This window comes from Alicyclobacillus mali NBRC 102425 (genome assembly GCF_001570745.1).
Taxonomy (GTDB): Bacteria; Bacillota; Bacilli; order Alicyclobacillales; family Alicyclobacillaceae; genus Alicyclobacillus; species Alicyclobacillus mali.
On record NZ_BCSG01000023.1, the window covers coordinates 1 to 56,341 of the forward strand.

Below are 56,341 nucleotides of genomic sequence, written 5' to 3' on the forward strand. Positions count from 1 at the left end.
TCTGATGAAAATTAAGATCAGGCGCATAGTACCCATAGGTCTTTTTTGCTTCAGTGACCATCCCTGATATCTTTACGTATACATTCTCATTGGAAGCTATTACTTTGATATACTATGCCCAACGCGCAAAGTCCCTCGGTTGCATCGTGGGTTTTCCCATATGGTCAAGAATGATTCTAAGATTCGGAAATCGATCGATTACGTCTAACAGGAAGCTCAATTGGTCACAGCGAACCAAGATGTCTATCGGAATGTTTTCTAGTGAGGAATACATAAGTAATTCTTTACTCGTTCCCTCTAATAAACTGTACGTATTTTCTGTATATTCCACCATCAACCGATATCCGCGCCATTTAGGTATTCTTCGATATGCCTCGATCCTTGTCAGCCACTGTCCATCGTACGGATCTATCCACCCAACGACACCTAGAATGGTGGAATCCGACGCTGCAAGGTCGATAAGAAAGTTAGTCTCTTCATACGTAGCAGCCGCTTGGACTGCTATACTTCCATAAAAGTTATGCCTGAGTAGAGTTGGTACTAGATCTCCAGGGAGGTAGTCCCTTCGAATCGAACTCATATCATGTGTCATCCAATCGTAGTCCCCTCGTGAAATACGCCAATAATGCTGATGTGCGTCTATGCGTTTCAGTTCTGGCACCTTATTTACCCCCTAGTTTAAAATGGTCATTCATACTTCAAATACGCATTTTACCGCGTTCTGCATCGACAGTTCCCACTCTGTCCATACGTGTTTGATGTCGACTAGCATAGCTCTATGTGTGATGTATCCATCCACTACAATTTTCTTGTTCCGCATGAGCTCGATGACATAATGAAAGTCGTCACGTAAGGCGTTTCGACACGACAATAAGGTGAGTTCTCTCTTATGAATCTCAGGATGCGGATAACACAACGAACCTTGTGCAATTCCAACCAAGGCCAAACACCCACCGTGGCCCACATACTGCAAAGCAGACTCCATGGACTGTTTATTTCCCGTCGCGTCGAAGACAATCTCCATCATGTTGCCTGCTGTCAACTCACGTACCACTTGCAACGACGTATCACTCGGGATTACATTAATCTGGTCTGACCCACCCCACTGCGCAGCTGCTTCTAGACGGTCACGCCGGAGGTCAGTGATATATACATGTGCTCCACGGAATGCTGCGAGCCGAGCAACAGCAATTCCAATAGGGCCCGCCCCAATAACGAGAACGTGGTCCCCGCTCGATACGGATGCTCTGCGCACTGCATGTGCTGCGATACTGAGGGGCTCCACAATGACTACTTGATCGAGATCAAGCCCGTTACAACTCACCAATTGATCTTCTGGAACGGATATCAGGTCACTCATGCCTCCGTCGGACGTTACACCGATGACATCGAGAGCCCTGCAACAATTAGGCTTGCCTCGCAGGCAGGCCTTACATTTCCCACAAGACCTGTATGGAAATAGGCACACGACCTCGCCCGTAGAAAGCGAAGAAGCGCCTGAATCTACATCTTCAACAACGCCCGCCACCTCATGACCGAGGATTCGTGGGTACGTAACGAGCGGCTGTTCCCCGCGGTATGCGTGAAAATCTGTCCCACAAACGCCCACACGTTTTACGCGGACTAGCACCTCTCCTCTGCCACGCGAAATAGGCTCACAGTTCAACACACGAAACTGAAATGGGCGCTCACATTGCACCTTAAGCATTAACCCACATCCCTCCAATCTTCCTCATTTCCGCTACCCCAAGTAATACCTTCAACATCGCTGAAAAGGCCCTTCAACTCTCGTAACATCTCTTCATCCAGCGGCTCCTCAATCCACTTAATATTCTGCATAATCGTTTCCGGAGATGCTGCCCCAATCAGCGTCGTTGGAACGTCTTCATTACTCACAGAAAACTGAAGAGCTATCTTCGCGATACTTGTCCCGTGTCGTATGCAGTAGTCTGACCCAGTCTTACAAACCGTCCGCAGTCTCTTGTCAGCTGGATGCCAAGAGGGGGGGCCAACTTCAGTCAAGAGACCCATTCCTAGCGGAGATGCATTGACCAACCCTACTCCCTTGGCTTTTACCTTAGGAACTAGGTTTGAGAGACTGTTGTCAATAATGGTATAATGACAGTAAGAAAGCACAACTTCTATATCACTACTGTCTAATGTCCGTTCAAGAACACTAAGCGGATATCCAGACACCCCCACAAAGCGTACCTTTCCCTCATCCCTTAATCTGATTGCACACGGAATAGCTTCTTCAAAAATTTGTTTCGGATGTGCAAACTCTATGTCATGGAGATATAAAATGTCAACGAAATCTGTTCCGAGCCGACGTAGACTCTGTTCTACACTCCGCTTTAGATGCCCAGATGAAAAGTCAAAATGAGAATCAGTTATTCTCCCGGCCTTTGTAGACAGCAGATATCGATCGCGGGGTACTCCACGAAGCGCTTTACCCAATATTGCCTCGGCTCGGGTATTACCATAATAAGGCGCAACGTCTATATAATTTATTCCTCTGTCCAGCGCCGCGTGAACACAGTTAATGCATGAACTTTCCTCAACATCTCCAAACACTCCACCGAATGGCGATGCTCCGAGGCTTAGAATAGATACATCTAATGACAATAATTTTCTATATTTCATCCAGATCATCAAACCTCCGTTCCAAAGGTGGCTCTTTATGTCTACCAGAATAGAATGCGCCTCACCGCGGGAACGCGGCGGCGACGCCTCCGTCCACCGTGAGCATGCATCCGGTCGTTTTGGCCGATCTCGGCGAGCAGAAGAACAGGATGGCCTCCGCAATGTCCTCCGGTAGGATGTTCACGCCGAGGATGGTGCGCCTGCGGTAGTAGTCTTCAAGCTCCTCCGGCGCAATGCCGTACGCGCGTGCGCGCTCCTCACGCCAGGCCGAAGTCCAAATGTTCGATCCTTGGAGCACCGCATCCGGCATGACGATATTCACCCTAATGCCGTGAGGCCCGCCTTCGACAGCCAGACACCGGGCGAGGTGATTCTCCATCGCCTTCGCGGCGCTGTACGCCGATGCGTCCTTCCCTGCGTAAACCGCGTTTTTGGACGTCACAAACACCATCGCGCCGCCGCGCCCCTGCTCCACCATCACGCGGAACGCCTCTCGCGACGTCAGAAAGTAACCCGTCCCGAGCACTGCGACGTTCTTGTTCCACTCCGCGAGCGACGTCTCGGTCACGGGTGCTGAACTCGCGAGGCCCGCGTTGGAGATGACGAGATCGATCCCGCCATAGGCCAGGATGGCCTCCTCGATGGAGCGAGCGACCGCCTCCTCCTGCGTGACGTCTAGCGCCACGCCGATGGCTGCGCCGGGGCCGTGCTGGGCGTTCAACTCATCCGCGAGGCTCTGCGCGGCATCCGCGGCGAGATCGGCGATCACGACGTGCGCCCCTTCTTCCGCCAGACGGCGGGCGGTCGCACTGCCAATGCCGCCGGCCCCGCCCGTGATGTACGCAACCTTCCGCGACAATTCCTTCTCTGGCGGAGCAAGCGTGAGTTTGTAGAGCTCGAGCGGCCAATACTCGACGTCGAAGGACTCCTTCTCGTCGAGCGACACAAACTCGCCGATGGCCGTCGCACCGCGCATGACCTCAATGGCTCTGCGGTACAGATCGAGCGCGATGTTCGCCATCTTCTTGTTCTTGCCTGTGCCAATCGCACCGAGCCCCGGGATGAGGATGATGCGTGGAAACGGATCGTGCATGGGCACGTCGAGATCGACGTTCCGTTCGTAATAGGCCGCATAGTCGTCCCGATAGGCTGTAAGCCCCGCCCCCAGTTTTTCTTTCAGCGCGTCGACGCCTTCGGAAGGGGACCAATCCACAAACAACGGCCGACGCTTTGTATGAACGAGGTGATCCGGACAGGCCGCACCGACCTGCGAAAGCGACGGCGCATCGTGGCTGCCCGCGAACTCGACAAATTCGGAGCTGTCATCATAGGAAAGAATGGCGCCTTGCCGCTTGCTCACGATGCCTCGGACAAAGGGCAGGATCTGCACGGCGATGCGCCGCCGTTCTTCCTGCGGCAGCGCGGGATGTTTCACACCGCCGAAGGCCACGCGCCCCCGCTGTTTCGCCTTCAGATACTCCGACGCCTCATCAATGATGCGCATGGTGTTGGCGTAGCAGGCTTCGGACGTTTCGCCCCAGGTGATGAGGCCATGCTTCTCCATCAGCACGCACTCGCAATGGGGATTCGCCCGCACGGCCTCCGCGACGAGCTTGGACAGCGCGAATCCCGGCCGCAGGTACGGGACCCACACGGCGCGATCGCCGAAGATCTCCTTGGCCACCTCGCGCCCGTTGGTGCTCGTGCAGATGGCGATGATGCTATCCGGGTGCGTGTGATCCACGTGCGCGTGCGGGATGAAGGCGTGAAGCAGAGTCTCGATGGACGATCGCGGATGCTTGGCCTCCACCATACAGTGGGCGAGGTAGTCGACCATCTCCTCGTCCGTCATCGCGTCGCGCTCCATAAGCGGCAGCACTTCGTCAAGCCGAAGCGCGGTGAAGCTCTTCTCCGTCGCCTCGGCGAGGTCGGAACCGCTGCCTTTCACCCACATGACGCGGATTTCGCGGCCCATGTGATCGAGCATGGTGGTCTTGGCGGACGTGTTTCCCCCACCCCAATTGCATACGCTGCGATCCGCGCCGAGGCGGCGAGATCGATCGACCAGCTCCTGAAGAGCGGTTGCTTCTTGTGTGACGATCACGGCAATTTCCTCCTTGATCACGAGTTCGCAAGGGTCGGACGGTGGATCAGTCGCTCGCGAAAACGAGCGTACGCGTCTTCCCACGAAGCCGTATTCGCCGGCTCGTACGTGCGAAGCGCGACGGAAGACCGCAAGAGTGCTCTGGCTTCTTCCAAATTCGATATCTCGCCGAGACCGACAAGCTGCATCAGCGCGTTTCCCCACGCGCTCGCCTCCGAGGGGCCAGCGAGCACCGGAAGACCTAAGCAGTCCGCTGTCCACTGGGAGAGAAGCGCGTTTTGCGAGCCACCGCCGACAACGTGGACGGCGTCGTAGTGGAATCCTGTGAGAGCTTTCACTTCCTCCACCACGACGCGGTACTTGAGCGCCAGCGACTCGAGGACCGCTCGAACCATTTCGCCTCGGTCTTCCGGCGGATGGCCACCCCATTCCTTCACCGCCTGTTGGATGGCCTCCGTCATCGATGGCGGATGGAGAAATCGAGGGTGGTCGGGATCGAAAAGATGAGCAAACGGTTGGGCACGCTGGGCTTCCTGCAACATCTGGAACAGCGATACCGGCTCGCCCCTTGTCGCCCATTCGCGCTCGAGCTCCTGGAGAAGCCACAGGCCCATGACGTTCTTGAGCAAGCGGTAGTTGCCCACGCCGCCCTCGTTCGAAAAGTTCCACCGCAGCGCCTCATCCGACGTGATGGGCTCTGGCACCACGGTTCCGACGAGCGACCAGGTTCCTGAGCTGATGTAAAGGTACGGTTGGCCCATCGCCGGGACGGCGACGACCGCGGAGGCCGTGTCGTGGGAGGCGACGTGCACCACCTGTGGCGGTCCAACCTCCACAAGATGGCGAGCCGGGCCGAGTAAAGTGCCGGGGCTCCGGATTTCCGGGAAGAGACTCGCGGGTAATCCTAGCCGCTCCAAGACCTCGGTGGCCCATCCCTTCGTGCGCACCGACACAAGCTGGGTCGTAGTGGCGTTTGTCCACTCCGCGTGCGCGACGCCCGTCAACATGAAATTCAAGAGATCAGGCAGAAGCAGAAGCAAACGGCTCCTCGACAAAAGCGGTTCGTTCTCTTGTTGCAGCGCAATCAATTGATAGATGGAGTTAAAGGGAAGAAATTGAATGCCCGTCTCGCGAAACAGGTCCTCGAGCGAGATACGCTGCATTGCGCGGCGGACGCCGACCTCGTGAGCGCCGTCCCGGTAGTGACGCGGTGGCTGAACGAGCCGTCCTACTTCGTCAATCAGGCCGAAGTCCACGGCCCACGAGTCAATCCCCACCGACGCGAGCGGATGCACACCAGCGATGTACCGGAGCCCTGTTTCGATGGCACGATACAGAGTGTCGACGTCGACGACCAGGTGACCGTCGCGCTTGACGGGGCGAGTCGAAAATCGGTGGCGTTCCTCCAGTTCAAGTCGCGATCCGTCGAACAGCCCGTGCATGACGCGACCGCTGGATGCGCCGAGATCGACCGCAGCGACATGAAGCACTCGACTCACCCCCGCACACACATGAAAGGGTTATCACAAGACTGATTATACACGAAAAAATCTGTTTTGTGTTGTTTTATTTTTGTTTTTGACCGAAAAAATAAGCATCGTCAGAGATGAACACGAGTGCGGATTCTCGACAACACGGGCGACAAGAGGCCAGCTCACGGCGGGCCGGCACGAATTCGTGCCCAACGACGCGAAAAAGCCCCGCCGCAGGGGCGGGGCCATCATGCCTAGGGTCAGTGTTCGATGTGCGCTTCCAAAAACCACAGGTCCTGATCCAACTGCCTCGAGACCTCGGTGAACAAGTCTGCGGTGTCCGAATCGTGCTCCTCCGACTCCTCGATGAACTTGCGCGCCTCGTTGGCGACGACGGCCCAGCGATCCGCCAGCGCCTTGAGCACTTCGACGTCCTTCGTGACGGACAGGTCCCATTTCGGAAGCTTCGTCTGCGCCGCGAGGTCCTGAATCGGCAGCCCCGCCACGCCGCCGAGCGCCGTCGCCCGCTCCGCCACATCGTCAATGGCCTCGACCAGGTGAGCGGCGAGCGTGTCGAGCATCTCGTGATACGACAAAAAGTGAGGACCGCGGACATTCCAATGCGCGAGCTTCGTCTGGTTCCAAAGATCCGTGAGATGCACGACATGCGTGTTGAGGAGCTCAATCATCCGCCTTTTGACGTCGTCAGCGAGATCGATGCGCGTGCGCTTCAACTGGGAGACGTTCGTAGCCATAGGACACCTCCATTGGAATAGGCTTGTGTCCAGTATACCCCAACTCGTCCCACAACCCAAGGTTTCCTTATTCATGCCTCGATGAGGCGTAACCATCGCGCCACAAGGGGCGTGGTACTCGCCTGGACCAACAACGTGATCAGCACGGCCGTCGCTGCCACCTGTGTGAAGACCTGCGCACCCGGGATCCGCGCGCCCTGCACCAGACCAGCGAGCGCAATGGCGATGGTCCCCGTCTCGCGCACCCAGAAGAAAAAGGCGATTTCGCGCCAGCTCCACTTCGCCTGCCGATCCGGCAAGAGACTCGCCAGCACCGTCAACGGGCGCGCCACAAGCATAAACACGGCGACCACGATGAGCGCGACCCCCACGTGTTGCGCCAACAACCGCAGGCTTAACTGGCTGCCGAGCGAGATGAAGATCAGCATGCGAAACTGCAGCGACATTCCGTCCACAAATCCCTCGAGCAGCGCGCGCGCCGGCTCTTCCACCCTTGGCCATCGCTTCGGCGCATGAACGAGAGCCATACCGGCCACAAAGCTCGCCATGAAGCCACTGGCGCCGAGTTGGGCGGCGCTGGCATAGCTGCCAAGCGCCGCGAGCACAAGATACAGCGAACGCCCCCCCGGTGTCGGAGGCGCGTACCGGCTGATGAGCCATGCAGCAGCAAGCCCAAACGCAGCGCCAATCACGGCTCCCCCCAGGGCGAGCCGCGCGATTTGCCCGACGAGATCGCCTGCACTCACGTGCGTATCAGCGCTGGCGGCCATCACCCGAGTCAACACCAGCGCCGTCAACATGGCGCCCGTGGCGTCCGTGAAGGCGGACTCGGCGATCACGGCCTGCGCCACCCGCGCGCGGATGGACAGGCGCTGAAAGATGGGCACGAGCGAGGCGGGATCCGTCGAGGCGAGCAGCGAGCCCAAGAGGAGCGCCGACAGCATGGGAAGCCCCAGAGCCACATGTGCGGCGACGCCGACGACCGCGGCCGTGATCGCCAGGCCGAGCGTGGCGAGAAGGAGCACGGACAGCCAGATGCGGCGCAGGACCTGAAACCGCATTTCGAGCCCGCCCTGAAACACAATCCAAGCTGCGCCGAGCGAGAGGACGGCGTCGTGAAACGCCCCGCCTTCGGGGATGCGCAGCACGTCGAGGGCCGAGGGCCCGAGCAGGAAGCCTACGAGGACGTGCAGCACGATGTCGGGCAGGCGCAACCGCTCGGCCAACCGCGAGGCGAGAGCGCCGGACGCGAGCATGACAAAAAGCGCGAAGAGGTACGATTCCGCAACCTGCAGAGGATTCGACGCCATCGAGCACCTCCAAAACGCGAAAAGGAGCCTGTCGTTTGACAGACTCCACCTGTGTTCTCGCGAAATTCAGTTCGGACTCGCCAAGCGTGTCGGCGACGGTCCACTTCCTTTATACAGGAAAGAGGCGGCCTCGTCAACGGCTGAGCAGGAGAATTCCGGTGACGAAGAGAAAGAGTGACGTGGACGAAGCTTCGTGGTTGAGATCACCGAGATATGGGGTCTGTGAAATGAGCTTCTTGCACCTTCTGTGGACCATCACGGTGCCGATTGTGGTGGTCTGCGCCGCAGGCGCGATTGTGGCGCGATACCAGGATGTCGAGACGAGATCGCTCTCCACCGTCGCCTTGTACCTGTTGGCGCCGGCGCTCATCCTGTCGGCGCTGCCCACGGCCAACCTGCGTGGCGATCACGTCGTGCAAATTGTGGCGTTCACCGCAGCGATGACGGCGTTTTGCTGGTTGGCGGCGTGGATGGCGGGCCGCCTGTTTCGGCTGGATCATCCGACCTCGCGCGCACTGATGCTGACGACCATCTTCAGCAACTCAAACAACTACGGGCTGCCCGTGCTGCTTTTGGCGTTCGGCACGCAGGGGTTCGCGCTCGGGACGCTCTACGTCATCCTTCAAATTCTCCTCGTGAACACCCTCGGCGTGTCCATCGCGGCGAGTGGGCGCGCCGAAGGCAGCGGCTTCAAGGCGCTGTATCGGTCACCGCTGCTTTACGCGAGCGCGCTGGGTCTTGCGTTGTCGCTGGTTCACCACGCCCTTCCGGGCGGCCTAGGCACGGCGGCCAAGCTGCTGGGAGACGCATACGCGGCCGTCGTGTTGCTCATTCTGGGCGTGCAGCTCGGGCGAACGCGCTGGTCTGCGGCCTTGCAGAGGGACGTATGGCTTGGCGTCGCGCTGCGCGTCGTCATAGTGCCAATCGCGGCGAAAGGGTTGCTCATGGCGCTCGGCATCCGGGGCCTGCTCGCGTCCGTCTTGTTCGTCGAGGCGAGCATGCCGGCCGCCGTCAACACGGTCGCGCTCGCGAGCCGCTTCGGCATGGCGGAGGAATGGACGTCGATGGTGGTGGCGGTGACGACCGCCCTTAGCTTCGTGTATCTGCCCGTCGTGATCGCGCTCAGCCACTGAGTTGGCGATTCACCAGGAGGACTGTGTTCACTCCATCTCGTTGGAGAGTCGGAGTAAATGCGGGAGCTGGAGCGCGGCGGTTTTTCGTGCAGCTCGCGCAAGTACCATCGACAGGAGACCTACGCAAGCGGTGGAGACAGAAGCCAGCACAGCACAGGCATACCAAGGAAGGCGAAACATGAAGGTACCCGCGACCAGCGTATAAAGGGCCATACTTCCCGCACACGTAAGAAACATTCCTCGAAACTTCATGTGATAAATCCGAGCCACTTCTTGAGCAGAGAAGCCAAAATGGCGAAGGATCCCGAGGTCCTTTCGGGAACGGCGTAGATCGCTGCGAAAGGCAAGCCATGGGCCAAGGTACGTAGCCACGACCGTCACTAGGATGAAGCCGAAGGCCATTCGAGCCGCGGTGCGCCAAGTGGACGAGAGTTGCTGAAACGCCCCCAGTGCGTACGCAACGTTGTAATGGTGCGCTGTGAGAATGCGCGCCACTTGGTCGACATCCGTCAAATGAGGTATATACACCGCGACGGATGCAACGGGCTCAATCCCGAAATCCTGGCCTCGCTCAAGTGCGCGGATCACGCCCGCAAAAGGCTGGCCGAACGCGCGTTCCAAAATGTTGCGGTACGTGTCATACGACACAAATAGTGGGCGACCGTTGGGACTGTCCGCATTCCATGCGGAAGACAGCGTCATGAGCGGAGCATGCCTCGAAATCGGTTCGACCCGTGAAAGGGCCATGGGAATACGCTGATCGCTTTCATAGCCGCCCTGCGTTTGACGCACGACGGGAACGTAGAGAATCAGGCGAGAAGCCGTAGACGACGTGGTATACGCGGTGTCATCGCGCACCTGCGCAAGGCCAAGGAGCGATGCGGCACCCGGATCCACAGATTCCACCCAATCTGCGCGCCCTTCGGAATCGGTGATGCCGAAATTGATTTGATAGACATTCCAGGCCCGGGCACCCGCGTCGGACAGCGATTGATCGAGGATTTGTTGAATACGCTGCCGATCTTGCCACTGGACGTGACGCGGGAGCTCCTGCTCGCCTAAGGATCTGGAGTTTACAAGGATCACGTGAACGGCGGTGTTCGTCACAAATTGGCGTTTAGCATCCTGAACGACGCGCCATGCAAATAAACCCATTGTCGATAGCGTGAGGGCGGCGACGAACAAGGTTGCGGCGGCAAGTCGAAACTGGATCGGCGCTTTGGCTCGCATCATTCGAGCCGCGCTGCGCAAGATCTTGCCATCACTCCACATCAAGTACGCCTCCCCGCAGTTGCCACCGTACAGGCTCGAATTGCGACGGTATCGGCGCGTGACTACAGATGACCATCGTCTTGCCCGCACCTTCCCGCGCCAAGGTCTCCCAGACTTGCTCCGACGCCATCGCGTCGAGATTCGAGGTCGGTTCGTCCAACAAGAGTACATCGGAAGGCGGCAGCAGTGCGATAGCAAGTTGAAGTCGCCGTCGCTCTCCTCCCGAGAGCATACCGACCCGCGCACGGCAGTGGTTCGCGATTCCGAGGTCAGCCAAAAGTCGGTGCGCACGCTCCTCCCATCTCTCTTGCAGCCGCCTGGCGGCCGCTTTGAGACGCATATGATGCCAAACCGTCAAAGTGGAAAACAGAAGAAAGTCTTGAGGAGCATACTCAAGGCGCAAGGTGTTCGACACTTGTACCGCCCCGGAGGTTGGGTGTTCGTAGCCAGCCAAAATTTGCAGAAGTGTCGTCTTTCCGGAGCCACTCGGCCCCGCGATGGCATACACCCGCCCCGTCTCCAATGTGACCGTAATTCCGCTCAAGATTTCGCGACCGCCATAGCGCTTTCGGAGGTCTTGCAAGACGATCATCTGTGAATCGCTCCGCTCTTGCCTGATTCACTCCAAAAAACGGTCTCGATGTGACCCTTACAGTCCAATCGAATGCCGTTTTGTATCCATTGAACCCCCTCAACGTCGATGGCACCGCCAATTCGCCGGCCGTCTCGCAGCTCATACACATCTGCCCGCGTGGTCAGCGCATTCTCATCTTCATCAAACTGGACGAGTATCCCGTTCGGTGTGACGAGATTGACTTCGCCCTCAGGAAATAAACGCGATCCATAAACCAAGCGATGACCTCTCACGGTGAGCAAGTCACCTTGACACGCAAGCAACGGCCCCTCAGCCCATCGCGTCGACACCAGAACGGGACGAGCATTGAGACGCGTCCCGTCTACGCGGTATAACCACACGCTTCGATCTGGTCGGATCACGGTATAGTAGAGATCCCTCCCTACCAGAGCGCCTTGCTCGATGGCGCCGTCCACGTATTCAAACGGAAGCAACGCTTTGGAATCGTCGTCCCAGCGCACAATGTGGCGCCACACTTCGGTACCATCGTCGCGATAATGAACCAAGAGAAAGAACGTCATCCGTCCGTTCGTCGCAAGTGGAAACACTGCCTCGTGTGCTTGATCCGGAAGCACATACAAGGTCTTCACCGTTCCGTTGGCCAACCGCACGATAGAAAAATGATTCGTCAGACTGTTGCCGATGGTGTACACGTCAGAGGGCGTCGAAAAATTGTAAACGAACTCGTTGGGCACGTTGGTCCAAGTCACGGCGGCTTTCTTCTTTTCGTCGTACAGCACGAACCGCTGATCCACCGGATCCTCAATCACGTGTTCGTCATCGTTCGATGGCTTTGGAATGACGACGGAATTCTCATAGGCAGGCTGAGACCCGCATCCCGTCGTGATGAGCAATGCTCCGCAAACGGCGAGCAAGACAGCCGCTCGCTCCTTCCATCTTCGGATGCGCTTCATCGATCACACTCCAGCGCTGATGGTGTAGGTCTTCGGATCACCGGCAAGTTTCACGCTGGCCGTGTTGACCGTCACAATCGATCCTTGCCGGTAATCGACCGCTGGACCGATGACCAGGTTGCCTCGGTAATCCGATTCCTTGGCTCCATTGTTGTTTGTCCAGTACTTCGACGGCGTTCTCACAGTTTGCCACGAAGACGAATACGAAGCACTTGCTGAATCACCAGAGACGCCCATCGAAATGGATGCGCCGTTTCTTAAGTCTGCTTGGCTATACCACTGCGTCCGAATCCATTCCACACTGCGTGGCCCGGCGTAAACCGCAGACACCTGCCAATCCCAGGTCAGCGCATTGCCTGTTTGAGCCACATAGGACGAGCGCCAGACGTTCGCAGTGAGGGTCCCTTCGGCTCCCGGAAGAGTCAGGGTCTGAGATGTATTGGTGTGTGGAACATAAGTCCCCTGTGGTTCGAGAGCGCTATTGTCATCAGCAGCCACAATTGGACACCCAGCGACTAGCCCTAATCCTGCCACGAAGCACAAGCCTGTCATCCGCTTGAGTTTCACCACTTCAACCTCCTAAATTTGCACAGAATCAAGTTTGATAGATGCTGAGGATAGTCTACGTGATCGACGCAAGGAAGTTCGCTAGCATTTTGCTAGCAATAGCAGTTCCGAACATGGGATATTGAACAAGAATGTGTAGACTTGAGAAGAAGCACCTTGCGTGGATGGTCAGGAGCGTGAACCCATGCGTATCATCCTGTGCACAGACGAACTGTGTCTCGCGCGCATGCTTTCCGTCGTATTGGAGGGATGTGATCTGCGGACGTGCAGGACGACCGAGCGCGTCATCGCGCTCGCTGCAGCATGTTCGGAAGACGTCTTCATTGATGGAGCACTGAAGTTGAATGATGGATTCTGGGAGATGTTAGAGTCTTCTCCGCGACACCGACTGCACTACGTTTTGGTTCGGTCGGCACTCACCGAGCGCGACTGGCAACGCGCCCGCGGTCTCGGCCTGTCTGGATTTTTGACCGACCCGCTCTCCGCGATTCGCACATTCATCGGCGGAGATGCGCAGACTTTTCTGAGGCGATTCAGCGTACCGGACGGCCTGCCCTCGCTTCCTCCTGTATCCGTCAATCTCGGACTTGGGGTCCACTACAAACAGAACGAACGCTGTTTGCTCATTGAACACCGCTTGGTGCCGCTTTCCGAGATGGAGGCAAAGTTACTGGATCTCCTCATAAGTCGCGAGGATGAAGTCGTGAGTCGCGACGAAATTGCTCAAGCTCTTTGGCAAGGGCACGTAAATCCGAAGGGTATCGCCAAACTCGTGTCACGCCTTCGCTGCAAACTAGGTCCCGCTGGGGCACTGGTACAGGGACTGCGCCAAGGGGGCTATGTCTATCGCCGTACGTCGGCACGGTAAAGCCAAGGGTCTGGCCCGTCCTCGCCATCCTCGTCCGTGTACTGGCTCTGGATGACAACCGCCTGTATCCGGAAACCAACGCATTTAAATCCCCTGCCCCCTCTCAGCTTGCATCGACACAGATCTCCGCGAGCCACGCATTAATAGCGCGCACCACGGCTCAGCCCCTTGTTCGCGGGCGACATACCCTCTCGTCGCATGCAGCAAATGCATACGGTTGGCGTTGTTGGCGTGCTGTACCGTGATTTGTGGCGTCACGCGATCGGCCGAACAAAGCGAGCCATCCAAGGATCCCACAAGGCGGCGGCGTGAGCGGTAGTGTGCGCCCAGCTCTTTCCAGGCACGAAGCCGCGCCGATCGCGCTCTACGGCAGCGTACCGCAAAATGCGCGCCATTGCGCCGTGGACGAGATCGACATCGAGCAAGCTCGCGCAAAAGAGCATCTTCGGCATGCACAAGTTCCCGCACGGGGGCAGACGGAACATCACGGGAAACCTCCAGGTCGCCCAATTCGCACGAGCTGTCGTTCACGTATTCCGTCGCCCATGGAATGCGTTTGAAAATCTTCAGTATCTCCACTCACCTCAATGCCCAGGCGGTGAGGTGCGTTGACTGCTCTCAGCACGTCCATACCTCCGTGAAGTGCGATCCTTCTTCGACCCTGCGAACGTCGCGTCTCAATGGAAATTATCGGACGCCTCAGGTGACTCGATGCCGTCCATGTGATAGATTCATCGTAACGTATCACACTCGTTGTGACAGCGCGTGAGTTAACCCAGTGCAAGCCCTGATAGTAGATAGATGCAATACTGGAAACGAAAAGTCCTCTACTTACGTAGATTTCGTTTACAAAATGATAAGTTTAATCCTCTTGATCCTCTTTCTGAACAGGATTATCATCGCTCTATCGATTCATGGTGGTTGTTTTCCCTATCCTCGTCTAGGCAAGGAGCGAGTGATCGATGGAACAACAGTCCCAGTCCATTCTGACAGCGATTGAGGGGCTCCAGGGCCTGATCGCAGACCTGAGACAGGATATCGAGCGTCGGCTCGATGGCGTCGAGGGGCGACTCGATCGCGTCGAAACCCGCCTCTCAGCGGTTGAACATCAACTGGTGACGCAAGCTGAGACGTTGCGACGCCACACCGAGACGCTGGATGAGCACACGAATCTGCTCCGCGAACACGGGCGCCTGCTGGATGAGCAGTCCCTCACCTTGGCGCGCCATGAACATCATCTCACCCAATTGATTTCCATGGTGGCCGCCACCAACACGATGTACGCCGGGCTTCGTTCGGACGTGGTGGATGTGCGCGGCACGCAGGCGCAACATCATCGCATGCTCGAGACCTTGGCAGTGCGCGCACTGGAACACGATTCCGAACTTCTCCGGCTCCGCCGAGCTCGTTCCGTGTGACATGTGAACCGCGGCGAGGAGGACGGTCTCATGCTCGAGGAAGACGTGATTGTCGGTTCGGACACGGACCATCCGCTGCCGGGCCGCCTGTCTCTCCCGGACGGCGAAAAGTGCGACTTGCCCGCCGCGCTCTTGGTCCACGGCTCTGGGCCGAATGACCGGGACGAACGCGTCGGCAACAACGCGCCGTTTCGCGATCTCGCCGAGGGGTTGACGGCGCGCGGCATCGCCGTGCTTCGTTACGACAAGCGGACCTATGTCTACCGCAACCAGATGCGCCGCCTCCCCTACATCACCGTCCGGGAGGAGACCATCGAGGATGCCTTGCGCGCGGCGGCGCTCCTGCGCCACCACCCGCGCGTAGCGCCGAACCAGGTCTTTCTCATCGGCCACAGCCTGGGTGGCATGCTGGCGCCGCGGATCGACGCGGTGGGAGGGAATTTTCGGGAATCATCATCATGGCGGGATCGCCCCGGAGACTTGAGGAGATCATGATGGACCAAAATCTCGCGGTTCTCAACGGACTGCGCAATCGGTTTGTGAAGCGAATCGCCGAGCGCCAGATTGCGAAGTTGACGGCTGAATTTTCGCGTCTCTACGAACTCAGCGGCGAAAAGGCCAAGGCGACGAAACTCTTGGGCCGCCGCGTCTCAGCCTACTACTTCAAGGAGATGGGAGAACACCCGAGCGAGCGCTACCTGCAGGATTGGACGAAGCCCATTCTCATTCTGCAGGGCGACAAAGACTTCCACGTGTTGGTGGAGAGCGATTTCAACGGGTATCGCAAGTTGCTTGGCCAAAGACCAAACGCCACATTCAAGCTCTACGCGAACCTCAATCACCTTTTCATGCCGTCAGTCCACGGAGATATCCGAAAGGCGAAACAGGAGTATCGGGTGCCACAACACGTGCATCCGCAAGTCATCGAAGACATCGCCGATTGGATTCACTCGATTTGCGCAGAACCCGACGCCAGCCATCGGCCATGAGGACCGCCGCGCCGCAAGGCGGGGCCAATGGAGAACGCGCGGAAGAGAGCCCGCCACATGGGCGGACCGGTGGCATCGCTACCCCCGCCGCATGGTCACCACGCACTCCACGTGCGACGTCTGCGGGAACATGTCAAACGGCTGCATGTCCGTCACATAGAACCCGCGCGCGGCAAGGAGGCGAAGATCGCGCTCCAGCGTGGCGGGATTGCAGGAGACGTAGACGAGCCGCTCGACGTTCACCTCGGCCGCTGCCTCGATCGCGGCCCTGTCCACGCCCTTTCGCGGCGGGTCGAACACCAGCACATCGGCTCGGTTGCCAGCTTCCACGAAACGCGGCAGCCAGCGCTCGACGCGATCGACGACAAACTCCGCGTTCCGGACCTGGTTCAGCTTCGCGTTGGCGCGCGCGTCCTGGATGGCGTCCTCCACCTCTTCGACGCCCACCGCCCTGGCTGCGTGGCTCGCCAGAAGCAGGGTCATGGCGCCAATGCCGCAGTAGGCGTCGATCACGACGTCCGTCTCCCGGAGACCAGCAGCGCGCACCACGTGTTGGTACATGCGCTCCGCCATGTCGGCCTGAACCTGCAGGAACGACCGCGGCGACCACCGCACGCGCAGCCCGCAGAGGTTCTCCTCGAGGTGGTCCGCTCCCTTCATCACGTGAACGCTCGGTCCCCACACGGGCCCATGCGAGCGTGGCTGGACCGTGACGGCCACCTGCGCGACTCGCGGGGCGTGGAAGCGGCCGACGGATCGCTTGACAGACGGATCGTCCGTGGCCAGCGCGAACACCACCGCCATGTCGCCCGTTGCGCTCGACTGCCGCACGATGACGTGGTGCACAAACTGCGCCGTCGAGCCGAGCGACGTGAGAAACCAGCGAGCGCGGCGAAGGACATCGTCCATCGCCTCGGGAACGAGGAGGCACGTCTCCGTCACGGCCATGTCGTGGGAACCGAGCTCGAAGAAGCCCATCTCCACGCGCTGCGCGGCCGCGTTCCAGCGCACGGGCATTTGGACCTGATTCCGATAGCGGAACGGCGTGCGCGCGGTCTCGATAGGCCGGACCAGGCCAGTATCGAGACCCAGTCGCTCGGCCATCCGCCGTATCCGAGCCTCCTTCCACGCCGACTGCGCCGCATACGCCACGTGTTGCACCTGACAGCCGCCGCACCGCGTAAACACCGGGCACCTCGGCTGGACGCGGTCCGGCACGTTGTTCAGCCGGTCCAGCAGTCGTGCGCGGGCAAATCGCTTCTCTACCTGCTCAATTCGCACGCGCGCACGTTCGCCGGGTAACAAAAACGGGATGAACACCGTCATCCCGCGAATGTGAGCGACCCCGTCGCCGTCGTCGTTCTGCCGCAGAGCCTCGACCTCGTATTCCTCGCCCGCCGCAATTGGCGGCGATTGGGTGCTCGCCATCGAAACATCACTCCATCAGAGGCTCTTGATCTTCTCAATCAGCATCTCGTTCACCAGCGTCGGGTTGGCCTTGCCGCGCGTCGCCTTCATGACCTGGCCGACGAGCGCCGCCAACGCGCGCTCCTTGCCGCCCTTGTAGTCCGCCACCGACTTCGGATTGTTTGCCACGACCTCGTCGATGATGGGCTGTAGCTGGGCCGGATCGCTCACCTGCTCGAAGCCCTTCTCCTTGATGATCTCGGCCGCGCTCTTGCCGGTCTCCCACATCAGCTTGAACACTTCGCGCGCCTGCTTCGACGAAATCTTACCGCTCGCGATCTCGCCGATGAGCCCCGCCAGATGCTCAGGCGGAATGGGGCACTCCGCAAACGTCTTGCCCTCGCCGTTCAACGCGCCGGAGACGTCGCTCATCACCCAGTTCGAAGCCTGTTTCGCGTCGGCGCCAGCTGCGATCACGGCCTCGTAGTACGCGGCCATCTTCGGATCCGAGGTGAGCACGCCCGCGTCGTACGGGGGCAGGCCGAGCTCGTTCACATAGCGGCTGCGCTTCGCGGACGGCAACTCAGGCAGCGCGGCACGGATCCGCTCCAGCCACGCATCGTCGATGTCGAGATCGACCAAGTCCGGCTCGGGGAAGTAGCGGTAGTCGTGCGCCTCCTCCTTCGTGCGCATCGACACGGTCGTCTGGGTCGCCTCGTCGAAGCGGCGCGTCTCCTGGATGACGGGCTCGCCGCTCTCGTATCGCTCGCGCTGCCGCTCGACCTCGTACTCGAGCGCGCGCTGCACAAAGCGGAACGAGTTCATGTTTTTCAACTCGACCTTGTTGCCAAACGCCGTCTGGCCCACCGGGCGGAGGGAGATGTTGGCGTCGCAGCGGAGCGATCCCTCCTCCATCTTGCAGTCGGACACGTCGCAGTACTCCATGATGCTCTTGAGCGCCTCAAGGTACAACCGCGCCTCTTCCGGCGAGCGGATGTCCGGCTCCGACACAATCTCGATGAGCGGCACGCCCGTGCGGTTGTAGTCGACGAGCGTGTGCGATCCGTCCGCAGCGTGCATCGACTTGCCCGCATCCTCTTCCAGGTGCAGGCGCGTGATGCCGATGCGCTTCGTCTCCCCGTTCACCTCGATCTCGATGTACCCGTGTTCGCCGATGGGCTTGTCGTACTGCGAGATCTGATACCCCTTCGGAAGGTCCGGATAAAAGTAGTTTTTCCGGTCGAACTTCGACTTCTGGTTGATCTTGCAGTGGAGCGCGAGCGCCGCCTTGACCGCAAGCTCCAGCGCCCGCTCGTTCAACACCGGCAGTGTACCGGGGTGGCCGAGGCAGACCGGGCACACGTTCGTGTTGGGCTCCGACTTGCTGTCGTTGCGGCAGCCGCAGAAGATCTTGGTGTCCGTCTTCAGCTCGACGTGCACCTCGAGGCCGATGATCGTCTCGTAGTTCATTCCGCCACCCCCAGCACCGGTTTCGGCCACGCGAAGTCGCGCACCTGCTCGTACGCGTGCGCCACGCGCAGAATCGTCGCCTCGTCGAATGGCCTTCCGATGAGCTGCAGTCCCACGGGAAGTCCATCCGCAAAGCCGCACGGCACGCTCGCGCCCGGCAGCCCCGCGAGGTTGGCCGGGATGGTGTAGATGTCGTTCAAATACATCTGCAACGGGTTGTCCAGCTTCTCGCCGAGCTTGAACGCCGTCGTCGGCGCCGTCGGCATCACGATCACGTCGCACGCCTCAAACGCCCGTTCGTAGTCCTGGCGGATGAGCGTCCGCATCTGCTGCGCCCGCTTGTAGTACGCGTCGTAATACCCGGAGGACAGGGCGTAGGTCCCGATGATGATGCGGCGCTTGACCTCCATGCCAAAGCCCTCGCTGCGCGACCGCTCGTACATCTCGAGGAGGCTCGACGCTTCCGCGCGCCGCCCGTACCGCACGCCGTCGTAGCGAGCAAGGTTCGACGACGCCTCCGCGGGCGCGATGAGATAGTAGGTGGCCACCGCGTACTCCATGTGCGGCAGCTCAATCTCCACAATTTCAGCGCCCTCCGCCTCAAGCTGTTGAATGGCGCGATGAACCGCAGCCTTTACCCCCGGCTCAAGCCCCTCTTCCGGCAGGTGGCGCACGATGCCCACGCGCACGCCCTTGACGCCCCTGTCGATCCCGTCCGCGAAATTGGGCACCGGCTGGCGGCTCGAGGTGGAATCCAGCGGATCGTGGCCGCAGATGGCGTTCAGCACGAGCGCCGCATCCTCCGCCGTCCGCGTGAACGGGCCGATCTGGTCCAGCGAGGACGCGAATGCGATGAGCCCGTACCGGGAAACCCGCCCGTACGTGGGCTTCATGCCGAAGCAGCCTGTGAACGCCGCTGGCTGGCGAATGGAGCCGCCTGTATCGGACCCTAACGCGAATGGCACCAGGCCAGCCGCAACCGCAGCCGCCGATCCACCGCTCGATCCGCCCGGCACGCGATCCTCGCCGTAAGGGTTCGCGGTCTTCTGGAACGCGGACGTCTCCGTGGACGAACCCATCGCGAACTCGTCCATGTTCGTCTTGCCCACCATCACGGCCGCGGCCTGCTGCAGCTTGTCGATCACGGTCGCGTTGTAGGGCGGTATGTAATTCTCGAGGATGCGCGATGCGGCCGTGGTCCGCACGCCCCGCGTGACGATGTTGTCCTTGGCCGCATACGGAACGCCGCGAAGCGGCGCATTCTGATACATCTTGGCGCGATCGATCCGATCCGCCGCGGCGAGCGCCTGCTCCTCATCGACGAGGAGGAACGCCTTCAGGCGGCCATCCACCTCGCGGATCGCGCGGAGCGAATGCTCCACCCAGTCGCGCGCCCTGGTCTCGCCCGCCGAAATGGACCGGAGGATCTCCTTTACGGTCGGTGTCCTCATGCGCCTCCCCCTCCTTCCAAAACGGCAGGAACGCGCACCATGCCCTGATCCTGATCCGGCGCATTGCGGAGCGCTTCCTCTCTTGACAGACTTTCGCGTGGCACGTCCGAGCGCACCACGTTCACTTCGTGGAACGGGTGACTTGTCGGTTCCACGCCGTCCAACGAGACGCTCTGCAGTTTTGCGGCGTACTCGAGAATGTCGTTCAACTGGGGAACGAGTTGCGAGAGTTCCTGGGGATGAAGCCACAGCCGCGCAAGCTTCGCGACGTGACTCACCGTCTCATCGGTGATCTTCAATGAGCATCCTCCTTCTCCAGGGTGCCATTGGATGGTCATGAGGCTTGCCAGACGAAGTTCCTCTCGGGATTATAGCACAGGCCGGCCATGGATGCCGATTTTCCCCTGATGCGCGCGGATGCGCCCTGTTCAGTCATGTCCCTTCTCAGGATCTCATAGACATAGAGCGAATGGAGGACCACATTTCAGGGAGGGGCCTATGACCTTGACCATGCATGACCTGCTCGTCACCCTCGCCGTCGTCATCCCGGCGTCCTTCATCGCCGGCCGGTATTCCAACCGAATCGCGTTTTTCCACGCGCGCACAGAGCAGAAGCTAAGCGTGCAGGAATTCCTCCGCTCGCGCAACTGACGCGCGTGCCCTCATCAACTTACACAAGGCCACCCCGCGACGCGCGGCCGCGAGGTGGCCTCTTATTGACTTACGTGCGCGATGCCTCACGCGTTTTCCGCATTCAACATCGTGAGAATTGGATCGTCCGGCGCCTCGTCGTGGATAGCCGTGATGGCGACGCCGAGTACGTCGGGCACGCTGGACGGATTGTACATCGGATTGTTCTCGAGTTCTTCCCACGCATTCTCAAACGTGTACAGGCCGTTTTGAATTTGGATTTCCATCTGTGCGTCGAGTAGCCTCTGTCCGGCAACCGTGCCGAACCGCTGCGGTAAGAGGGACACATACATGGTTCCCGGCGTGGCCGGAATCGCGCTCTTTCTGGTGCCGTCGGGCGGTAAATCCGCCTGCACCTGCCCGGAAGCTGTGACCGTCAAGTGATGCGTACCGGGCTCGGCTTTGAACGCGCGACCCACAGCCTGATTGGCTGGCTGAACCACGATTTCCCCGCGGTAGCTCGGCGAGATGCTGATCTCGAGCTGCGCACCCCCGCTGGCGACACTGGCCGACTGCTTGAGGGCTTTGGTGAATTGCGCGTTGAACGCTGAAACCGTCTCGCCGTAGGTGTCGTAAAACGCTTGGTTTGGGTTTTCCGATTCGAGATGACGAACCAGCGTCTGAATGGACGACTTGCCGTAATGTTCGATGAGGTAGCAGACGGCGAGCCAGTCCTGAAGTTCGTAGTCGTAGGTCTCCTGACCGGACAGGATAGCGGCCTCGCTGCCCGTCAAAGGAACCAACTGGTTGGATTGGACAACCTGGAGAATATCCTCGGCATCCTGCTTCTCATCGCTGGCAAAGTCGACCGGATATTCGATGGCTTTCTGTCCGTTCATCCCCATGTAAACTGCCATGCCTTCGTTCATCCAGCTAGGAATATTTGCGATGTGCTGGTTGATATCGACGTGTGTCAACTCGTGCGTCAGTACGTTGGCCAAGTCCACATCCGTCGGGTTTTGGAACAGCGGGATGACGACAGTGCTGCCGAGCGTGAAGCCATTGGAGTCTTCGGAGAGGCTGGACGCGTCTCCGGCCGACACACCAAGCTGGCGCAGTTCCGTCTGGTAGTCCGCGGCGTTTTTCACCAGCACGATGGTCGCCGTGTGGTTCATGCGAACTCCGAGAAACTCACGAATGCGCTGAATGGAATTCACACGATTGAGAAGATTTTGGACATGTGTGATCTCTGAGGAAGGAACGCCGGACCCAAAGGCCTCAATTTTCACCTGAGGGCCGAAGAAAAACGGGAGAGAAAAATGAATGCCTTCTGCTTGTGACGACATGGACGCTAACGACGCCTTTTCCTGTTTGCCGCGGTTCGACACGGAGGCCGCTTGCCGATGTGCTCCCAAGGCTCCGTGCGAATCATCCCACGCCTGGCCTATGACACCAAGGGCCATGACGCTTGCGGCCAACAACCCGCCCATCCACCGACTCCGCATGCCCTGATCACCCTGTCGAGTTCACGATGTATCAACCTATGTAAGCGATTGACAACCGAATCTGGCTTCGCTGCGATTATTGTGGCAACGGAAAACATGACTCGTCAATATGCAATTTTGCGAGACCTGTTGGCAAAACGAATGGACGGTCGGCGCGCCGCCACAGGCCTCAAACAGAGTATAGCGCCCGTTGGTTACAGGACGATGTCAATTCGAATAAGATTTCGTTTATCGCATATATAGAAAACATGTATTTCTCTTATCTACGGGTTCGAGGCATCATAGAAGTGCCGGGGCAATCGCAGGACGCTTTTGGCGCAAGCGTACGCGGGCTGGGGCGACTTCATCGATGTCTTTTGCGGCGACCCCCATCGGTGAATCGCCTCCGCTCACAAGCGGTTGTCCGCGGTGGTGTGAGGCAGGCACCTCCATCGCCATCGCCGCGCCACCCGAACAAGCGGGAGCGCGTGGTGGCTCATCGCGCGGCGAAAGGCAGCATGTCGGGGACGAACACCGCAACCCATCCTCAAACTCGGGCTGGCCACTTGCCAGCCCGTCTTTTCGTCCTTCGATGACCTCAGCGCAACCCCGCTTCGTCCACCAGGCGCAGAAAGGCCGCTTCATCCCAGATTTCGAGCTTTGCATCCGGGTGATTTCGCAGGATTTCCTGTGCTTTGGCGAGTTTCGATCCCGCCTTGTCTCCTGCGACGAGCACGTCCGTTTTCGCGCTCACGCTGGAAACAACCTTCCCTCCCATGCGCTCGACCCACTCCGTCGCCTGCTTTCGATCCGCCGCTTGAAGCACACCGGTCAGCACCACGGTCTTGCCAGCGAGCGGCCCGTCCGCCGCTTTCTGCGGACCGAGGTAAACCATGTTGACCCCCAACTCTTTCAATTCCTCAATCAACTGTCTCACGCGCGGCGTGTCAAAGTACTGGCGGATGCTCTGCGCAACCTTGGGTCCGATATCGGGGACCGCCATGAGCTCATCCTCGGCCGCAGACATCAGCGTATCCATCGCGCCGAAGTGTTCCGCCAACGTCTTCGCAGCCTTCTCTCCCACGTGCCGGATGCCAAGTCCAAACAGGAGCCGTTCGAGCGAGTTGCGCTTGCTCTCCTGGATATTGTGCAACAGCTTGTCGGCAAGCTTGTCGCCCATCCGATCGAGCTGAACGAGATCGGCCTTTCGGAGGCGGTACAAGTCCGCGTGCGTTCGAATCAGCCCGCGGTCCAAAAGCACCGTGATCCACTGCTCGCCGAGGCCTTCGATGTTCATGGCGTCGCGAGAACAGAAGTGGATGAGCCCCTCGCGCAGAAGAGCCGGACAATCTGGGTTGATGCAGCGCCACGCCACCTCGCCGTCCAGTCGGACGAGCGGCGATCCGCACTGCGGGCACGCCTCCGGCATGCGGAATTCGGGCAGCGGCTCGGTCCGCCGCTCGGGAAGCGATCGAATGACCTCGGGAATGATGTCCCCCGCCTTTTGCACGACAATGACGTCGCCCACACGGATGTCCTTCTCGCGCACGAGGTCCTCGTTGTGCAGCGACGCTCTTGAGACCGTGGTGCCCGCGAGCTGGACGGGATCGAACACAGCGGTCGGCGTCACCACGCCCGTGCGGCCGACGTTCAGCTCGATGGCGCGAAGCGTGGTCTCCGCCTGCTCCGCCGCGTATTTGTACGCAATGGCCCAACGCGGGCTCTTCGCAGTGGCGCCGAGGCGCACCTGCAGGGCAAGCGAATCTACCTTTACCACCATGCCGTCCGTCGCGTACGGCAAGTCGTGCCGTTTGTCCGCCCATGCCTCGATGTAGGCGATCACGTCCTCAATGCTCGCGCACACGTGCCGCTCGCGGTGCGCGGGAAGGCCGAGGCGCGCCACGTAGTCCAGCGCCTGACTGTGCGTCTCGCACCCATGCGCCTCGGCGCGCACCAGCTGGTACGCGATCACGCCGAGCCTCCGGCTCGCGGCCACGGCCGGATCGAGCTGGCGGAGCGATCCTGCGGCCGCGTTGCGCGGATTGGCGAACAGCGGCTCGCCCTGCTGCTCGCGGAGCTCGTTGAGCCGCATGAACTCCCGCTTCGGCATGTACGCCTCGCCCCGCACCTCGAGCGACACAGGTTCCGACAGCTCAAGAGGCACGTTGCGGATGGTGCGGATGTTGGCCGTGATATCCTCGCCCACTTCGCCGTCCCCGCGCGTCGCGCCAAGCACGAGCCGGCCGTCCTGGTAGCGCAGCGCCACAGCAAGGCCGTCAATTTTGAGCTCGCACACGTACCGGACGTCGTCCCCCACCGTCTGTCGCACGCGGCGGTCCCAGTCCAGCAGATCCTCCGTCGAATAAGCGTTTGCGAGCGACAGCATGGGCACCTCGTGCACGACCTTCGCAAAACCCTCGAGCGCCGGCGCGCCCACCCGCTGCGTGGGCGAGGCCGGATCGACGAGCTCCGGATATTTGCGCTCGAGCTCCATCAGATCGCGCATCAGCGCGTCCCACTCCGCGTCCGAGATCTCCGGGTTGTCCTCCAGATAGTACTTTCGGTTGTGGTACTCAATCTGTTCCCGGAGCACCTTGGCACGCGACCGGGCCTCTTCCAGGGACAGGGCCGATTTGGCGTCCACGACACGCATCACACTCCTGACCGCTTCTTACTTGAGATGGTTCAGATGATCACGGGTCCACCTTTTGAATTGGCGCAAATTTGGCGAACAGCCGCTTCTCGCCGATAGGATCATCAAAGCGGACGACGAGCTCCAGGGACTCGCCCTCGCCCGACTTCGCGACGATCACGCCGCGCCCCCACTTGCGGTGCTCGACGAGATCGCCAGGCTCGTACGGCACGGACAGGTCCGCGCCAAACGATCTCGGCACGCTCATCCGCGGCCCGGAGGCCGCATCCGCCACCGCGTGAGCTGGTGCGCGCATCCCCGCGCGCGCGTCGCGCCAGCCGCGCCCGAACATCGTGTCCTCCTCACCCACGCGTTCGATGTCGGTCGTCGGCATCTCGGACAGAAAGCGAGACGGCGTGAACGAGCGCCGCTCACCGAACAACATGCGGGAACGACACGTGGTCATGTACACCCGTTCCATCGCCCGCGTGATGCCGACGTAGCAGAGCCTCCGCTCCTCCTCGAGCTCCTCGCCGCCGTCGAGCGCTCGCCGGTGCGGGAACACGCCCTCCTCCAGGCCGACGAGGAACACCACCGGAAACTCGAGTCCCTTCGCGGCGTGCAGCGTCATCATGGACACCTCGTCCACGTCCTCGCGGCGTCCCGGCCGGCCTCCAGGGAGATCCGCGTCCGACACGAGCGCCACGTGCGTGAGGAACTGTTCCAGTGCGCCCATTTCGCCTTCCGGCACGCCGTTTTCGTCAAACTCGCGCGTCAGGGACAGGAACTCGTCGAGGTTTTCCAACCGGTTCTCAGCTTCCAGGCTGCGCTCGGCGCGAAGGGCCTCGCGATATCCCGACCGATCCAAAAGCTCGTCCGTGAGATCCGTCAGAGGCAGGAAGGCGCGCTGGAGTTGGAGGGTCTGAATCAGCTCCACGAACGACTGAAGCGCGGACGCCGCCTTCTTTGAAACGCCCGCTTCGGAGGCGTGGAGCGCCGCCTCAAAAAGTGATGTACCGCGCTGTCGCGCGTATTCCGCCAACTTCTCGAGCGTCGTGTCGCCGATGCCGCGCTTCGGCACGTTGACCACGCGGAGGAATGACACGTCGTCGTTCGGATTGGCGACGAGGCGCAGGTAGGCGATCACGTCCTTCACTTCGCGCCGCTCGTAAAACCGAAGTCCTCCATAGATGCGGTACGGAATCCCGCGGTGCAGAAACGCCTCCTCCAGCACGCGGGACTGGGCATTGGTCCGATACAGGATGGCCACGTCTCGATATTGGCGCCCGTCGGACACCGCTCGCGCAATCTCGTCCGCCACCCAATCGGCCTCCACGCGCTCGTCCGGCGCGATGAACAGCTTCGCCCGCTCGCCTTCGCCCCGATCCGTCCACAGGTTCTTCTCAAGCCGCAGCTGATTGTGCTGAATGACCTGGTTCGCGATGCGGAGAATGCGCCCGGTGGAGCGGTAGTTTTGCTCGAGCCGGATGACGCGCGCATCCGGATAATCCCTCTGGAATTCGAGGATGTTGCGGATGTCGGCGCCTCGCCATCCATAGATGGACTGGTCCGAATCGCCGACGACACACAGGTTGCGGCGCCGCTCTGCGAGCAGCTTGACCAGGACATACTGGGCGTGATTGGTGTCCTGGTACTCATCGACATGGATATGGCTGAACCTGTGCTGATAATACGCGAGGACATCCGGCACCTTGCGGAAGAGCTCGACCGTCTTTACGAGGAGGTCGTCGAAATCCAGCGCCTGATTTTCGCGCAGCCGCCGTTCGTACGCCAGGTACACGTCGCCCACCATCTTGTCGTACGGCGATCCGGCGAGATCGAGCGCCTTCTCGGCCGAGCGCAGCTCGTTCTTGTGCTGGCTGATAGCGGAAAGCACGGCTCGCGGCTCGAACTTCCGCACGTCGATGTTCATCTCCTGCATCAGGCGGCGGACGAGTGAGACCTGGTCCGCGGCATCGAGCACGGTGAACGCCGACGTGTAGCCCAGATGATGAATGTCCCGCCGCAGAATGCGGGCGCACATGGCGTGGAAGGTCGACGTCCAGATGTCGGAGGCGGCAGGCCCGACCAGGCGCTCAATTCGCTCCTCCATCTCCCGCGCCGCCTTGTTCGTGAACGTGATGGCGAGAATGGCCCACGGCGGCACGCGGCGCTCGGCGATGAGGTACGCAATTCGCCGCGTCAGCACGCTCGTCTTGCCGCTACCCGCGCCGGCGATGACGAGCACCGGTCCGTCGGTCGCCGTGACCGCCTCGCGCTGCTTTTCGTTGAGTTCCTTCAGGATGTCGCTCGCTCCCGCCGTGGCCACCATCCATCACCCTTTTCGCGCACGGTTGTGTTATTGATCAGTATAGCAGGTCTGTCCAACGAATGCGATCACGTGTTCGCATCGAAGAGCGGTGCCGAGGAGTGATGAACCCATGGAGCGTTCCCGGACTCACCACACCATTCAAGTGATTCGCCCGCAGCGAGAGGCGGATCGACAGTGGCTCCTCGACTTATGGAACCGCGAATGGGGCGGCGAAACGATGGTTTCGCGCGGCAGGGTGTACCGACTGGAAGATGTCGAAGCCGTCATCGCGGTGCAGGGCGGCGCCTACGTCGGTGCCGCCACGTTCGTGGTCCTGGACGAAGAATGTGAGCTGCTGAGCCTGAACAGCCTGGTGGAAGGCATCGGCGTGGGGACGCGCTTGCTGCAGGCGGTGGAAGATGCGGCGCAACAGGCCGGCGTCCCGCGCGTGACGCTCATCACATCGAACGACAACCTGAAAGCGATGCGATTCTACCAGCGGCGCGGCTACCGGTTTCACGCCGTGCACGTGGGCGCCATTGACGAGGCGCGGAAGCGAAAGCCGTCGATTCCGCGCCTCGGCCTCGATGGCATTCCGCTGCACGACGAGATCGAGATGCGGAAAGTTTGGTAGGCGCCTGACGTCACCGAGCTTGCACGCTTGACCATTCTGCAGCGAGCATGCTGTACACGGCGTGGTCGACGTAATGGTCGTAGAGCCACTCGGCTTGTCGTTTGCAGCCTTCGTACTGGAAGCCGAGCCGTTCCGCGACGGCCCGGCTCTTGTGGTTGCCTGTGGCGGCGCGGATCTCCACGCGGTTCAGGCCGTATTCGCGAAACAGAATGTCGATCACGGCCCTGCAAGCTCGGGTCATGATGCCTTTGCCCTGATATCGCTCGCCTAGCCAATAGCCGACGGTCGTCAACCGATTGGCCCAATCGATAAAATGCAACCCGAGCACACCGGCGATCTCGCCGCGGTACCACAGGCCAATCTCAGCACCGTTCTGCGCCGCATATCGTTGGAGGCCCGACAAAATAAAGGCTCGCGTCTCCTCCGAACTCTGGTTGGCATCTAGAAACGGCAACCACTCGCGCAGGTAGGCGCGCGACTCATCCAGCAGTCGGAACAAGGCGTCGGCATCTCTGGGTTCCAACAGCCGAAGCCTCAAATCATCGTCAATCGTCTGGTAAAACATCGTCCCCTCCCATGGCAATCAGACGTATCTGCATTCCATTCTGAACGGAGAAGAAAAATTCCTTCCACAGGGAGAGAAGTAGCCTTATGACGCGCGTAATGCCAAGTCTGTTTATCGCCCATGGCTCACCGTTGGTGGCGATCGAGAACAGTGTCTACGGACGTTACCTGGATCGATTGTCGCGAGACCTCCCTGTCCCGCGCTCCATCGTCGTGTTCAGCGCCCACTGGACCGAAGGATGTCAGACCATCTCGGCATCGCCTCACCCCGACACGATCCACGACTTCTACGGCTTCCCAGAGGCGCTGTACCAAATCCGATATCCGGCACCGGGAGACCCAGCGCTGGCCGCCCGAATTCAAGAACTTCTCGTGAACGCCGGGATCGAAGCGCGCCTGGCTCCGTCTCGCGGCTTCGACCACGGCGTCTGGACGATTCTGTCTCGCATCTTCCCGGATGCGTCCATCCCGGTGGTCTCGATGTCCGTCGATCCGACACTTCGCCCGGAACATCAGTTCCAAATTGGCCGGGCGCTCGCTTCTCTGCGACAGGAGGGCGTTTTAATGATTGGAAGCGGTGCGACGGTGCACAACCTGCGTATGCTTCAGTGGAACCGGGAGAACGGCCAACCAGAAGCCTGGGCCGAGGAGTTCGAGCGCTGGCTCGAATCGCGCATCTCCGAAGGGGACGTCGATGCGCTGTTCGCATACCGCGAAGAGGCACCGTACGCGGATTGGGCCGCGCCGTCGTGGGGCGTGGAACACTTGATCCCGCTATTTTACGCGATGGGTGCTGGTCACGAGCAGCGGAAAGGGAGGCTTTTGCATCGCGATTGGCAATACGGCTCACTCGCCAACAGCGTATAGGTATTTGGAGAGCTTGTCTGATGGAAAGCATCTCAGGCATCCCTTTTCCACAAAAAGGCCTTGACGAGGAAGGTGCCCTCTGCTATATTCATTGCTGTCCGCTTTGAGGCGTCAAGGCGACGGAATGTAGCTCAGGTGGTAGAGCGCACGGTTCGGGACCGTGAGGTCGCAGGTTCGAGTCCTGTCATTCCGACCACTCAAGATCGAAAATCCGCGCTGGCTTGCGCGGATTTTTTCGTGTTCACGCGCGGTAACTGCCTCCTGGCCGCGCTGTCACGTACCGCCCCTTTGCCCCATCCTCGTCTCCGAAGCCGCAGGATTCCCTCGCGCCATCGCGAATGTTTTCAACGATAAACATTTTTCATGGATAAAGGAGGTCTTCTCCTTGCGCCTGGAAGATCGCGTCGCTGTCATCACAGGTGCGGCCTCGGGGATGGGCCGCGCGATGGCCGTCCTGTTTGCGAAGGAAGGGGCGCGCGTGCTCGCGGCCGACATCGCCGCGGAAGGTCTGGCATCCGTCGCCGACGAAATCCGCAGCGCGGGCGGCCACGTCGAGACCTGCGTCGCCAGCGTGGCCTCGGCGGACGATGTGGACGGGATGATTCAGCGCGCCGTTGACGCCTTCGGCGGGATCGACATCCTCGTCAACAACGCGGGGATCATGGACGGCATGAAACCGGCTCATGAGGTGACGGACGAGCTGTGGGAACGCGTCTTTGCGGTCAATGTCACAGGGCCGATGCGCGCCATTCGCAAATCTCTGCCCCTCATGATGGACAAGGGGCGCGGTGCCATCGTGAACATCGCATCGGTTGGCGGCCTGTTTGGCTCCCGCGCCGGGGCGGCGTACACGGCCTCGAAGCACGCCGTGGTGGGCCTGACCAAGAACGTCGCCTACCAGTATGCGCGCTTTGGGATTCGCTGCAACGCCATCGCGCCCGGCGGCGTGGAGACGAACATCATGGGTTCGAGCCCGAATGTCGATCCGGCTTCCCTCGGGGTTCAGGCGACCATGGCTGGGATGAGCCTCAATCCGCGCACCGGCAAGCCTGAAGAAATCGCCCACGTTGCGCTGTTCCTCGCGTCCGACGAAGCGAGCTTCGTGAACGGGGCCGTCGTGATCGCCGACGCGGGCTGGACGGCGTACTGACATGGAGCGGGGCGCCTCGCCAGCGCCCCGCGGTTCACGCCTCCACCTGGATGTTATGCGCGAGCGTCTCATGCGGCGAGCGCAGCACCAGTCCGCTCAAGGGAACGTAGTCGAGTACGAGCGGCTGTTCATCGCCCAACAGCTTTTGTGCCTCCTCATCCACGCGCACGTCATACCCGAGCGACACAGCGAGCGGAGGCGCGCCGTCGGCAATCATGTGAATGTCCACCTGGCAAGCGCAACTCACGTGCGCCTCGATGTCGGCCTTCAGCCGAAGCCGGCTGCCTTCCGGCACGCCCATGGCCACCAGCCTTGATTTCGCCGCATCCGTCACCTGCACTTCCATGCCCATCCCTCCTAGGCTCCATCTCCATCCGTTCCCGCGACGGGCAAGGTCACCGTGAATGCAGCGCCTTCGCCGGGCTCGCTTTCACACGCAATTCGGCCGCCGTGCGCCTCCACAATCGCCTTGCAGATGGCGAGCCCGAGGCCCGCGCCGCCTTTCGCGCGCGATCGCGCCTCGTCCACGCGATAGAATCGCTCAAACACGTGGGGCTGATGCACCTTGGGAATCCCCGTGCCGTTGTCCGCCACCGCGAGCTTGGCCTCGCACCCGTCCGTCCACACGGAGATGACAATTTCGCCGCCCTCTTCCGGCGTGTGCTGCACCGCGTTCTGCACCAGGTTGAACAACACCTGCTTCAAGGCGTCCGGATCCGCGAAGACGGCCGGATCGCCCTCGATGCGATACGTCAGCTCGCGAGACCCGCACAGCCCGCGCCACAGCGCGTCGAGCGACATCACCAGCGTCCCGAGCCGCACGCGTTCGCGCTTGTCGCCCGCCCACGACGCGCGCACGTCCTCCGCGCGCGCAAGCCTCAGCATCTGCTCGACCAAGCCCGCAAGGCGCCGGGCTTCGCCGTGCATCTGCTGCAGCGCGTCCCGCCACTCCTCGTCCGTGAAGTCCCCGCCCTTTTGCAGCACCTCGAGGTAGCCGCTCAGTGCCGTGAGCGGCGTGCGCAGCTCGTGCGAGGCGTCCGCGACAAACTGCCGCATGCGCTCCTTCGCGTCCCGCTCCGCCCAAAACGCGCTCCCCAGGCGATCCAGCATGCCGTTGAACGACGCGGCGAGCGACCGCACCTCCGCCTGCATGCCCGGGCGCACCTCAAAACGCTCGTCGAGATTGCCAGCGTCAATGCGCTGCGCATGCTCCACCACGCGGTGAAGCGGGACGAGCGCCCTGCGGATGAGCGCCCTGTACGCGGCGAGCGCGGCCACCAGCACCGCGAACGCCACCACGCCGTAAAGGAGCATCTGCCGCGCGACCATGGCGTCGATCTCGCTCGTTGGCACACTCACCTGTGCCAAGCCGAGCGGCCGATCCGGCGGCCCGATGAGGGCTGTGACGACGAGATCGCGCCCGTGGCTCGTCGAGGCGAGCTGATACGCGGACGCCGGCACGCCGAAGTTGAGCATGGCCTCGTACGTCTCGCGCGACAGGACCGGCAGGCCGTGCGGCGCATAGATGGGGTGCACCTGCCCTGACGGATCTATGTACGCGAGGCTGCCACGCGCCGCGAGGAACGGCAGGGGCCCGAGGCGAAACGGCGGCCCGGATGCCTCGGCGCCACCGGATCCGTTGGCCAGCCAAATCCACGCCTGCGCCGGGACGTCCATGAGCTCCTGATGGAGCGATCTCGCCGTCTCCGCAAGGAGGAACTGGCGAAGAAAGAGCGCTTGCAGGGCGCCGACGAGCGCAATGGCGGCGATCATCACGGCATAGGTGACCAGCGAGAGGTGAAGCGCGAGCGTCGCCGAGCGGAGCCGCACGCACGCCCGGGAAACGGCCACCAGCAGGTGACGGGCGAAAGCGCGCACACCCCCGGCGGCCCGCCTCGCCGTGACGGCGGCAACATGCGCGAACCGGGCAACCGCGCTCATGGCAGATCCACCCGGTAGCCCTGGCCGCGGAGGGTGCGAATGAGCGTCCGATCCCGGTCGCCCAGCTTCTCGCGCAGCGCACTGATGTAGACCTCGACGATGTTGTCCTGGCCGTTGAAATCGTAGCCCCAGACGTGATCGAGGATCTGCGCCTTGCTCAGCACGAGCCCGTGATTCTGCAGAAGATAGCGCAGAAGCTCGTATTCGGTCGACGACAGTTTCAGGGTTTCGCCGCGGAACGAAATCTCCTTGCGGGCATCGTCGATGACAAACGGACCGACCTCCTGCTGCTTGAGCAGGCTCGGAAACTGGTTGCGAACGCGAGCGTGAATGCGCGCGAGAAGTTCTTCAAAACTGAATGGCTTGACGACGTAGTCATCGGCGCCGCCGACAAGCCCTTTGACGCGATCGTCGATGGCATCGCGCGCGGTGAGCAGGATGACGGCGACGTTGCCCATGCCCTTCAGCATCCGGCACACCTCGAAGCCGTCCGGGCCGGGCATCATCACGTCCAGAATGCAGACGTGCGGCATGGACTCCCGCGCCTTGGCGATGGCCTCCACGCCGTCCTCGGCCGTGTCGACCGCGTAGCCTTCCCGCCGCAGGCCAAACTCGAGAAATTTGACAATGCTCGGCTCGTCATCGACGACCAACACGCGAACCTTAGACGGATCGTACAGAACTGCTCGATTGTCCCCTGGCATGGCGCCAAACCCACCATTTCGACCCGACAAAATTGAGGCTCCACGTACCCATGGTCACAACCGCCTTTGCCGCGACGAGGGACCATCCCTCGCGCGACAAGAGCCCGATGCTGACGGCGGAGGCCACGAGCGACACGCCGTTCACGAGAGCGAAGCGGGCGACTTCCCCCCAGCGAAACGCGCCGGCCCGAAACGTCACGCCGCGATTCCAGGCGAAACTGTTCACCATTCCACAGGCATAGGATACCACCTGAGCCACGGCCGAGGCGACGTGACACAGCGCCGCAAGCGCAAAAAATACGCCAGTATCGACGGCCGTATTGAGCACGCCCACCGCGGCGAACACCAGGACTTGCCGGCTCAGGCGCGGGCTCTCATGCATTCGCCCCATCAGGTCACGCTCCTCACCGACGACAGCGTACACCCTGTCGCTGAACGCCGCCTGAGCCAAGTCTTAAGCGACGCTGAACGAAGGCTGGCGATTTCGCCCCCAGGTAATTCCGAACGAACGCTGACACATGCCTGCGCGCGCCAAGCAGCGCCACGAGGTGAAGATGCACGTCCAAGTCGGGCGTGCTACAATACGCGCAGAATTGCGAGGTGAGGCGCGTGCTGGCCATCGTGTTTTCGTACATCAACGAGGCCTGTATCTTGATCAGCGTGGTCTGTTTCGTCGTGGGCTGGTACCACATCCGGCATCACCGCGTGCGGGTGCATCGGCGCTGGATGCTCCGAGGCGTCGTGTTTGCGGCGCTCTTCTTCATCATTTACGTGCTGAAGACGGTGCTCCTAGGCGACAACGAATTCGGCGGGCCGAAGTCCATGAGCCCGTTCTACTACGGGTTTCTTCAGGTCCACTCCGTGCTCGCAACGGTGGCGGCCATCCTCGGGGTCATCACGCTCGTGTACGCGTCGCGCGCGCGCTTTTCGCGTCACCGAAAGATTGCCCCTTGGACGCTTGTCACCTGGTTTGTGACGGCAGCCACTGGGCTGGTGGTGTTCATCCTCCTCTACATCGTCTACACGCCGGGTCAAGCGGCGGGCTTGCTATATTCGTATCTCGGGCGCTGAGACGCGCGTCCTCGGCCCGACGCCCACATCCATCCTCCTGGAGGTTTGCCGCAGGAGGATGTTTTGTTTTCCACACGCACAAGCGGTATTCCCCATGTCTTGGAACGCGCCTCATTCTGCGTTATCGTGAAAGAGAAACCGAGCTCGCAAAGAAGGTGAACCTTATGGACACGCGTGTGGCCATTGTGACAGGGGGCGGCCAGGGCATCGGTCGCGCCATCGCGAAAGCCTTCTGGGAGGACGGCTGGCAAGTCGTCATCGCGGAGGTGGACGAGGAGGCGGGCCGCGAGGCGGAAGCAGAACTGGCCGGCGGCGAAGGCAGACTACAGGCTCTGTTCGTGCAGACCGACGTGGCGGATGAATCTTCGGTGCAGTCGCTCATCCGCCAGGTGGACGAAGCGTTTTCGAGGCTCCATCTCGTCGTCAACAACGCCGGGCTTGGCTTCCCCGGCGTACCCGTGGAAGAGCTGCCCACCGCTGCGTGGGACCGCATTCTCGGGGTGAACCTGCGCGGGCCGTTTCTCATGGCCAAGCACGCCGCGCCGCTCCTTCGCAAGACGCGCGGATGCATCGTCAACATCGCCTCCACGCGGGCGCTCATGTCGGAGCCCAACACGGAGCCTTACTCTGCCTCCAAAGGCGGCGTGCTCGCGCTCACACATGCCTTGGCCGTGAGCCTGGGCCCGGACGTGCGCGTGAACGCCATCTCTCCAGGGTGGATCGAGGTATCCGAGTGGAAAAAGTCATCGCAGCGAGCGGAACCGGATTTGCGCCCCATCGATCACGCCCAGCACCCGGCTGGGCGCGTCGGCCGGCCCGAGGACATCGCGGAAGTGTGCAGGTTCCTCACATCGGATGGCGCCTCGTTCATCACCGGGCAAAACTTCGTAGTGGACGGCGGCATGACCATTAAAATGATCTACGCGGAATGACGAAGGGACGAGCCTGATGTTTTCCTATTCCATTCAGACGCACATCGAGTTCGGCGAAGGCGCCGTCGAGCAGCTCCCGGAGCATCTGGTGGCCCGAGGGTTTGGGCGCCGCCTGCTCCTCGTGACGGATCCGGGGCTGGTGCGGGCCGGCGCGGCGGATCGCATCGCGGGCCTTCTCGCTCGCGCCGGATTTGTGCCCCGGGTGTTCGCCGAGGTTCGGCCCAACCCGGACGAAGCCGTCTGCTTCGCCGGCCGGGACGCCTTCTTCGAACACCGCGCCGACGGCGTCGTGGCCGTGGGCGGCGGCAGCAGCCTGGACGCCGGTAAGGCCATTGCGCTGCTCGCGCGCCAGGGCGGCACGCCGAGCGACTATGCGCTCAACCGCCGTCCGTACGGCCCGCCGGCGCCTGTCTGCGCCGTGCCCACCACCGCCGGGACGGGCTCGGAAGTGACGAGATCGGCCGTCATCACGGAACAGGGCACGCACCGAAAGCTCACCCTGAAGCACGAATTACTGCGCCCGCCCCTCGCCGTGTGCGATCCGGCCCTCACCGCGAGCCTCCCGCCTGACGTGACGGCCCACACCGGCGTCGATGCGCTGGTGCACGCCATTGAAGGATCCACGTGCAAGGGCGCGCACCCCATCGCGCAAGCCTACGCCCACGAGGCGCTCGGCCTCATCTATCGTGCACTGCCAAACGCTGTCAAACAGGGCGATCCGGCTTCGCGACACGACATGCTGCTCGGCAGCCTGCTTGCGGGTCTCGCGTTCGGATCGACGGATGTGGCCTCCGTGCATTGCCTGGCCGAGGCCCTGGGCAGTCTGTACGATACGCCGCACGGCCTGGCGAACGCGGTGATGCTTTTGCCGACGCTTCGTTACAACCTGCCCTACGCGGTGGAGCCGTACGCCTGGGTCGCGCGGGCCATGGGCCTGGCGCGCGACGAGGATCACGCCGAGCGCGCGGCGGAAGCGCTCCTCGGGGGACTTCGCACTTGGCTCGAGGGCCTGGGCATTCCAAAACTGCGGGATCTGCCGGGCGTGAATCCGTCGGACTTCGACCGCTTGGCGGAACTCGCGTGCGAGAACACCTCAACGCCGAGCAACCCGCGCCCGATGGGGGCGCACGACTATCGCGACGTGCTCGAGATGGCCTTTGCAGACTGACGCCATGAGCTTCCGAGGAGAGATAGTAAATGCGCACAGCCGCACTTGGACGGAGCGGTATCCAAATCAGCGAAGTGGGCCTCGGCTGCATGACCCTGCCCGCCGACAGGGCCGAGGCCGTCCGCATCATCCGCGAGGCTGTCGATCTCGGCATCACCTTTTTCGACACCGCGGATCTGTACGGGCAGGGGATGAACGAAGAGGTGGTCGGTGAGGCGCTTGCGCCTGTGCGCCAGCGCGTCATCATCGCCACCAAGGTGGGGAACCGGTTCGAGCCCGGCAAGCCCGGGTGGACGTGGGATCCGTCGCCCGCTTACATCGAGCGGGCGATTGAGGCCAGCCTGCGGCGCCTGCGCACGGACTACATCGACCTGTACCAGTTGCACGGCGGCACGATGGAGGACCCGTTCGACGAGATCGTCGCGCTGATGGAGCGGTTCGTCGAGAAGGGCATCATTCGCGCGTACGGCATCTCGTCCATCCGCCCGAACGTCATTCGCCGCTACCTGAATGGCTCGAACATCGCGACCATCATGATGCAGTACAGTCTGTTGGATCGCCGGCCGGAGGAGTGGTTTCCGGAGATCGAGGCGAAGGGCGTGGGGGTCATTGCGCGAGGGCCCGTGGCGAGCGGGTGGCTCAGCGGCAAGAAGGCGCCGAAACCGGATGACACGTACCTCGGCTACGGGGCGGCCGATCTCGCCCGCGCGCCGCAAATCTTGCGGCAGATCGCGCCGGATCGAACGCCAGCCCAGGCCGCCATCCAGTTTTCCGTGGCGCCAAGCGCCGTCTGCTGCGCGGTCCCTGGCGCATCGCGGATGGCGCAACTGGGCGAAAACGCGGAGGCGGGCAAGCTTCCGCCGCTCACGGACGCGCATATGGCGCGCCTGCGCGAGGCGTACCCGGCCAACGTGTACACCGACCACCGCCCCACGTGACGCTTCGCACGGCGGCTCAGACCGGCGTCAGGTGGGCGCATTCACCTGCACGGCGCCGCTGTCCGTCACCTCGATGTTCGCGGCCAAGGTTGGCGTCGCGAGCGTCTTGACGAGCGTGGAGGCGCCCGTGGAGGCGTCGTACCTGTACACGGACGTCACGAGGCCCTGGCTGTTGATGGCGCCGTAGTACAGCGTGTTTCCGACGACCGCGACGAGCGCCGCGTCGCGCTTGATGAGGCGGATGGTGCCCTGATCGTCGAGCGACAGTACGTTGAAGCTTCCGTCCGCGTAATCCTCGAAGTACAGCTTGCTGCCCGTCTGCGTGATGGCAATGTTTTTGATATAACGGCCGCCCGTCGGCACGAGCGAGACGTTGCTCATGGTACCGATGTGGTACAGCGAGCTCGATTCGCCACTGTTGATGAGAATGTAGATGTCGTTCGTGTACGTGCTGAACGTGATCTTCGTGAACGAGGCGTTCGACGGCAGCCCCTCGAAGCGCGTGACGATGGTCTGCACGCCGCTCGGCACGTCCACCGTCTTCAGTTCAAGGTCGCCCGGCTGAACTTCTTCGCCCACGAACAGGCGCTCGTCCTCAATCCATTCGACGTACTGAACCGTATAAGGATTGTTCGCCGCGCACAGTTCCTGTTTGCTGGCGAGATCCATGACGTGCAACACGTTCTTCGAATCCAGATATGCGGCGTACTGGCCGTCCGCCGACACGGTGACAAAGCGGTACTGCTGTTTGAGCGCCGCAATTTCCTTCTGTTCCGCCTGCTCCTGTGCCGGCGATACGGTGATGTTGTCCACCGCATTGGCGCTCGATCCTAGCAGGCGGTTGTAATGGTAAAAGAGAGGCAACTGCAGCGCCGTGATGACCGCTGCGATGCCCACCAGCTTCGGCCACACGCGGTTAGCCACGCTTTCCACCGCCTTCCGGCATCACCACGATGGAGGTGGCCACCGCGCGGGCGCCAAGGATGTCGACGGGCCGATTCCACATGCGCCCTTTGTACACGAACGTGGCGGACGATCCTCCGTCCAAGTTGGCGGCGATATCCGCGTGGAACTGCAGCATGATCCGCGCGACGTCGGCAAAGCTCGCGCCGACGTCATTGGGCCCCGTGGCGTATCGCCCATCCGTCACGAGCAGGATGACGGTCCCGTCTTTCGTCTGGCCAATGGCTGTGCGCGGGTTCACCGCGTAGTTTTCGGCAGAGACGGTTGGCTTGCCGTTTTCCACGAGCACCGGGCCAAACCCGACGCACTGCCACACGTCGAGCGAGCGCAGCTGATTGAGCGAATACGTGCCCGCAATCATTTGGCCCTCCTTGGTAAAGGCGATCACCGGCTGCGGCTGACTGGGCGATCCCGTCATGGAGACGAGCTTCCCGTCCGTGATGGTGATGCCCTGCGGATAGGCGCCCGTGCCCTGCCAGTTGGTGTCGACAAAGCCGCCCGCGTTGATGCCCGCAATGGCGCGAGAGTCCTGCACCATCTGCATGACCGTCTCGCCGCGCACGTGCAAGTACTTGGTCGCCACCACGCGGATGCGCTTCGGGTCCTTCACCAGAAGGACAAACGCGGTGAAGGTCGGCTCGTGCAGCGTGATCATCTGCACGGTCGGATCGTTGATGTGGCTGAAGTCGCGACGCTGGATGTCCTGGATGGGGATGGTCGGCCCGCTCAGGTTGTCCGGTAGCGCATACTTCTTGATGGTCGCCTCCGGCACCAGGTAGAGGGACATCGGCCGCAAGAGATACGCGTGCCGAGTCTGATCCACACTTTCAATGATGTACTTCTTTAAATTTGTAAATGGACCCTCAAAAACCCAAAGAACTGTGGACACGTAGCCAAACACCAGCGTGAACGCCACGTACAGGAGCGCGCGCAAACCCCGGCGCGGCTTCCGCGTTTCCGGGCCCTTCGGCTTCTCCCGACGTGTGCGCGTTGGTCGACGCTCGTCCATTCTGCGTATTCACCCATTTCGGCCCGTAGGCGCCTTTGATTGGGCAACGGCCTGGGCCGCGCCCACCGCGCAATCAACAACATTCTAATCCGAAAGCGCATCCGCACCAACTGGTAGACGGCAAAGAATTGACGTGCGTTCGCGCAGGCGTGACAGTCCGCTTCAAACTTCGTACACTCGCATCGTATGCAAAGGAGGGACTCAGCTTGTCCGAACCGCAACATCGCGACGCGTATCTTGAAGCTGTTCTGCCGCCCGATCCAGCCCGCGACGCCATCAGGCGCGACCTTCTGGAGCGCGGGTGGCCCGACATGTGTGTGCCCCTGGCACTCGGCCGGTTGCTCACGCAGCTGGCCATGGGCTCGGTCTCCGCAATCGAAATCGGCACGTACGCTGGCTACAGCGCCATCTGCATCGCCCGCGGCCTATCCCCCGGCGGCCGTCTTCTCACGCTCGAGTCTCGCCGCGAGCACGCGGCACTCGCCGCGCAACACATCGAAGCCGCGGGACTTGGCGATCGCGTCGAGATCGCCCTGGGCGACGCCGCGGAGACGTTGGCTCATCTCCGCGCGAACGAGCCGCGCTTCGATTTCGCATTCGTCGACGCTCACAAGCCCAGTTACCCGCGCTATCTGGACCTTCTCCTGGATCTCATGCGCCCCGGCGGCCTCATGGTCTTCGACAATGCCTTCGGGCGAGATCGCGCGCTGGATCCGTCGGCCACAAGTCCGACGCCCACGGCGCTCAGGGAACTTCACCGCCGATTGTTCGAAGACGAGCGGCTCGTGAGCACGCTCTTGCCCATGTTCGACGGCGTGGCCATCGCGCGCGTTCGGCCGTGACGAGCTACTACCTGCGGCCTCGTCGCGCGCTCTGCCAGGACTCCTGCCATGGCTGAACGCGCACGACGCGCCCGCGCGCGGACAGGCGCGACCGTCTGCGCCGACGCCACCCAAACACCAGAGCCGCCATCAGGACCACTGCCGCGCCGGTGCGCGCAGCAAGATTGGCCCATGGAATGGGCTTTGGCACGGGCTGGTATGGCTCCGCGAGCACCAGCGGCACCGCGCCGAGCTTTTCGCCCGTCGACGCATCGACGAGATCGAGTTCCCCCGCCACCGTCCCCTTCGGCGCCGCAGGGAGCGGCGCCTGCTCGTGCAACACTTTCTCCACATCGAGAGGGTGACCGATGGGCACCGTGGCAAGGACCGGCTCCGACGTGATGACGGCATCCAGTCCGTCGCGCGCCCTGACAAAGCCCGCCCGATACCCCGCAGGCAGGATGGGCTGCGTCTCGTAATGCGCAAACGCGTAATTCAGCAGGTTTGTGGCGTCCTGGCGAATTTCACCGTCGGTAGGGCAGTCCATGAGCACGGCGAGAAACGTCGTGCCAGCTCGCTTTGCAGCCACGACGAGCGTTTCGTGGGCCACACTCGTAAATCCGGTTTTGACGCCGATGGCACCGGGATACGTGAAGAGCATGCGATTGAGGTTTGTGAGCGTCGCTTGCCACGCGGTCCCCTTCCAGACGAACGAGCGCGTGTCGACGATGGCGCGAAACTCGGGAATTTGCATTGCCGCGCGCGCGATCAACGCCATGTCGTACGCCGTGGTGACGTGACACGGATCCGGGAGTCCACTGGGATTCACGAAATGCGTGTGCGTGGCACCCAGCGCTCGCGCCTCCGCGTTCATCATGTCCGCGAAATGCGCCACGGACCCGCCGTACTGCTGGGCGATCTCGACAGCGGCATCGTTGGCAGAATCAATGAGCAGGCCGTCGAGGAGTTCCTTGAGCGTCGCCTTCTCCCCGACGCGCATGTACAGCTTGTCCGGCGGCTGACTGACCGCGTCTTCCGAGGCCGTCAGCACGTCGTTTAAGTTCCCAAGCCGCAGAGCGAGAAGCGCCGTCATGATCTTCGTGATGCTTGCGGGATAATGAGGCGCATTGGGGTCTTTGGCGTAGACCACGGCGCCCGTATCCATGTCCATCACCACGGCTGCCTGAGAAATAATAGAAGGCCACGAGGAAGCGTCTTCTCCAACGACGTAGGGGATGGAACCGCTTTTGACGTCCAGCACGTCTTCGCGGGGAATGAGCGACTCGGCCGCGACGGGTGGCGTGGAGCGTTCCGCCCGCACCGCGGGATCGCAGGCCGCCAGCGACGCGGCCGCTGCCAGCGCGGCGAACCCAAGGCGGATGAGACGTGATGTCATGCGACCGAGCCACCTCCAGCATTGTGTTACCTGAACCTGCGTTGCGCATGTGCGCTCTAATGTCCTAGTTTAGAGGTTTCATCCGGCGTTTGGCTAGTGCCGCATTTGACCATTCAACCGCGAAAAAGAGCCTGTCGGCGCCAAACGGCGACCAACAGGCTCCTCGAGTTGTCGATTTCAATGCGCCGTTCGCTCTCTGCCCACATCCACCGCGCTGCGGCTTGCGGCAGGTACAAACGGAGGCACGGTCTGAAACGCTACAAACAGGAGCGATACGAACAACCCGGACACAATGGAAACGTGCAACATGAACGCTTGGATGCTCACATGTGACGCAATGAGGTAAAGACCGGAGAACGCTTGAAGCACGACGAACACCAGGGCGAACAGGGCACCGCGAAACAAGTCCGGGCGCTCCCCTTTGAGCCGGTTGGTCCACGCCACGAGTACGATCATCCAGACGACCAAGAACAGCGCGAACGAACGGTGCACCCAATCCAGCAAAAGCGCGTGATGAAAGTCGTAGATCCCCGACTCCGCCGGAAACGGCAGCCCCCGAAACGCATCGCCCGCGCCGCTCGACGAGATGTACGCCCCGATGTACATGTCGAGATAGAGAATCGGCACGCCAAGCCACGCAAACCAGCGAAAGCCGACGCCCGGGGCCGGATCACGCAACGGCAGTTTGATGCCCGTTGCCAAATACTCGTCGTAGACGCGCTCGGCCCGGCGCACGTAAATGGCCAATAGCACGGTGCAGGCAAAGGCCAAAAGCGACACGCCGAAATGCGTCGCAATCACCGAGGCCGGCTCACTGTACACCACCGCGAGCCCACCGAGGACCGCCTCGAGGAGGACGAAGAAGATGCTCAGGGCCACAAACAGCTGAATCTCGCGCCATCCCCGGTACCGCAGTAAGGCGCCCACCGCGGAGACGAGCAGCAGAATCGTGAGGATGGGCACACCCACCCGATGCATGAACTCGATGAACATGCTGAGCGACTTCTCGAGGGCCTGGAGGCTCGGGAGAAACTGTCCATTGCACAGAAACCACTCGTGGCCGCAGCCGAACGCCGAGCCCGTGTACGCGTCCAGGAAACCGATACCGTTCACGATGAAGTTCTGCACCGCCGACAGAATGGCGATGACGAACACGAATACGCCAAAGCCGCGGCTCCTGATCATCTTCTCACCCCCCTCGCGGCCCTCGAAACGTCATGCAACGATGGATTTAAAGGTCATGATCCAGATGGATCCTCCCACGACGCAAAACACGATGAACAGGCCAAAGTAGATGGCCGGGACCTGCCAGGCGCGATCGTCACTCTCGGTGAAGTGCATGAACATGTACAGCTGAACCAAGAGCTGCCCGACGCCGAGGATGACGATGATGGTGATGACGAGCGCCGGCGGTTGGTGCGTCGCGAGCGCCAGCCAGAAGGCAATGGCCGTCAGCAACACGGATAGAAACAGGCCGAGGACGTGCTTCCAGGGGAAGCCCTCCTCGCGGTGGAACTTGTGCTCCTTGGCTTCCACGTCAGATCACCTTCCCGGTGAGGTATACGACCGTAAAGATGAAAATCCAGACGGCGTCGAGGAAGTGCCAGTAAATGCTCCACAAGAACACCTTGCGCGCGGTGGCTGGCGTGATACCGCGGCGCAGGAGCTGAATCACGAGCAGGGTGACCCACAACAAACCAACGGTGACGTGGCTTCCGTGTGTGCCGACCAGGATGTAAAACGCCGACAGGAACCCGCTCCGCTGAATCGTGGCTCCAATCCCGACGTCGTGGATGAACTCGCTCACCTCGAAGCCCAAGAACACAAGGCCAAGCGCCATGGTCACAAGAATCCAGCCAATGACGGCATTGCGATGACCTCGCCGCATTTCATATGTGGCAAGGCCACAGGTGAACGACGAGAACAACAGCGCGATGGTTTCAATTGTAAAACCCGTGACGTCAAATAGCTGCTGCGATGTGGGTCCGCCGGCGACGCGGCCATGCATCACAATGTACGTCGCAAACAAGCTCGAGAACAGGATCATGTCCTGTCCAAGGAAGAGCCAGAACCCCGTGACACGAAGGCTGTTTTCTTCCTCGTGATACTCGAGCGGAACGTTGGGGTCCACGGGGTGGTGATCCCCGTGAACCGCCGTGTTCGCATTCGACATGCGTTACAACCTCCCCGCCGCGGCCTCGGTCTGTTCGATCTCCTCGACCGGGATGTAGTGCGAGTCGTCATACTCGAACGAGCGCTGCGCCATGCAGATGAGCACGCCCACGAAGCCGACGATGGCCAAGATCCACCACTGGAACACGAACCCCGCGCCCAGGATGAAGAACAGAGCGCTCATGATGAACGGACGGCCCGAATTGTTCGGCATGTGAATCGGCCGGAACGGCACGCCCTTCGGCCCGTTGATGGACTCGCCGTTTTGCTTCATCAGCCACCAGGCGTCGCGGCCCTTGACCGTCGGAATGATGGCGAAGTTGTAATGCGGCGCAGGCGAAGTCGTCGCCCACTCGAGCGTGCGGCCATCCCACGGATCGCCCGTCGTGTCGCGCTCGCCGTAGCGCGCGCTCCACAGGATGTTGTAGACGAAGATGATGAACGCCACGCCCATGAGGAAGGCGCCGATGGTCGAGATCAGGTTGACGACACCCCAGCCGTATCCAGCCGGATACGTGTACATCCGCCGCGTCATCCCCATGAAACCGAGGAAGAACTGCGGGAAGAAACAGATGTTAAACCCAACCATGAACGTCCAGAAGTGCCAACGCCCCAGCTTCTCGTTGAGCAACACGCCAAACATCTTCGGCCACCAGTAATACAGGCCGGAGAACACGCCGAACACCGTACCGCCGATGAGCGTGTAATGGAAGTGCGCAATCAGGAAGTACGAGTTGTGATACTGGTAGTCTGCCGGCGGCACAGCCAACATGACACCCGTCAGACCGCCGATGAGGAAGTTCGGGATGACACCCAAGCTCCACAGCATCGCGGTCGTAAACTCCAGCCGCCCTTTGTGCATAGTGAAAATCCAGTTGAACACCTTGACGCCTGTCGGAATGGCGATGGCCATCGTCGAGACGCCGAAGAAGGAGTTCACGCCCGGGCCTGCGCCCATGGTGAAGAAGTGGTGCACCCAGGTCACGAAGCTCAGGATGGCGATGGCCACCATGGAGACCACCATGGCGGAATACCCGAAAATCCGCTTGTGCGAAAAGGTGCTGATGACCTCGGACATGAGCCCGAAGATGGGCAAGATGACGATGTACACCTCCGGGTGACCCCAGAACCAGAACAGGTTCACGTACTGCATCGGCGCACCGCCGCCGTTCACGGTGAAGAAGTGCGATCCGAAGTCGCGATCGATCAGCAACAGCGCCAGCGCCACGGCGAGCACCGGGAACGCGAACAGGATGATCACAGACGTCACGAAGACGGACCACGTGAACATCGGCATGCGCATGAACGTCATGCCCGGCGCGCGCATCCGCAGGATGGTCACCAAGAAGTTAATACCGGTCGCGATGGTACCGATACCGGTGATGGACAGCGCCACCAGGTAGTAGTTCTCACCGGGGCCCGGATCGAACTGGTTCTCGACGTAAGGCGGATAGCTGGTCCAACCGCCATCCGGCGAACCACCGACGACGAAGGACAGGTTGAACAACATGGCTGCGAAGAAGAACAGCCAGAACGAAATGGCGTTCAGATACGGGAACGCGACGTCGCGGCATCCAATCTGCAGCGGCACGGCCACGTTGAAGAAACCGATGATGGCCGGCATCGCCATGAACAGGATCATGATGGTGCCATGCGTGGTGAAGATCTGATCGTAGTGATCCGCACTCAGGAAGTGCATGTTGGGCCACGCGAGCTGTGCGCGCATCAGGAGGCCGTCGGTGCCTCCGCGGAACAGCATCAGGATGGCCGCAATCATGTACATAATGCCGATCTTCTTGTGATCGACCGTCGTCAGCCACTCGTCCCAGAGCCACTTCCACAAGCGGAACTTGGTGAGGACCGCCACGATGCCGAGCGACGCACAAATGATCAAGAAGTCGGACAGCCAAATGAGCGGACCTTCGTCGAGCATGAAGAAATGTACGGCCCAGTTGACCACTCCGTGCATGCTCGCTTCCCCTTTCATCCCTGAATTCGCGTCTGCGAACGAGCTTACTCTGGCGTCGTCGACGAGAAGGTCAGCTTGCCGATGAGACCAGGTTGGTTGATCTGCGCGTCGGCTTGCTGCGTCAACTTCGGCGCGGTCTGCTGAACGCTCTTGACCCAGTTCTCAAAGTCCGTCGGCGAGAGCGCGTTGACCGTGAACGTCATATGGGCAAACCCGCGCCCGTTGTACTGCGCACCGCGCCCGAGATAACTGCCTGGGTGGTCGGCTTCAAGCCACAGTCTCAAATCCATGTGCGGCATCGTGAATTCCATGCCGCCGAGCGCAGGCACCCAGAACGTGTTCATCGGCCCGCTCGAGGTGAGCTGGAAATTGACTGGGACGCCCGCCGGGATGTCCACGTAGTTAACCGTCTCGATGTTCTGAGCCGGGTACTTGAACACCCACTTCCACTGTTCCGAAATGACGTCGATGGTGATGGACTTGCCCACGACCTTGGCCGTCGCCGCCTCGACCTTCGGCGGGTAGACCAGCTTGTACGTCACGGCGACCGTCGGAATGGCGAGGGCGATCACGACCAGAATCGGAATCACGGTCCACAGGGTCTCGAGCTTGGCGTTGCCCTCGATCTCCGGCGGCACGTAATCCGCGTTGTCAGGCCGCGCCCGGTACTTGATGATCACCCAGAAAAACAGGATGAACACGGCCAGGACGACAAGCAGCATCAAGATGAACGAATAGATGATGAGATAATACTCGCTCCGAGCCACTGGCCCCTGCGGGCTCAGAACCGGCCAATACTTCGGGCTGTCGCATCCCGTGAGTGCGAGTACCGTAAAACCAATGAGCGCAATCAGTCCTCCCACTCGACGCCCTTTTGGCTTCATCGTCGCTTTCGTCTCCCTTCTGTCCTTTCTGTTGCGAAACTTCCGCGGCGCCCCCCGTTTGCAGACGACGATCGACAACGAAACCATCCGACCGGAACGATTGCACGCATCGCAGTCTGCGGGCCATTGCGGCGCGCTCCATCGCCAAGTTGATGATACCACTTGACCCGACATATTTCGCGGAGCGGCACGCTTGACAATATGACGATTTTGAAAAACGTTCAATAAGCAAAACATACCCCGGCCGATAAGCGGCGGACCTGTTTGCCCTCCGCTTGGTCGCATGGCGCCACAAATCCCGCCACCTAGTATTGCTTGTGGGCAGGCAATTTAAACCATGCTACAATGGACCTAACGGCCTGCGCCTCACGAAGGGCGCGTCTTTCAATCGGAGCAAAGGCGGGAAGTTGCATGGAACAAGTGAACGCGTTTGCCGACCTGGTGGAAATCCTGTCCCGGGACTTCCGAGTGCCGGATATCGTGCTCGACACGTCGACGGTGCTCTTCATCTTAGAATCGCCGCACATCCAGGAACTTGTCCATGGCGCTCCCGTGGCGGGATCGTCCGGAGCGACCATGTCGCGCCACATCTTTGGAGCGGAATATGGACACGCTCCGCTGGGACGAATGGTGAAGAAGAATGTGGAGACCGGTGCGAAACGCCCGCGCCTTTCCGCCATTGGTCTCATCAACGTGTGCAATATCCCAATGCAGGCGGCTGCCTATCCCCGCGACATTCAGATGCGGTACGCGGATTGGTTCGTGGCAATGAACGCAGTCCGCACGCAAAATCAGAAGTGGTCATTCGCGGACCCGCGCGAGCAGGACATTCAGTCCTATCTCGCGATGAGCTTGCGTCGAAAGCTGGAGGCTTATCGGGGCCGCGCCGTCACGCTGGTTCCGTGTGGGCGGTTTGCGCAGAAGTTCTTCGCGCTGGCCGACGTGGCGGACGCGGCGTGGGACGTGATCGACGGCGTGCCGCACCCTTCGTACAACAGCTGGGATCGCGCGCAATACGCCAGAGCCGTGGAGCGCGTGGTCGAAGCCGTGGGCCTGGCCGGCGCGGAGCTCGCCGTCCAGCTTGAGTCAGACGGGTCGCGCGGCGCGTAACACCCGCTTCATCACGTCAGCCGCCGGATAGCCGATCTCGTCGTACCACCTGCACGCGGCCTCCACGTCGTATGCAACCCGGCGATGTTCCACGCGGAACGCGTCCCCATCCACGTGCAGGATGACGTATGACGCCTGGGGCACACCGTCGAATGGCATGCCGACGCTGCCGAGGTTGACGACGGTCCTCCCACGGACATCGCGGACGTATGGCACGTGAATGTGGCCGTACAGGTATAGCCTCGCGCCCCGCCCGGCGATGATGCGCGATTCGATGTCGTCATCCGGCGCGTCGGCCGCCACCACCGGAAACGGATCGAGCGGCGTGGCGTGAAAGGCGAGCCAGCGCCCGAACGGAGACTCCTCCTCGAGCAAAAGCGGCAAGTTGGCGAGGTATTCGAGTTCCGCTCGGTCGAGCAGCCCCCGTGCGAACGCTGCCTCCTCGTCCATGCCGGCGCGCCGCTCCTCCGGCGCCTCGCCCGTCCGCACCCCGCGCACCACCCATTCGTCGGCGTTGCCGCGGACGACCTTGTCCGCCAGCTCGGCGACCTTCTGCACGCACGCCTTCGGCGCATAGCCCCGAAAGGCGAGATCGCCGAGCACATAGACGCCATCGCACCCGACGCGCCGAAGGTCGCTGATGACCGCATCGAGCGCCAACTCGTTTCCGTGCACGTCTGAGAAAATCGCGAGTCGCATCGACACTCCCCTTCCCATCGTGATCACGTCCATTGTACGCGTTTCCATCTGGACGATCACGGCAACGGGTCACAGCCAGCCCATGTCGTCCGCCTTGCGGATGGCCTCCTGGCGTGTGGCGCAGCCGAGCTTGGCCAAGGCCCCAGACAGGTAATTGCGAACCGTGCCCTCGGAGAGGAACAGTTCCTTGGCCATTTGCCGCGTGGTGAGCCCGCGCTTGGCGAGCCGCAGAACGTCGATCTCGCGCGGGGACAGCGGATTATTCGTCTCGATGGCTGCCATCATCAGGGCGGGATCGAACACGCGCTGGCCCGCCATGATGGAACGAAGGTGAGCCGCGAGTTGCTCCACTTTGCCGTCTTTCAACAGGTAACCGTGCACCCCGGCCTGCAGGGCGCGCATGAGGTAACCAGGCCGCGCGAAGGTGGTGAGCAACCCCACGCGCACGCCGGGCACTTCCGTCAGGATTTGCTCCGCGGCGTCGAGCCCGCTCACTTTCGGCATCTCGATATCCAACAGCGCGAGGTCAGGCTGTGAAGCCATCGCTTTCGCCACCGCCTCCTCGCCATCGCCCGCAGTGGCCACCACGTCAAAGTCGCCCTCCAGGGCGAGGAGCGTCGCAAGCGCATCGGAGACCAGGCCCTGATCTTCCGCCAATAACACGCGTATCACGGCAAACCCTCCTGTGGCTCGATTGGAACGGGGGCCTTCAACACCACGACCCAGCCTGGCTCGAACTCGGGCCATCCGAGGGCTCGCCGGCGCCAGTCTTCCCGCCCCAAACATTCGCACTCGCCCTCAATCTGCGCCATGCGGGCGCGCATGCCGGCAATGCCGCTCCCGCCGCAAGTCGGGATCGTCGCGAATTCTGCCGCTCCCTCGCCGTCGTCTGCGACGGCAAGCGCCACGAGCGGCCCGTCCCGCCAGAGGCGGACGGCGCATCGCCTGGCGCCGCTGTGCCGGACGACGTTTGTCACGGCCTCGCGAAGGCACATGGCGTAGGCGTGCTCGAGTGTCCTCGGCAGCGCATCCATCTCGCAGGCCATCCGCACCTCGATGCCCGCGGCTGCGAGCACCTCTTCCGCGGCGCGCCAGGCGTCCTGCCAATCCGGCGCCCGCATGTCGGCCACGTACGCGCGCACCGATTCGAGCGTCGCGCGGCTCACCCGCTCAATCTGGTCGATCTCGTCGCGCGCTCGCGGAATGTCTCCGGTGCGCTCCAGGATCCGCCCGGCCACCTGCGCCTTCAGCGTGATGAGCGATAGTTGATGACCCAGGAGGTCGTGCAGGTCGCGCCCGATGCGCGCCCGTTCCTCGGCCTGGCTGAGCCGCGCAATCTCGCTCTGCGCCGCCTGAAGCCGCGCGTTGGTCTGCTCGAGCGCCGCCCAGGCGCGCATCATGTAGATGAGGATGCCCCCGCCGAACAGGGCGCCAACCAAGAGGTAATGAAAACCCTCCGGGAACGGGACGTGATGGGCCCGCTCGACGGCCACGAGGGCGCCGACGCTCGCGCACAGGACGGCGAATAGCGCCATGGTGCGCCGAAGAGGCCCGTAGAGAATGGTGGCGACGGGGTAGAAGAGAAGATACACGTAGTTCAGGCTGAATCCCGCCATCAGCGTCAGGAGGATGGCCAGTTGCCCAAAGAACGCCGCCATCCGCCAAGGGCTGTTGCGCCGCGTGAGAAAGGCCACTGCGTAAAGCGCACCAAAGGCAACCAGGCTCCCCATGCCAGCCGCCATGGCCCGCACTGGAAGCCCGAACAGAAACGACGCGGGATACACCAGTTGTAGCAAAAAGAAGATCATCGTCTCGATGGCGCCTCGGCGGAGTTTCCGCCTCATGTCGACAGCCTCCCGACTGTTGGGCCTACACATTCATCACGCGACCGAACGAACCTCCCGCGGTCGTGTCGACACCCACGCCGCCAGAAGCACAAAGCCTATCAGGTAAGCGAGAAGAACGGCCACATCGCTCCACTGGACGGTGCGCTGCCCGATGAGAGACCAGGCGATATCCGCCAGCCGGTAGGTCGGCATCCAGAGCGCGAGATGCTGGAAGAAAGGCGGCAGAATCTGAATCGGTATCCATAGCCCGCCCGCGATGGATATCAGGAAATACACGATGCTCGCGAGAATTTGCGCGGCCTCTCGTCCGCCGACATGCCCAATCAAAATGCCGAGCGCAGTGAACACGAGCGCGCCAAACACCGTCGCCGCCCCGCACGCGATCCACTCCCCGGCAGGCATTTGAACGTGTTCCACGAACGCGCCGACCACGAACATGATGCCAATGGCGATGGCGTTCACCACCACGTTCGCCGCGATCTTCGTCGTCACCGCCTGTGTGGCCGGGCGGGGCGTCGTCAACATCCAACTCGTCCACCCCTGCGTCCGCTCGATGGCCACTCGCACCGCGTTGCCGTTCAAGCCCGTGCCTACGACGCCGAACACAGACATCGAGATGAGAAAATACTTCGACCACTCGATCCCGCCCACCTGCGCGTGTCGGCCGTACAGATGGACGTACAGGAGGTAGAACCCGACGGGAAACAGGAGGGTGAAGATGAAAAAACGGCGATTGCGCACATTCCGCAGCACCTCAATGCGCCACTCCAGAAACCACGAACTCATCGGCTCACGCCCCTCCTTTCGACGCCATCATCCAACTCCGTCAAGGCGACGAACGCATCCTCCAGCGCGCCCTGCGAGACTTCAAACGAAGAGGCGTCGAGATCGCGCAGGATGATAGCGCGAAGCACATCGTCCGGGCGGTCCGTCTCAATTCGCACGTGCCTGCCGCTGTATCGCACCTGTCGCACATGCGGAAGCTCTGCGATTTGCTCGTTGCTGCACCGCGGGCCCGCGATAAAGCTCACGTACCGATTCCCGGCCTGCGCCTTGATCTCGGCAAGGCTCCCGTCCGCGATGACGCGGCCGCCCTTGAGCAAGATGATGCGATCCGCGACGGACTCGGCTTCCTCAAGGTGATGCGTGGTCAGAAGAAGGGTGCGCCGGCCGTCATGCACGAAACTCCGCAGGCTGTCCCAGAACGCGCGCCGCGACTCGACGTCCATGCCCGTCGTCGGCTCATCGAGGACCAGGAGAGCCGGATCGCCCGCCATGGCGAGGGCGAACTGGAGCCGCCTTTGCTCGCCGCCGGACAGCTTCACAGCCTCCCGCTCTGCGAGATGCTCGATCCCGGCCATCTGAAGCAGATGGTCCACGGCCAGCGGATGCGGATAGAAGCTGCGGAACCAGGCCAAAAGCTCCTTCACCTTCACGCTCTGCGGCAGGGTGACATGCTGCAACATGACGCCGAGCTGCTCTCGCGCGGCGCGATCGCGCGGGCGATGGCCAAAGACTCGCACCGAACCAGTGGTCGGCTGCGCTAGGCCGAGGATCATCGAGATGAGCGTGGTCTTGCCGGCTCCGTTCGGCCCAAGCAGGGCCACGATGGTACCGGGGGCGACGTCGAACGTGACGTCGTCCACCGCGTGAACCGCGCCAAACCGCTTCGAAACGTGCTCCACCGAAATGGCGGTTGACACCAAAGGAGATCGCCTCCAGGATCTGTCCTCACGTCCATCCTAGCGTTGTGCGCGGTGCGTCAGCCAGTGCATATCGTCATCGATGGCATGTGACAATTGTCACACGGGCGCCGGCACGATGTCGCGCGTGTGCAGCATGCACAAAGCGAGTGCATGCGCTATCATGGTGGTATGCATTGGCCCGCAGGCAGAAGGCGAGGGATGTGCCATGCGAGTTTGCACCAAACCCCTGTGGTCCCGCCCTCATTTCGACGATGAGGACGATGACCTCCTGCTTGAGATGGCCGAAGAACTGCCCGGATTCCGGTCTGTGGAGAATGAGGCAGCCGAGAAGCCGTGTGGTGACGAGCCCTCGTGAGCCGCCGATTCGTGCGGCGCCGCCCATCATCCATCGTCACGGCAGCGCCTCCGCACGCCCCACCTGATCCTCCCGAAACAGCCGCTCCAGATCGCCGACGGCGCCTTCGTGGGCCAGAACCAGCAGGTGATCTCCAGCTCGGATGCGCGTGCTCCCGCGCGGGACGACGGCCTTCCCGTCGCGCACGACGGCGTAGCACAGTGTGTCGGCTGGAAAGGCGAGATCGCGCAACCTCTTGCCGGCGCTCGGCGATCCCGGCGCCACCTCGATGGGCACGACGACAGCGGCCTCCCGCGCGACGGCGAGCAACTCGCACATCGACTCCGACGGGGTGGCCTGCACGAGCCCCAGCTTTTCGGCGAACCACTGCACCGTCATCCCCTGAACGAGCGCGGAGACCAGCACCACGAAAAAGATCACTTCCACGAGTGCGATGTACCCCTGGACGTGTGCCTCGACGGCAAACAGCACGAGGACGATGGGCGCAGCGCCGCGCAAGCCCGCCCAGGCGATAAACCAGCGCTCGTCGGCGCTCAGTCGGAAAAAGAGGGTCGTCAGCCACACGGCGGCCGGGCGGGCCACAAAGATGGCGCCGCACGCGAGGAGCAGGCCGGGCACGGCGACGTCTGCAAAGTCGCGCGGGACGAGGAAAAACCCGAGCACGACGAACATGACAATCTGCACGATCCAGGCGAGCCCTTCGTGGAAGCGCAGCACCGCCAACCGCTCTTGCATCCGCGCGACCGCCATGGCGACGCCGGTCAGGTACACGGCGAGAAACCCGCTTCCCGACATCGACTGCGCGACGCCGAACGACAGAAGCGCCATCGCCAATGTCACGGCAGGATAGAGGCCCGGTGTGTCGAGCCGCGCCACGGAAAGCAGTTTGCGCCCGAGATAGCCTGCCACGAGCCCCACGCCAAGGCCAACGCCCATCTGCTCCACGAACAGGACGGCCACGTCCATTGGATGCATCCCGCTCCCTCCGATGCGGGCGAGATCGATCAAAACCGTCATGAGGAAGAAGGTCATCGGGTCGTTGGTGCCGGACTCCACTTCGAGCACGTCGGCCAACCGCTCCCTGAGGGACGTGTTGCCGAGCGCGCTGAAGACACTGGCGGCGTCCGTCGAGCTCGCCGCGACGCCCAACATGGCGCAGGACAGCCAGGGCAGGCGCAGGACAGCGTGAGCAAGCGCGGTCATGATGGCGCTTTGCACCAACACGCCGAGCGTGGCCAAGGACATCGCTGGCCAGAACGCGCGGCGCACCCGCGCGGGCGTGGTGTGCAGCCCGCCATCGAAGAGAATCATCGCCAACGCGAAGTAGCTGAGGTTGGTCGCCACACCCGGAGACACCGCCGTGAGCAAATCCGGGTCCAGCGCGGCGATGGCGCAGCCGAGCGCAACGAACCCCACCATCGCCGGAAGCCCCACCCGGCTGTGAGCGCTCGCGATAAAGACGCCGGAAAGAAGCACCACCGCCACCACGACGCTCGCGACACTCACCACGCTCATGGACGCTCCGCCTGCTGTCTTGCGCGAATTCGATCATTCAATCGGCGCAACAGCGAGAGGAACGTCCTTCGCTCCTCCTCCGTCCAATCGCCGACGAGCGCCCGGTACAACTCGATGCGCGATGCGCGCGTGGCCTCGAGCGCCTTCACACCCGCCTCCGTGATGGTGAGGCGAAGCTGGCGCTTATCGTCCTCATCCCGCTCTTTGGCGATCCATCCCGCCTCGACGAGCGGCGCGATCTGGCGGCTGATGGTGGAAATGTCGAGCAAAAACCGCGCCGCAAGCTGGCCAGCGGTGAGCTCCCCCTCCTCGCACAGCGCCAGCAGGATGAGATACGCCGAGCGGTCGATCTCGCGATGCTTGCGCCACGACTGGCGAGCGCCTTCCAGACGCCGCGCGAAGATGGCCATCTCGCGCTCCAAGGCTTCCAACGACTCCATGTTGGCCTGATCCATGTCGGCCTCCTTTGGGTGCATTTTCGCCACGATAGTTGTATAATACAATAGTTGTGCAGACTTCACTTCTCGTGTCCCTGAACAATTCGGGACGGGCAGTTGACGCTCGGTATCAGACGAAAGGAGGAATTTTTCGTGTCCGCGCAACCTGATGTCGCGCAGGAGTTCGATCACGCCGAGTCGAACATCCTCCGCCAACCTGCGCCCGTGTGGGCGGTCGCCTTTGCCTGCGTGGTCGCCTTCATGGGCCTCGGCTTGGTTGATCCAATTTTACCCGCGATCTCGGCACAACTCCATGCCACAAAGGCTCAGACCGAACTTCTCTTCACGAGCTATATGCTTGTCACCGGCTGCATGATGGTCTTCACAGGTTTCATTTCAACGCGCATCGGACCCAAGTACACGCTGCTCAGCGGACTCGCGATCATCATCGTCTTTTCCTTCCTGGCTGGCCGTTCACACAGTGTCGGCCAAATTGTCGGCTTTCGCGGCGGCTGGGGGCTTGGCAATGCCATGTTCATCGCCACCGCGCTTTCCGTCATTGTGTCCGTCGCGAGAGGCACCGCGGCAAGCGCCATCATCCTGTACGAAGCCGCTCTCGGGCTCGGTATCTCCGTGGGTCCGCTCCTCGGGGGGACGCTCGGCGAGCACAGTTGGCGCTATCCGTTCTACGGCGTGGCGACGCTCATGGCCATCGGATTTGTGGCCGTGCTCCTCTTTCTCCGCGGCGTGCCAAAGCCCGCGCACCGCGCTTCCATCACGGCGCCGTTTCGGGCCCTCGGACATCTCAGCCTGCTGACGCTCGGCCTGACGAGCCTGTTTTACAACTTCGGCTTCTTCACGCTGCTCGGCTACGGCCCGTATCCGCTGCACATGTCCGCCATCGGCATTGGCTACACGTATTTCGGCTGGGGCATCCTCCTCGCCGTCACGTCGGTCTTCGTCGCTCCGTGGCTGGCAGAGAAGTTCGGCATCCTGCCGGTGATGTACACCATTCTCGCGCTCTTCGCGCTGGATTTGCTCGTGATGGGGCTCTTCGTCCACTCGCGGCTGACGCTCGTCATCTGCATCATCCTCGCCGGCGCCTTCCTCGGCGTCAACAACACCATCATCACGACCGCGGTCATGCAGGCGGCTCCCGTCGAGCGGCCCACCGCATCCGCGGCATACAGCTTCGTCCGCTTCGTGGGTGGCGCCGTCGCCCCCTGGCTCGCTGGCAAACTCAGCGATGCCGTCGGTCCCGCCATGCCGTTTTTCATCGGATGCCTAGGCGTCGTCGTGGCGATCATGGTACTGTGGATAGGACGCAACAGGCTGCGCCACATTCGGTACGTGGCCCACTGACCAGGCAGAGGATGAACGGTATGGAGCTCATCTTTCTAGGCACGGGCGCCGGGGCCCCTTCCCGGCGCCGCAACGTGACCGCCATCGCGCTTTGGCTCACCCGCGGCGACAGCACTGTGTGGCTGTTCGACTGCGGTGAAGCGACGCAACACCGCATGTTCGACGCGCCGTTCGGCCCCAACCGCGTCGATCGCGTCTTCATCACGCACCTCCACGGGGATCACATCTTCGGCCTCCCCGGGCTCCTCAGCACGCGGTCGTTTCCAGAGAACGTCGGACCGCTGCACCTGTACGGTCCCCCCGGGACCCAGGCGTTTGTCCGCGCCGCCATCGATGCGAGTCACACCCACCTCAGCTATGAAATCCAATTTCACGAGTGGACATCGCCGAAGCCAGTTCCCGCCCGCGAAGGGCTGTACACCGTGCGCGCGGCGCTGCTCGATCACGCCATACCCTCCTACGGCTACCGAGTTGAAGAAGCGCCCTTTCCCGGCCGCCTGCACGCTGAACGGCTGCGCGCCGCGGGCGTGGCGCCAAGCCCCCTCTGGGCGCGCCTCAAGGCCGGCGAGGACATGACCCTCCCCGATGGACGGCGGCTGCGCGCGGCCGATTTCGTCGATCCGGCCGAACCCGGGCGCGTCATCGCCATCCTCGGCGACACGA

At 61.7% G+C, this 56,341-nt stretch carries 56 protein-coding genes and 1 tRNA gene (1 of these 57 cut by a window edge); 18 read left to right on the forward strand and 39 right to left on the reverse strand.

Features of this window, described 5'->3' with window-relative positions:
- Window positions 1-112 precede the first annotated feature (112 nt).
- The 7 genes from AMA01_RS14275 to AMA01_RS08995 form a co-directional block, all read right to left on the reverse strand.
- Window positions 113-661, reverse strand: coding sequence for an amidohydrolase family protein (locus AMA01_RS14275; protein ID WP_082744095.1), 549 nt, complete (start codon window positions 659-661; stop codon window positions 113-115).
- A 30-nt stretch (window positions 662-691) separates the two neighbouring features.
- The gene (locus AMA01_RS14280; RefSeq protein ID WP_082744097.1) at window positions 692-1,708 is read right to left on the reverse strand and encodes a zinc-binding alcohol dehydrogenase family protein; all 1,017 of its coding nucleotides are present in this window, start codon (window positions 1,706-1,708) and stop codon (window positions 692-694) included.
- On the reverse strand, window positions 1,708-2,643 hold the full coding sequence (locus AMA01_RS13605) for an aldo/keto reductase (RefSeq protein ID WP_082744110.1): 936 nt from the start codon (window positions 2,641-2,643) through the stop codon (window positions 1,708-1,710). The genes AMA01_RS14280 and AMA01_RS13605 overlap by 1 nt, the downstream gene beginning before the upstream one ends.
- A 61-nt stretch (window positions 2,644-2,704) precedes the next feature.
- Window positions 2,705-4,747, reverse strand: a complete 2,043-nt coding sequence (locus AMA01_RS08980; RefSeq protein WP_231862896.1) for a bifunctional aldolase/short-chain dehydrogenase — start codon at window positions 4,745-4,747, stop codon at window positions 2,705-2,707.
- Window positions 4,748-4,764: 17 nt separating this feature from the next.
- On the reverse strand, window positions 4,765-6,237 hold the full coding sequence (locus AMA01_RS08985) for a rhamnulokinase (RefSeq protein WP_067850164.1): 1,473 nt from the start codon (window positions 6,235-6,237) through the stop codon (window positions 4,765-4,767).
- 242 nt (window positions 6,238-6,479) lie between these two features.
- A complete protein-coding gene (gene dps / locus AMA01_RS08990; RefSeq protein WP_067850166.1) occupies window positions 6,480-6,974 on the reverse strand; it encodes a DNA starvation/stationary phase protection protein Dps in 495 nt (164 codons plus the stop codon).
- A gap of 71 nt (window positions 6,975-7,045) precedes the next feature.
- Window positions 7,046-8,284: a cation:proton antiporter gene (locus tag AMA01_RS08995; RefSeq protein ID WP_067850168.1), complete on the reverse strand. Its 1,239-nt coding sequence runs from the start codon at window positions 8,282-8,284 to the stop codon at window positions 7,046-7,048.
- Between the two features lie 158 nt (window positions 8,285-8,442).
- Between AMA01_RS08995 and AMA01_RS09000 the strand changes: the two genes are divergently transcribed.
- Window positions 8,443-9,417: an AEC family transporter gene (locus AMA01_RS09000; RefSeq protein ID WP_231862897.1), complete on the forward strand. Its 975-nt coding sequence runs from the start codon at window positions 8,443-8,445 to the stop codon at window positions 9,415-9,417.
- Window positions 9,418-9,444: 27 nt separating this feature from the next.
- On the opposite strand, the gene AMA01_RS09005 is transcribed toward AMA01_RS09000, so the two are convergent.
- From AMA01_RS09005 to AMA01_RS09020, 4 genes are read right to left on the reverse strand one after another with little or no spacing between them, the layout of a single operon-like run.
- Entirely contained in the window at window positions 9,445-10,689 is a 1,245-nt protein-coding gene (locus AMA01_RS09005) for a hypothetical protein (protein ID WP_067850172.1), read from the reverse strand.
- Window positions 10,679-11,281, reverse strand: coding sequence for an ATP-binding cassette domain-containing protein (locus AMA01_RS09010; protein WP_067850174.1), 603 nt, complete (start codon window positions 11,279-11,281; stop codon window positions 10,679-10,681). The genes AMA01_RS09005 and AMA01_RS09010 overlap by 11 nt, the downstream gene beginning before the upstream one ends.
- Window positions 11,278-12,237: a hypothetical protein gene (locus AMA01_RS09015; protein WP_067850176.1), complete on the reverse strand. Its 960-nt coding sequence runs from the start codon at window positions 12,235-12,237 to the stop codon at window positions 11,278-11,280. The genes AMA01_RS09010 and AMA01_RS09015 overlap by 4 nt, the downstream gene beginning before the upstream one ends.
- Window positions 12,238-12,240: 3 nt before the next feature.
- On the reverse strand, window positions 12,241-12,804 hold the full coding sequence (locus AMA01_RS09020; RefSeq protein ID WP_067850178.1) for a hypothetical protein: 564 nt from the start codon (window positions 12,802-12,804) through the stop codon (window positions 12,241-12,243).
- Between the two features lie 184 nt (window positions 12,805-12,988).
- Here AMA01_RS09020 and AMA01_RS09025 point away from each other — a divergent pair, with 184 nt between their 5' ends.
- Window positions 12,989-13,672, forward strand: a complete 684-nt coding sequence (locus tag AMA01_RS09025) for a winged helix-turn-helix domain-containing protein (RefSeq protein WP_067850180.1) — start codon at window positions 12,989-12,991, stop codon at window positions 13,670-13,672.
- Between the two features lie 254 nt (window positions 13,673-13,926).
- On the opposite strand, the gene AMA01_RS09030 is transcribed toward AMA01_RS09025, so the two are convergent.
- Window positions 13,927-14,157, reverse strand: coding sequence for a DUF2785 domain-containing protein (locus AMA01_RS09030; protein WP_067850181.1), 231 nt, complete (start codon window positions 14,155-14,157; stop codon window positions 13,927-13,929).
- Between the two features lie 477 nt (window positions 14,158-14,634).
- Here AMA01_RS09030 and AMA01_RS09035 point away from each other — a divergent pair, with 477 nt between their 5' ends.
- The 3 genes from AMA01_RS09035 to AMA01_RS14075 are packed head-to-tail and all read left to right on the forward strand — an operon-like array spanning window position 14,635 to window position 16,079.
- The gene (locus AMA01_RS09035) at window positions 14,635-15,090 is read left to right on the forward strand and encodes a hypothetical protein (RefSeq protein ID WP_067850183.1); all 456 of its coding nucleotides are present in this window, start codon (window positions 14,635-14,637) and stop codon (window positions 15,088-15,090) included.
- Between the two features lie 30 nt (window positions 15,091-15,120).
- Window positions 15,121-15,585: an alpha/beta hydrolase family protein gene (locus tag AMA01_RS14070; RefSeq protein WP_231862898.1), complete on the forward strand. Its 465-nt coding sequence runs from the start codon at window positions 15,121-15,123 to the stop codon at window positions 15,583-15,585.
- Window positions 15,585-16,079, forward strand: coding sequence for a hypothetical protein (locus AMA01_RS14075; protein ID WP_231862899.1), 495 nt, complete (start codon window positions 15,585-15,587; stop codon window positions 16,077-16,079). Before AMA01_RS14070 ends, AMA01_RS14075 begins: the two co-directional genes overlap by 1 nt.
- A gap of 78 nt (window positions 16,080-16,157) precedes the next feature.
- Here the strand turns inward: AMA01_RS14075 and rlmD are convergent, their stop codons facing one another.
- The 4 genes from rlmD to gatC are packed head-to-tail and all read right to left on the reverse strand — an operon-like array spanning window position 16,158 to window position 20,706.
- Entirely contained in the window at window positions 16,158-17,507 is a 1,350-nt protein-coding gene (gene rlmD / locus AMA01_RS09045) for a 23S rRNA (uracil(1939)-C(5))-methyltransferase RlmD (protein ID WP_067850185.1), read from the reverse strand.
- A 15-nt stretch (window positions 17,508-17,522) separates the two neighbouring features.
- Window positions 17,523-18,956: an Asp-tRNA(Asn)/Glu-tRNA(Gln) amidotransferase subunit GatB gene (gene gatB, locus AMA01_RS09050; protein ID WP_067850187.1), complete on the reverse strand. Its 1,434-nt coding sequence runs from the start codon at window positions 18,954-18,956 to the stop codon at window positions 17,523-17,525.
- The gene (gene gatA / locus AMA01_RS09055) at window positions 18,953-20,407 is read right to left on the reverse strand and encodes an Asp-tRNA(Asn)/Glu-tRNA(Gln) amidotransferase subunit GatA (RefSeq protein ID WP_067850189.1); all 1,455 of its coding nucleotides are present in this window, start codon (window positions 20,405-20,407) and stop codon (window positions 18,953-18,955) included. Before gatA ends, gatB begins: the two co-directional genes overlap by 4 nt.
- Window positions 20,404-20,706 carry an Asp-tRNA(Asn)/Glu-tRNA(Gln) amidotransferase subunit GatC gene (gene gatC / locus AMA01_RS09060; RefSeq protein ID WP_012810093.1) on the reverse strand — a complete coding sequence of 101 codons (303 nt, stop codon included), beginning with the start codon at window positions 20,704-20,706 and terminating at the stop codon, window positions 20,404-20,406. The genes gatA and gatC overlap by 4 nt, the downstream gene beginning before the upstream one ends.
- 199 nt (window positions 20,707-20,905) lie before the next feature.
- Between gatC and AMA01_RS13925 the strand changes: the two genes are divergently transcribed.
- Window positions 20,906-21,058 (forward strand): hypothetical protein, encoded by a 153-nt coding sequence (locus tag AMA01_RS13925; RefSeq protein ID WP_014463516.1) that lies wholly within the window; start codon window positions 20,906-20,908, stop codon window positions 21,056-21,058.
- 86 nt (window positions 21,059-21,144) lie between these two features.
- On the opposite strand, the gene AMA01_RS09065 is transcribed toward AMA01_RS13925, so the two are convergent.
- The 3 genes from AMA01_RS09065 to pcrA form a co-directional block, all read right to left on the reverse strand.
- Window positions 21,145-22,542, reverse strand: a complete 1,398-nt coding sequence (locus AMA01_RS09065; protein WP_231862900.1) for a hypothetical protein — start codon at window positions 22,540-22,542, stop codon at window positions 21,145-21,147.
- A 577-nt stretch (window positions 22,543-23,119) separates the two neighbouring features.
- Entirely contained in the window at window positions 23,120-25,174 is a 2,055-nt protein-coding gene (ligA, locus tag AMA01_RS09070) for an NAD-dependent DNA ligase LigA (RefSeq protein ID WP_067850192.1), read from the reverse strand.
- Between the two features lie 40 nt (window positions 25,175-25,214).
- The gene (gene pcrA / locus AMA01_RS09075) at window positions 25,215-27,485 is read right to left on the reverse strand and encodes a DNA helicase PcrA (protein ID WP_067850193.1); all 2,271 of its coding nucleotides are present in this window, start codon (window positions 27,483-27,485) and stop codon (window positions 25,215-25,217) included.
- A gap of 109 nt (window positions 27,486-27,594) precedes the next feature.
- Between pcrA and AMA01_RS09080 the strand changes: the two genes are divergently transcribed.
- A complete protein-coding gene (locus AMA01_RS09080; protein WP_067850194.1) occupies window positions 27,595-28,098 on the forward strand; it encodes a GNAT family N-acetyltransferase in 504 nt (167 codons plus the stop codon).
- Window positions 28,099-28,108: 10 nt separating this feature from the next.
- Here the strand turns inward: AMA01_RS09080 and AMA01_RS09085 are convergent, their stop codons facing one another.
- Window positions 28,109-28,663 carry a GNAT family N-acetyltransferase gene (locus tag AMA01_RS09085; protein ID WP_067850195.1) on the reverse strand — a complete coding sequence of 185 codons (555 nt, stop codon included), beginning with the start codon at window positions 28,661-28,663 and terminating at the stop codon, window positions 28,109-28,111.
- 86 nt (window positions 28,664-28,749) lie between these two features.
- Between AMA01_RS09085 and AMA01_RS09090 the strand changes: the two genes are divergently transcribed.
- The 3 genes from AMA01_RS09090 (at window position 28,750) to AMA01_RS09100 (ending at window position 30,679) form a co-directional block, all read left to right on the forward strand.
- Window positions 28,750-29,529: a dioxygenase family protein gene (locus AMA01_RS09090; protein WP_082744098.1), complete on the forward strand. Its 780-nt coding sequence runs from the start codon at window positions 28,750-28,752 to the stop codon at window positions 29,527-29,529.
- A 120-nt stretch (window positions 29,530-29,649) separates the two neighbouring features.
- Window positions 29,650-29,725, forward strand: a tRNA-Pro gene (locus tag AMA01_RS09095).
- A gap of 189 nt (window positions 29,726-29,914) precedes the next feature.
- Complete coding sequence (locus AMA01_RS09100; protein ID WP_067850197.1) at window positions 29,915-30,679, forward strand: SDR family oxidoreductase; 765 nt, start codon at window positions 29,915-29,917, stop codon at window positions 30,677-30,679.
- Between the two features lie 34 nt (window positions 30,680-30,713).
- Here the strand turns inward: AMA01_RS09100 and AMA01_RS09105 are convergent, their stop codons facing one another.
- Genes AMA01_RS09105 through AMA01_RS09120 form a run of 4 tightly spaced genes read right to left on the reverse strand, consistent with a single transcriptional unit; the run spans window position 30,714 to window position 33,715 of the window.
- Window positions 30,714-31,025: an iron-sulfur cluster biosynthesis family protein gene (locus AMA01_RS09105; protein ID WP_067850198.1), complete on the reverse strand. Its 312-nt coding sequence runs from the start codon at window positions 31,023-31,025 to the stop codon at window positions 30,714-30,716.
- 11 nt (window positions 31,026-31,036) lie between these two features.
- On the reverse strand, window positions 31,037-32,620 hold the full coding sequence (locus AMA01_RS09110; protein WP_067850203.1) for a sensor histidine kinase: 1,584 nt from the start codon (window positions 32,618-32,620) through the stop codon (window positions 31,037-31,039).
- On the reverse strand, window positions 32,617-33,324 hold the full coding sequence (locus tag AMA01_RS09115; protein ID WP_067850205.1) for a response regulator transcription factor: 708 nt from the start codon (window positions 33,322-33,324) through the stop codon (window positions 32,617-32,619). Before AMA01_RS09115 ends, AMA01_RS09110 begins: the two co-directional genes overlap by 4 nt.
- On the reverse strand, window positions 33,284-33,715 hold the full coding sequence (locus AMA01_RS09120; protein ID WP_067850207.1) for a GtrA family protein: 432 nt from the start codon (window positions 33,713-33,715) through the stop codon (window positions 33,284-33,286). Before AMA01_RS09120 ends, AMA01_RS09115 begins: the two co-directional genes overlap by 41 nt.
- Before the next feature lie 218 nt (window positions 33,716-33,933).
- Here AMA01_RS09120 and AMA01_RS09125 point away from each other — a divergent pair, with 218 nt between their 5' ends.
- The 4 genes from AMA01_RS09125 to AMA01_RS09140 all read left to right on the forward strand — a co-directional run bounded on the left by AMA01_RS09125 (window position 33,934) and on the right by AMA01_RS09140 (window position 37,433).
- Window positions 33,934-34,395, forward strand: coding sequence for a DUF420 domain-containing protein (locus AMA01_RS09125; RefSeq protein WP_067850209.1), 462 nt, complete (start codon window positions 33,934-33,936; stop codon window positions 34,393-34,395).
- Between the two features lie 164 nt (window positions 34,396-34,559).
- Window positions 34,560-35,327: a glucose 1-dehydrogenase gene (locus tag AMA01_RS09130; RefSeq protein WP_067850211.1), complete on the forward strand. Its 768-nt coding sequence runs from the start codon at window positions 34,560-34,562 to the stop codon at window positions 35,325-35,327.
- Between the two features lie 16 nt (window positions 35,328-35,343).
- Window positions 35,344-36,495: an iron-containing alcohol dehydrogenase family protein gene (locus tag AMA01_RS09135; protein WP_067850213.1), complete on the forward strand. Its 1,152-nt coding sequence runs from the start codon at window positions 35,344-35,346 to the stop codon at window positions 36,493-36,495.
- Window positions 36,496-36,524: 29 nt separating this feature from the next.
- A complete protein-coding gene (locus AMA01_RS09140) occupies window positions 36,525-37,433 on the forward strand; it encodes an aldo/keto reductase (RefSeq protein WP_067850215.1) in 909 nt (302 codons plus the stop codon).
- Window positions 37,434-37,460: 27 nt separating this feature from the next.
- Here the strand turns inward: AMA01_RS09140 and AMA01_RS09145 are convergent, their stop codons facing one another.
- Window positions 37,461-38,357 carry a hypothetical protein gene (locus AMA01_RS09145; RefSeq protein ID WP_067850297.1) on the reverse strand — a complete coding sequence of 299 codons (897 nt, stop codon included), beginning with the start codon at window positions 38,355-38,357 and terminating at the stop codon, window positions 37,461-37,463.
- Entirely contained in the window at window positions 38,350-39,405 is a 1,056-nt protein-coding gene (locus tag AMA01_RS09150; protein WP_067850217.1) for a phosphodiester glycosidase family protein, read from the reverse strand. The genes AMA01_RS09145 and AMA01_RS09150 overlap by 8 nt, the downstream gene beginning before the upstream one ends.
- Window positions 39,406-39,611: 206 nt before the next feature.
- Between AMA01_RS09150 and AMA01_RS09155 the strand changes: the two genes are divergently transcribed.
- Window positions 39,612-40,247: an O-methyltransferase gene (locus tag AMA01_RS09155; protein WP_067850219.1), complete on the forward strand. Its 636-nt coding sequence runs from the start codon at window positions 39,612-39,614 to the stop codon at window positions 40,245-40,247.
- A 7-nt stretch (window positions 40,248-40,254) separates the two neighbouring features.
- On the opposite strand, the gene AMA01_RS09160 is transcribed toward AMA01_RS09155, so the two are convergent.
- The 6 genes from AMA01_RS09160 to AMA01_RS09185 all read right to left on the reverse strand — a co-directional run bounded on the left by AMA01_RS09160 (window position 40,255) and on the right by AMA01_RS09185 (window position 46,647).
- On the reverse strand, window positions 40,255-41,622 hold the full coding sequence (locus AMA01_RS09160) for a D-alanyl-D-alanine carboxypeptidase family protein (protein WP_067850221.1): 1,368 nt from the start codon (window positions 41,620-41,622) through the stop codon (window positions 40,255-40,257).
- A 177-nt stretch (window positions 41,623-41,799) separates the two neighbouring features.
- The gene (locus AMA01_RS09165) at window positions 41,800-42,807 is read right to left on the reverse strand and encodes a COX15/CtaA family protein (RefSeq protein ID WP_067850223.1); all 1,008 of its coding nucleotides are present in this window, start codon (window positions 42,805-42,807) and stop codon (window positions 41,800-41,802) included.
- A gap of 30 nt (window positions 42,808-42,837) precedes the next feature.
- Window positions 42,838-43,158 carry a cytochrome aa3 quinol oxidase subunit IV gene (qoxD, locus tag AMA01_RS09170; RefSeq protein ID WP_067850226.1) on the reverse strand — a complete coding sequence of 107 codons (321 nt, stop codon included), beginning with the start codon at window positions 43,156-43,158 and terminating at the stop codon, window positions 42,838-42,840.
- 1 nt (window position 43,159) lies between these two features.
- Window positions 43,160-43,795 carry a cytochrome (ubi)quinol oxidase subunit III gene (locus AMA01_RS09175; RefSeq protein ID WP_067850228.1) on the reverse strand — a complete coding sequence of 212 codons (636 nt, stop codon included), beginning with the start codon at window positions 43,793-43,795 and terminating at the stop codon, window positions 43,160-43,162.
- Window positions 43,796-43,798: 3 nt separating this feature from the next.
- Window positions 43,799-45,763, reverse strand: coding sequence for a cytochrome aa3 quinol oxidase subunit I (qoxB, locus tag AMA01_RS09180; RefSeq protein WP_067850230.1), 1,965 nt, complete (start codon window positions 45,761-45,763; stop codon window positions 43,799-43,801).
- Window positions 45,764-45,807: 44 nt separating this feature from the next.
- A complete protein-coding gene (locus AMA01_RS09185; RefSeq protein ID WP_082744100.1) occupies window positions 45,808-46,647 on the reverse strand; it encodes a cytochrome c oxidase subunit II in 840 nt (279 codons plus the stop codon).
- Window positions 46,648-47,058: 411 nt separating this feature from the next.
- On the opposite strand from AMA01_RS09185, the gene AMA01_RS09190 reads away from it, so the two are divergent.
- Window positions 47,059-47,757, forward strand: coding sequence for a uracil-DNA glycosylase family protein (locus tag AMA01_RS09190; RefSeq protein WP_067850234.1), 699 nt, complete (start codon window positions 47,059-47,061; stop codon window positions 47,755-47,757).
- Here AMA01_RS09190 and AMA01_RS09195 read toward each other — a convergent pair.
- The 7 genes from AMA01_RS09195 to AMA01_RS09225 all read right to left on the reverse strand — a co-directional run bounded on the left by AMA01_RS09195 (window position 47,734) and on the right by AMA01_RS09225 (window position 54,334).
- The gene (locus AMA01_RS09195) at window positions 47,734-48,456 is read right to left on the reverse strand and encodes a metallophosphoesterase family protein (RefSeq protein WP_067850299.1); all 723 of its coding nucleotides are present in this window, start codon (window positions 48,454-48,456) and stop codon (window positions 47,734-47,736) included. The two genes, AMA01_RS09190 and AMA01_RS09195, sit on opposite strands and share 24 nt — an antisense overlap.
- Before the next feature lie 69 nt (window positions 48,457-48,525).
- The gene (locus tag AMA01_RS09200; RefSeq protein WP_067850236.1) at window positions 48,526-49,128 is read right to left on the reverse strand and encodes a response regulator transcription factor; all 603 of its coding nucleotides are present in this window, start codon (window positions 49,126-49,128) and stop codon (window positions 48,526-48,528) included.
- On the reverse strand, window positions 49,125-50,300 hold the full coding sequence (locus tag AMA01_RS09205) for a sensor histidine kinase (RefSeq protein WP_067850238.1): 1,176 nt from the start codon (window positions 50,298-50,300) through the stop codon (window positions 49,125-49,127). The genes AMA01_RS09200 and AMA01_RS09205 overlap by 4 nt, the downstream gene beginning before the upstream one ends.
- A 36-nt stretch (window positions 50,301-50,336) precedes the next feature.
- Window positions 50,337-51,089: an ABC transporter permease gene (locus AMA01_RS09210; protein ID WP_067850240.1), complete on the reverse strand. Its 753-nt coding sequence runs from the start codon at window positions 51,087-51,089 to the stop codon at window positions 50,337-50,339.
- Window positions 51,086-52,006: an ABC transporter ATP-binding protein gene (locus AMA01_RS09215; RefSeq protein WP_231862902.1), complete on the reverse strand. Its 921-nt coding sequence runs from the start codon at window positions 52,004-52,006 to the stop codon at window positions 51,086-51,088. The genes AMA01_RS09210 and AMA01_RS09215 overlap by 4 nt, the downstream gene beginning before the upstream one ends.
- A 394-nt stretch (window positions 52,007-52,400) precedes the next feature.
- Window positions 52,401-53,879 carry a potassium/proton antiporter gene (locus AMA01_RS09220; RefSeq protein WP_067850244.1) on the reverse strand — a complete coding sequence of 493 codons (1,479 nt, stop codon included), beginning with the start codon at window positions 53,877-53,879 and terminating at the stop codon, window positions 52,401-52,403.
- Entirely contained in the window at window positions 53,876-54,334 is a 459-nt protein-coding gene (locus AMA01_RS09225) for a MarR family winged helix-turn-helix transcriptional regulator (RefSeq protein ID WP_067850246.1), read from the reverse strand. The genes AMA01_RS09220 and AMA01_RS09225 overlap by 4 nt, the downstream gene beginning before the upstream one ends.
- Window positions 54,335-54,469: 135 nt before the next feature.
- On the opposite strand from AMA01_RS09225, the gene AMA01_RS09230 reads away from it, so the two are divergent.
- Together AMA01_RS09230 and rnz are read left to right on the forward strand one after the other, a co-directional pair.
- Complete coding sequence (locus AMA01_RS09230) at window positions 54,470-55,678, forward strand: MFS transporter (protein ID WP_067850248.1); 1,209 nt, start codon at window positions 54,470-54,472, stop codon at window positions 55,676-55,678.
- 20 nt (window positions 55,679-55,698) lie between these two features.
- Window positions 55,699-56,341: the 5' portion of a ribonuclease Z gene (rnz, locus tag AMA01_RS09235; protein WP_067850250.1), read on the forward strand. 299 nt of this gene lie beyond the right edge of the window; only the first 643 of its 942 coding nucleotides appear in the window; it begins with the start codon at window positions 55,699-55,701; its stop codon lies beyond the right edge, outside the window.

Coding starts and splice junctions, on each gene's coding strand:
- AMA01_RS14280 (WP_082744097.1), bottom strand. CDS start 1,708: ATGCTTAAGGTGCAATGTGAGCGCCCATTTCAGTTTCGTGTGTTGAAC.
- AMA01_RS13605 (WP_082744110.1), bottom strand. CDS start 2,643: ATGAAATATAGAAAATTATTGTCATTAGATGTATCTATTCTAAGCCTC.
- dps (WP_067850166.1), bottom strand. CDS start 6,974: ATGGCTACGAACGTCTCCCAGTTGAAGCGCACGCGCATCGATCTCGCT.
- AMA01_RS08995 (WP_067850168.1), bottom strand. CDS start 8,284: ATGGCGTCGAATCCTCTGCAGGTTGCGGAATCGTACCTCTTCGCGCTT.
- AMA01_RS09005 (WP_067850172.1), bottom strand. CDS start 10,689: ATGTGGAGTGATGGCAAGATCTTGCGCAGCGCGGCTCGAATGATGCGA.
- AMA01_RS09010 (WP_067850174.1), bottom strand. CDS start 11,281: ATGATCGTCTTGCAAGACCTCCGAAAGCGCTATGGCGGTCGCGAAATC.
- AMA01_RS09015 (WP_067850176.1), bottom strand. CDS start 12,237: ATGAAGCGCATCCGAAGATGGAAGGAGCGAGCGGCTGTCTTGCTCGCC.
- AMA01_RS09025 (WP_067850180.1), top strand. CDS start 12,989: ATGCGTATCATCCTGTGCACAGACGAACTGTGTCTCGCGCGCATGCTT.
- AMA01_RS09030 (WP_067850181.1), bottom strand. CDS start 14,157: ATGTTCCGTCTGCCCCCGTGCGGGAACTTGTGCATGCCGAAGATGCTC.
- AMA01_RS09035 (WP_067850183.1), top strand. CDS start 14,635: ATGGAACAACAGTCCCAGTCCATTCTGACAGCGATTGAGGGGCTCCAG.
- AMA01_RS14070 (WP_231862898.1), top strand. CDS start 15,121: ATGCTCGAGGAAGACGTGATTGTCGGTTCGGACACGGACCATCCGCTG.
- AMA01_RS14075 (WP_231862899.1), top strand. CDS start 15,585: ATGGACCAAAATCTCGCGGTTCTCAACGGACTGCGCAATCGGTTTGTG.
- rlmD (WP_067850185.1), bottom strand. CDS start 17,507: ATGGCGAGCACCCAATCGCCGCCAATTGCGGCGGGCGAGGAATACGAG.
- gatB (WP_067850187.1), bottom strand. CDS start 18,956: ATGAACTACGAGACGATCATCGGCCTCGAGGTGCACGTCGAGCTGAAG.
- gatA (WP_067850189.1), bottom strand. CDS start 20,407: ATGAGGACACCGACCGTAAAGGAGATCCTCCGGTCCATTTCGGCGGGC.
- AMA01_RS13925 (WP_014463516.1), top strand. CDS start 20,906: ATGACCTTGACCATGCATGACCTGCTCGTCACCCTCGCCGTCGTCATC.
- AMA01_RS09065 (WP_231862900.1), bottom strand. CDS start 22,542: ATGCGGAGTCGGTGGATGGGCGGGTTGTTGGCCGCAAGCGTCATGGCC.
- ligA (WP_067850192.1), bottom strand. CDS start 25,174: ATGCGTGTCGTGGACGCCAAATCGGCCCTGTCCCTGGAAGAGGCCCGG.
- pcrA (WP_067850193.1), bottom strand. CDS start 27,485: ATGGTGGCCACGGCGGGAGCGAGCGACATCCTGAAGGAACTCAACGAA.
- AMA01_RS09080 (WP_067850194.1), top strand. CDS start 27,595: ATGGAGCGTTCCCGGACTCACCACACCATTCAAGTGATTCGCCCGCAG.
- AMA01_RS09085 (WP_067850195.1), bottom strand. CDS start 28,663: ATGTTTTACCAGACGATTGACGATGATTTGAGGCTTCGGCTGTTGGAA.
- AMA01_RS09090 (WP_082744098.1), top strand. CDS start 28,750: ATGACGCGCGTAATGCCAAGTCTGTTTATCGCCCATGGCTCACCGTTG.
- AMA01_RS09105 (WP_067850198.1), bottom strand. CDS start 31,025: ATGGAAGTGCAGGTGACGGATGCGGCGAAATCAAGGCTGGTGGCCATG.
- AMA01_RS09110 (WP_067850203.1), bottom strand. CDS start 32,620: ATGAGCGCGGTTGCCCGGTTCGCGCATGTTGCCGCCGTCACGGCGAGG.
- AMA01_RS09115 (WP_067850205.1), bottom strand. CDS start 33,324: ATGCCAGGGGACAATCGAGCAGTTCTGTACGATCCGTCTAAGGTTCGC.
- AMA01_RS09120 (WP_067850207.1), bottom strand. CDS start 33,715: ATGGGGCGAATGCATGAGAGCCCGCGCCTGAGCCGGCAAGTCCTGGTG.
- AMA01_RS09130 (WP_067850211.1), top strand. CDS start 34,560: ATGGACACGCGTGTGGCCATTGTGACAGGGGGCGGCCAGGGCATCGGT.
- AMA01_RS09135 (WP_067850213.1), top strand. CDS start 35,344: ATGTTTTCCTATTCCATTCAGACGCACATCGAGTTCGGCGAAGGCGCC.
- AMA01_RS09140 (WP_067850215.1), top strand. CDS start 36,525: ATGCGCACAGCCGCACTTGGACGGAGCGGTATCCAAATCAGCGAAGTG.
- AMA01_RS09150 (WP_067850217.1), bottom strand. CDS start 39,405: ATGGACGAGCGTCGACCAACGCGCACACGTCGGGAGAAGCCGAAGGGC.
- AMA01_RS09160 (WP_067850221.1), bottom strand. CDS start 41,622: ATGACATCACGTCTCATCCGCCTTGGGTTCGCCGCGCTGGCAGCGGCC.
- AMA01_RS09165 (WP_067850223.1), bottom strand. CDS start 42,807: ATGATCAGGAGCCGCGGCTTTGGCGTATTCGTGTTCGTCATCGCCATT.
- AMA01_RS09175 (WP_067850228.1), bottom strand. CDS start 43,795: ATGTCGAATGCGAACACGGCGGTTCACGGGGATCACCACCCCGTGGAC.
- qoxB (WP_067850230.1), bottom strand. CDS start 45,763: ATGCACGGAGTGGTCAACTGGGCCGTACATTTCTTCATGCTCGACGAA.
- AMA01_RS09185 (WP_082744100.1), bottom strand. CDS start 46,647: ATGAAGCCAAAAGGGCGTCGAGTGGGAGGACTGATTGCGCTCATTGGT.
- AMA01_RS09190 (WP_067850234.1), top strand. CDS start 47,059: ATGGAACAAGTGAACGCGTTTGCCGACCTGGTGGAAATCCTGTCCCGG.
- AMA01_RS09195 (WP_067850299.1), bottom strand. CDS start 48,456: ATGCGACTCGCGATTTTCTCAGACGTGCACGGAAACGAGTTGGCGCTC.
- AMA01_RS09205 (WP_067850238.1), bottom strand. CDS start 50,300: ATGAGGCGGAAACTCCGCCGAGGCGCCATCGAGACGATGATCTTCTTT.
- AMA01_RS09210 (WP_067850240.1), bottom strand. CDS start 51,089: ATGAGTTCGTGGTTTCTGGAGTGGCGCATTGAGGTGCTGCGGAATGTG.
- AMA01_RS09220 (WP_067850244.1), bottom strand. CDS start 53,879: ATGAGCGTGGTGAGTGTCGCGAGCGTCGTGGTGGCGGTGGTGCTTCTT.
- AMA01_RS09225 (WP_067850246.1), bottom strand. CDS start 54,334: ATGGATCAGGCCAACATGGAGTCGTTGGAAGCCTTGGAGCGCGAGATG.